Genomic DNA, 57671 nt, shown 5'->3' on the forward strand with positions numbered 1-57671 from the left:
CGCCGGTGCTCAACGGCATCGTGGCCGGCGACGACATCAGCTACAGCTTCGGCTCGCCGACGTTTGCCAGCGCGAATGCGGGGCTGCGCAGCATCGTCTACAACTATGCCGGCTTCAGCGGTGCGGATGGCGGCAACTACCTGATCTCGGTGTCGGGCAACACGTCGGCCAGCATCACGCCCAAGACCTTGACGGTGAGCGGTGTGACGGCATTGAACAAGGTCTACGACGGCACCACGGCGGCAACGATTACCGGCACGGCGGTGCTGAGCGGCGTGGTCGGGGCCGACAACGTCGTCTTCAATGCGGGCAGCGGCACTGCCTTCGCCGACAAGAATGCGGGCGTGGCAAAGACGGTGACGCTCGGCGGCGCGGGCCTGGGCGGCACAGCCGCCGGCAATTATTCTCTCAGCCTGCCGACGCTGTCGGCCGACATCACGCCGCGCCTCTTGAACACGAGCGTCACCGCCGCGCCGCGCGCGTACGACGGCACGGCATCCGCCTCCGTCGTCATCGCCGACGACAGGATTGCCGGCGACGTATTGACCGTGTCTTCGGTCGCCGCCAACTTCGCGGACAAGAACGCCGGCGCAGGCAAGGCGATCGCCGTCTCGGGCATCGCGCTCGGCGGCGCGGATGCGGGCAACTATAGCGTCAACGCCACCGCCTCGGGCACCGGCACTATCACGCCAAAGGCCTTGAGCCTGGGAACGGTGGCGGTTGCCGACAAGGTCTACGATGGCACCACGGCCGCGACGGTGGTATCCGCCTCGCTTTCCGGCATCGTCGCCGGCGACACGGTGTCCTACGTGCCGGGCGTCGCCAGCTTCGCCGACAAGAACGTCGGCGCGCTCAAGGCCATCAGCTTCGGCGCGGGCGGCCTCGCCGGCAGCGATGCGGCGAACTATACCCTCGGCGGCACGCCATCGGCCAGCGCGAGCATCACGCCCAAGACCCTGACGGTAGGTGGCGTGAATGCGGCCAGCAAGGTGTATGACGGCAACACTTCGGCCATCATCAGCGGCGGATCGCTCACCGGCATCGTCTCCGGCGACTCGGTCAGCTACGTCCCCGGCACCGGCCGCTTCGCCGACAAGAACGCAGGCATCGGAAAGATCGTCGCCATCACCGGCGGCGGGCTGGGCGGCGCCGACGCCGGCAACTATCAGCTCAACGGCACGGCCAGCGCGAGCGCGGACATCACGCCACGGGCCCTGACCCTCGCCAGCCTGGACGTGTCCAGCAAGGTTTACGACGGCACCACCGCCGCAACCATCAACGGCGGCACGCTGTCGGGCATCGTCGCCGGCGACACGGTGAGCTACGTCCCCGGCAAGGGCAGCTTCGCCGACAAGAACGCGGGCACGGGCAAGTCCGTCACCGTGAGCGGCGGGACGCTCGGCGGCACGGACGCCGGCAACTATACCTTCAGCGGCACGCCGCTGGCCCGCGCGGACATCACGCCCAAGCCCCTGTCGCTGGCCGACGTGAGCGCCGCATCGAAGGAATACGACGGCACCACGCTGGCAACCATTACCGGCGGTACGCTCTCCGGCATGATCAGCGGCGACCAGGTGGCCTACGTGCCCGGCACCGGCAGCTTCGTGGACAAGAATGCGGGCACGGCCAAGGTGGTCACCGTCAGCGGCGGCAGCCTCGCGGGCGCCGATGCCGCCAACTATCTCTTCAAGGGCGATACCAACGCCACCGCGGACATCGCGCCCAAGCAGCTCGCCTTGTCTGGCATCACCGCCGCCAGCAAGGTGTATGACGGCACGACGGCCGCCACGATCACGGGAGGCGACCTGGCCGGCGTCATCAGCGGCGATAGCGTGACCTACGTCTCGGGAAGCGGCAAGTTCGCAGACAAGAACGTCGGCGCGGGCAAGACCGTGACGGTGGCGGGAGGCAGCCTCGCGGGCGCCGACGCCGGCAACTATGCGCTCAATGGCAGTTCAAGCGCGACCGCCACGGCGGATATCACCCCGAGGAAGCTGACCGTGTCCGGCATCAGCGCCGCGAACAAGGTGTATGACGGCACCGTCGCCGCCACGGTCACCGGCGGCGCGCTGTCCGGAGCCGTAGATGGCGACAGCGTGGCCTACGTTGGCGGCAAGGGCAGCTTCGCCGACAAGAACGCGGGCACGGGCAAGACCGTTCGCGTGACCGGCGGCAGCCTGTCCGGCGCCGACGCGGGCAACTACCTGCTTGATGGCAACGCGAGCGCCACGGCCGACATCACACCGCTCGCCCTGACCGTCAGCGGGCTGTCGGCGGCCAGCAAGGTCTATGACGGCACCACGGCCGCCACCGTTTCCGGCGGCACGCTCAATGGACTGATCGCGGGCGACCAGGTTGCCTTTGCCCCGGGTGCGGCAAGCTTCGCCGACAAGAACGTCGGCACGGGCAAGGAAGTCAGCGTCAAGGGGGCGTCCCTGACCGGTGCGGACGCGGCAAATTATTCCGTCGGCAAGGCAACCGCCAGGGCCGACATCACGCCCAAGTCCCTGACCCTGAGCGGGATAGCCGCCCAGGACAAGGTCTATGACGGCACGACGTCCGCCACCATCGCCAGCAACGGCACGCTCAATGGCATCATCGCCGGCGACCAGGTCAGCGCGGTGCTGGGCGCGGCCAGCTTCGGCGACAAGAACGCCGGCAATGGCAAGCCGGTGACCATCGCGGGCGCGAGCCTGTCCGGCGGCGATGCCGGCAACTACATCCTTGGCGGCGCCGCCCTCGCGACCACGGCAAGCATCACGCCGCGTCCACTGGCGGTAACGGCGAAGGCGGACAACAAGACTTACGATGGCACCGCCGTGGCCGCGGTTTCGCTGTCCGACAACCGGATCGGCGGCGATTTGCTGTCGACGTCCTTCGGCAGCGCCGCGTTCGCCGACAAGGAAGCGGGCACCGGGAAACCCGTCACGGTGTCAGGCATTAGCCTTTCCGGCCAGGATGCGGCCAACTACACGGCGAACGCGACGGCGACATCCAGCGCCGACATTCTCGCGGCGGCCGCGCCAGCGGTGACGCCGACGGTCGCGACCCTGGTGCCGGCCACCGTGAACGCCGCCGCGTCCATGCCGGTGACCCAGGTTGCCGCGGCCGCGCCGTCGATGGCGTCGCCGCTTGCCATCAAGCCGGCGGCCAGCGCGGGAGATCCCTCCGCCGGAGCGGGAAGCACCGCCCCGGGTGCGTCGAGCGCCTCGTCCAGTTCCAGCAGTGCCGGCAGCAGCAATGCAAGCAGCACCTCGAGTCCGGCGAGCTCTTCCTCGCAGTCCAGTTCCAGCAGTTCAAGCAGCTCCAGCACGTCATCGTCGAGTTCATCGAGTTCATCGAGCTCCTCCACGACCGGATCGGCGAATGCCACGCAGGATGCCGCCCCCGCGAAAGACGGCGCCGGCACCGGCGCCACGGCAGGCAAGGCGGACACCCCGGCCAAGGGCGGCAACGACAGCGCCAAGGGCAGTGACAACGCCAAGGGCGCCAAGGACTCCACCAAGGGCGGCAACGAAAAGGGCTCGGGCAGCGCGAAATCGGAAAAGTCCGACAAGGCCGGCGGCCAGGGTTCGAAGTCGGAGAAGGGCAAGTCGGGCGACGGTTCCGGAAAGCAGGCGAATGCAAAGGGAACGGCGGCCGGCAATGCTGACAAGAACGGCAAGCCGAAGCAGGGCGCAACGGCCACGGCGGCAGCGGGTGGCGCGGCCAGGCCGGTAGCGGGCGCCGCCAACGCCGCCGCAGCGGCTGGGAATGCCGCCGCGCAGCAGGGCGGCGCGATCGCGAACCGCCTCGCAGGCATGGCACCGAACGGCATGTCACCGAACGGCGCGTTGCCGCCGAAATCCGTGCCGCTGGCCGACAAGACCCACCTGACCGCATTTAAGGGATCGAATCCCTATTCCTGCCTGAACGCCGATCTGTCGGCATGCGCCGGGCCGGCAAAGTCCGGGGCAACGCAGCCTGCCGCGGCCGCTGCCGCCGCGGCAGCGCCCGAGTCGCAGCGTTCCGCCCAGGCCGCGGCCTACGACGTCATGAAGCAGTCCTTCGATTCCGTTCCCTCGCGCCACAATTCCGGCGTGTCGCACGCCGGCAAGACCAAGGCACAGATCGAGATCCACCAGACGACCGAAGACGTCAACATGATCAACACCATCCTGCTGTTCCTTTAATGTTCAATCCCGCTGAAACGAGCCGCTGCCATGCTTAACTTCTTTCATTCGCTGACGACGATACAGATCGGCGCATTGCTCCTGACCATGGGCCTGACCATGTCCACCATCGCGCCGCTGGTCGCGCGCCGCTATTTCCACTGGGCGCCGAGCGAGCCGCTGGCGAAGGGCGCGGAGGAATCCTTCAAGGTGATGATTTCCCTGTCACTGCTGCTGCTGGCGTTCTGCATGGTGCGCAGCCAGGGCGATCATCGCAGCGTGGAAGACTTGGTATCGCGGGAAGCCACGGTGATCATCAAGCTCGACCGCGCCTTCGCCGCGTTCGGCGGCAGCAACGGCACGCGCATGCAGGGCGTGCTGATGAATTACGCCGATGCGGTGGTGAAGAAGGAATGGCCGCTGCTGGAATCGGGCGGACGCAGCGACGCGGTGACGACTGCGCTGAACGAACTCAACCTGGGCACCAAGACGCTCGATCCCGAGTCGGCGCAGCAGCAGATCGCGCGCGCAGAAATCCTGGCCGCCTTCACCCAGCTCAGCGACCTGCGCGAAGCGCGCCTGTCCGCGAGCCGCCTCAAGCTTCCCGATTACCTGTGGCATGCCATCCTGACGAGCATTACCTGCGCGCTCGTGCTCGGCTGGCTGCAGACGCCAACGAGCAAGATGGTGCCTTATGTCGGCGGCGTGTCGCTGGCGCTGTCGCTGCTGATGACGGTGCTGATTTCCACCGCGGGCATTTTCGAGGGTGAAAACGCGGTGACGCCCGAGCCGATCGAGAAAGCCATCTCCATGCTCGGCAAGACCCTGGTCGCCGAGGGACCCCAGACCGAAGGACCGAAGAAATGAAACACGCAGCACTCCTCCTCATCGCATGCGCCGCGTTTTGCGGCTCGGCCGGCGCCGAAGAAGAGGGAACCAAGATCGACTACAAGCTCACCGGATCGTACTACCACGCGAGCAACGGCAACGATGCCGAGGACATCAACCTGCGCGCCACCGTCGGCGATTCGAACTACTGGATCGGCCACTATCGCGAAAAGGATGGATTCGCTCAGTCGCGCCTCGGCATGGATACCCGCTTCGACCTGCATGAACTGCTGCGCGCATCAATCTCGCCCGAAATCGGCACGCTCGGCTACAAGTCGCTTAACCTCGGCGCGGAAGTCGGCGGCGAGACCTACGCCATCCTGGGCATTGGCCGCACCAACCTGCGACCTTGCTTCAACCTGAATTTCGATCCGTGCGATGCCATCACGGTCGGAGTGGGCACCCGCGCCATCAAGAATATGGATATCAACCTGTTTGCGGTGATCGATGACCGCCTGGACACCCAGCAGCGCGTGACCCACCTGAACTGGCGCTACCGCATCGCCAAGGGCCAGCGCCTGACGATCGGACTGGTCTACAAGAGCGGCTTCACGGATGAAAACGTCTACATCCATGGCCGCGGCCTGATGCTTGGATACGATTACAACGATTTCTTCTTCCGTATCAGCCGCGACGAGTATGCCGGCTTCAGCAACGTGCACCTGACGCGCTTTGCCGGCGGCATGCGCTTCTGAGCTGGGATGGTAGGGGCGCTGGATGCTTCGGCGCCTATCTCGCGTTACGCTGAGATGCTGAATCCACTGTCATCCAGTGAACTGCATCATTCTCCTGGTGAACGTCGCTTGAATCTGCCGATGATTGATCGCTTGGCTGCTGATTTTTCAATGCCTGCTTGATGGCACCTCCGGCGTACGCCAGGTATGCTTTATGAATCAGCATGTGGAATCGGGTTTTCATCACCGGTCGGAATTGTTCCGCATGCTCGGCCGGTGCCGGCAGCTTCTTGAGGTCGATGCGGTCGCACTTGCTCTTGAATTCCGCGAGCGCGGGCATGATCAGATCGTTTGAGATATGGCTGTTGATGACCTTATGCATCGCAGCCCTGTGTTCGGCTCCTTCTGAACCGCCAAAGACTTTATCGTTGGGAGCGATAATTTCGAAATACTTGTCGAACTTATCGCGTGACATATTTTTCATCATCAGCCGGAGTTCGAGCTCGTAATCCTTCTGCACGAGCTTACGTACGCCCTGGTCAACCGCTATCTTAACAAGGTGATTTTCGACTTCTTTCGTTATCCCATTTCCGTTGCTCAAGGCTTTCTTGTAGTTGTCTTCCAGATTTTTTCGTATCTTCGCAAATACCTTGCCGTAAGTCGCTACGAATTTTGCATATAGTTCGGGTTGCAACGTCTTATCCGGTACGTCAATGTGTATGTGTAAGTTTTTGCAATGCTTGAGGATTTCAAGTCGGGCGGTGCTGGCGAGGGTATTTACCTTGTCCTTTATTTTCTGACGCTCCATTGCCTCTGCTTTTTGCTGAGTGGCCTTGGAAATGGTGAAGCCTTTGCCCGGCATGATGGTTGCCTTTTTAGAGGGCTCAGATTTGCCGGCATCACCCCTCGGTATGTCTGCGGGTCCTGAAAAGATATTCTGACCGTCCCCGGGTGACTTCGTCTTGAATGAAGGCAGGTTCTTTAAAGGTTGCTCTTCGGCTTTTGTAAGAAGGGGAGCCGGAGCGGCGTTTCCGTTTACGATGGGGAGCTTCATGACATACCTCGGTAGGGGTTCGGGGAAAGGGCCAGGGTGCAGGCACCCATGGTCACATCCCCGCACGGTACGAAACCGCGCCCGAAAAACCGAGAGGTATTATTAAGCCTTAATCATTGCGCAAAGCCCCGCCAGCACGGCATCACACCCGCAGCCACGCGCCCTTGTACACGATGGGCCCGCCCGGCGCCTCCGGATTGCCCGAGCCGCCTTTCTTCTCCAGCGTGATCGCCAGCACCGGAGCATTGTCGGGATTGGCGTTTTCCGGCAGGGGCAGGGTAACGACGCCGTTGGCGGCAACCAGGCCTAGCGAGCGTACCGTGCCATCCTTGCGAACGGCCCACAGTTCGAGGCTCTTGTCGTCCGCGACGGTTTGCGGCGTCACCACTTTCACCGTCATCACGCGCCGCTTGTCGTCGCCTGTAATCAGCATGACGGTCTGAGACTTGTCGTCCGCCAGCGTGGCGACATAGGCCGGTGCCGACACGCCGGGTTCGGGCAGGCGAGTCAGCAGCACGGTGAGGAGGATGGTGGCTGCCGCGGTGGAAACCATGCCGAGGCCGCGCCAGAAGCCGAGGTCTTCGCGCAGGCCGAGCCAGAAGGACCGGCGCGCCGGTCGCGCCTGGGCGGCGGGCGCGATGCGGCGCTCGATGGCGGCCCAGACCTGGGGCGAAGGCTGCGCCGCCGGCGCGAATTCGGCCATCGGATGCAGGCGGTCCTGCCATTCGGCGACCGAGCGCTTGAGTACCGCGTCATCCCGCAGCCAGCGCTCGAAGCGCCGCCGCGCGCCGCCGCGCAGCGTGCCGAGCACATATTCGCCGGCGAGCTGTTCGCGCAGCCCGTCGTTCTCGCGGAGTTGCCGGAGGTTCATGCGCCTCCCATCCCGCCGGGAAGGGCATCGAGCTTGGCGAGGCAATTGCGCAGCTTCTCGAGGCTGCGCCGGATCCAGGTCTTGACGGTGCCGATCGGCAGCTTCATCTGCTCGGCGACCTCGCTGTGCGAGAGGTCATGGAAGAACGCCATCGCCACCGCTTGGCGGTGCTGGCCGTCGAGACGCGACATGCACCCGGCCAATGCCTTCGCATCGCCGCTGAGCTGCAGCGCGTCGAGCGGCGTCGGATCGGGGCTTTCGAGTGCGGTCATGACGTCCTTGTCGAAGGTATCGGCGTCGAGTTCGAGGGTGTCGTCCTGGCGGCGCAGCAGGTCGAAGGCCTTGTTGCGCACGATGGTAGTCATCCAGGTCATGGGGGCGGCGAGGCTGGACTGGTAGCTTGCGGCGTTATTCCAGATGTTGACGAAACTTTCCTGCAAGACTTCCTCCGCGAGTTCGCGCTTGATCAGTATACGCAGCGCGAAGGCAAACAGTTTCGCCGAGGTAGCGTCGTAGAGTTGCCGGAAGGCGGCCGTGTCCTGGCGCGCCGTTGCTGCCAGCCAGTGTCGCAGTTGCGCTTGGTATTGTTCGTCGGTCGCCACGTGGAGACGCTCCCTTACCGTAAATCAACGGAATTGCCGAATTTATTCGGTGCATTTCAAGCTGCCCGAATTATAAGTCAGCCAGGCACTTTTCAAAGGAAGGTTTTTGACGATCTGTCAAGGACGGGCAGGGCGCAGCGCCCAAGGACGAGATTTGCGAAACGACCCGGGAAACAACACAATCGGCATGGCACGCATTTCACAAGGCGATATATTGCACCGCATGATAGAAAAAGCACGGTCATGCTCTAAAATGGGATTTTCTACGAATCCGACGAAGATGACCGATTCCGTCCGTGTCGACAAGTGGCTTTGGGCCGCACGTTTTTTCAAGACCCGCACCATGGCGACCGACGCCGTGGATAGCGGCAAGGTCAGGCTCAATGGGGAGCGCATCAAGCCGGCGCGCGGCGTGAAGGCGGGCGACCGGCTGGACATCGACAACGGGTCCACCGAATGGGAAGTGATCGTCGCCGACGTGGCCGAGAAGCGCGGTTCCGCCACCGTCGCCCAGACCCTTTACCAGGAAACCGAAGAGAGCGTCGCGCGGCGCGAGACGACGGCAGAGCAACGAAAATATTTCCGCGAGCCGAGTGCGATGCTGAAGGGACGGCCAACCAAGCGAGACCGGCGATTGATCGACAAGACCGGTTCCTGACCCGCCAAGCCATTTACCCTCCCGACAGCGCGACACATGATTTTTCTCATTAGTACTGTCTGGAAGCACTAGAAAGAGGACTCTAAGTTCTCGTTTGACATTTAAACTGCCGTGGATAATAGTACGAGCGTTCGCTTCAGTGTCCTCGTACGATCACCGACGATTCAACAGAAGGACATATCGTGGCTACCAACATGACCGACTCGACTACCAAATTCATGCGCAAGGGTGAAATGACGCGCGCCGCGATCCTCGACGTCGCGCTCGATCTCGCCAGCCGCGACGGGCTGGAAGGGCTCACCATCGGTCTGCTCGCAGACAAGATGAACATGAGCAAATCCGGCGTGTTCGCGCACTTCGGTTCGCGCGAGGATCTGCAGATCGAAGTCGTGAAGTTGTACCACCATCATTTCGAACAAGAGGTGTTCTACCCCAGCATGAAGGATCCGCGCGGCCTGCTTCGTTTGCAGGCGATGTTCGCGCGCTGGGTGAAGCGCGTGTCGGTGGAAATCGCATCGGGCTGCATCTACATCAGCGGCGCGGTCGAGTATGACGACAGGCCGGGCGCCATCCGCGAAGAACTCGCCGGCATGGTGCGCACCTGGAAGAATGCGCTGCGCCGCTGCGTGGTCCAGTGCATCGACATGGGCCACCTCGCCATGGATACCGATCCCGACCAGCTGGTGTTCGAAATGTACGGATTGATCCTCGCCCTGCATCACGACGCACGATTCCTGAAGCTCCCCGGCAGCGTGAACCGCGCCGAGGTCGGGTTTGAACGCCTCATCAAGAGTTACCAGCCGCAGGCCGATGCCGAACACGGCGCCGCCGCCGAGGCTGGCAAGACGAATCCCAAATCCGCTGTAAAGAAGACAGCGTCATCCGTTTAGCCGTCAGGAGAAATCATCATGGGCCAATACATCGCTCCCCTTCGCGACATGCAGTTCGTCCTGCATGAAATGCTCAATGTGGAAGAGGAGTTCAAGCAGCTTCCCGCGCACGCCGAGATCGACAAGGACACCGCCAACCAGATCCTGGACGAGGGCAGCAAGTTTGCTTCCGAGGTATTGTTCCCGCTGAACCGCGTGGGCGACCACGAAGGCTGCCGCCTCGACAAGGAAACCCGCAAGGTGCAGACGCCCACGGGCTTCAAGGAAGCCTACCAGCAGTACGTCGATGCCGGCTGGCCGTCGCTGTCCTGCGATCCCGAATTCGGCGGCCAGGGCCTGCCCATCGTGATCAACAACGCCTTCTACGAGATGCTGAACTCGGCAAACCAGGCGTGGACCATGTATCCCGGCCTGTCGCACGGCGCCTACGAGGCGATCCATGCGCACGGCACGCCGGAGCAGAAGGCGCTGTACCTGCCCAAGCTGGTGTCCGGCGAATGGACCGGCACCATGTGCCTGACCGAGCCGCATTGCGGCACCGATCTCGGCCTGCTGCGCACCAAGGCCGAGCCGCAGGCCGACGGTTCCTTCCGCATCACCGGCGGCAAGATCTTCATCTCCGCCGGCGAGCATGAAATGTCGAAGAACATCGTGCACCTCGTGCTGGCCCGCCTGCCGGACGCTCCCGCGGGCACCAAGGGCATCTCGCTGTTCATCGTGCCGAAGTATGTTCCCGGCGCCAACGGCGAGCCGGGCGAGCGCAACCCGATCTTCTGCGGCGCGCTCGAGGAAAAGATGGGCATCCACGGCAATTCCACCTGCCAGATGAACCTCGACGGCGCCACCGGCTGGCTGATCGGCGAGCCGAACAAGGGCCTCAACGCGATGTTCGTCATGATGAACGCGGCCCGCCTCGGCGTCGGCATGCAGTCCCTCGGCCTGACCGAAGTGGCCTACCAGAACGCAGTGACCTACGCCAAGGACCGCCTGCAGATGCGCAGCCTGTCCGGCCCAAAGGCGCCCGAAAAGGCGGCCGACCCGATCATCGTGCACCCCGACGTGCGCCGCATGCTGCTGACCGCCCGCGCCTACGCCGAAGGCGGCCGCGCCTTCAGCGCCTACATCGCGCTGCAGATCGACCGCGAACTCAACCATCCCGATGAAGAAGTGCGCAAGGAAGCCGCCGACGAAGTCGCGCTGCTCACGCCCATCATCAAGGCCTTCCTCACCGACAACGGCTGGATCGCCACCTCCGAGTGCATGCAGGTGTACGGCGGCCACGGTTTCATCTCCGAGTGGGGCATGGAACAGTACGTGCGCGACGCCCGCATCAACATGATCTACGAAGGCACCAACACCATCCAGTCGCTCGACCTGCTCGGCCGCAAGATCCTGATGGACAACGGCGCCAAGCTGCGCAAGTTCGGCGAGAAGGTCAAGGCCTTCGTCGAAGAGAACGGCACCGACGAAGCCATGTCCGAGTTCATCACGCCGCTGGGCGACATCGGCGACAAGGTCGGCAAGCTGACCATGGAAATCGGCATGAAGGCCTTCCAGAACCAGGATGAAGTCGGCGCCGCCGCCGTGCCCTACCTGCGCGTGGCCGGCCACATGGTCTTCGCCTACTTCTTCGCCCGCATGGCCAAGATCGCGCTCGAGAAGCAGGACTCCGGCGACAGCTTCTACAAGGCCAAGCTCGCCACGGCGCGCTTCTACTTCCAGCGCCTGCTGCCCGAGACCGCGATGCTGATCCGCCAGGCGCGTTCCGGTTCCGCCAACCTGATGGCGCTGGAAGCCGACCTTTTCTAAGCGAAGCCACCACCTGAGAAGCGAAGCTTCACTACAACTCCCTCCCTTTCAAGGGGAGGGTCGGGGTGGGGATGGGTTTCGGCAGCAAGCAAAGAACAGCCTTGACATCGCCAGCGAACAAAGAACAGCATTAACTCCGCCAGCGAACCAAAGGCTGTTCTTGGTAGCGCGAAAGAACCCCATCCCCACCCCAGCCCTCCCCTTGAAAGGGAGGGAGCCCGAGACAGACTCCCACACAAGGATCATCCCATGTCCAACTTCATCGTCAAGAAAGTCGCCGTCCTCGGCGCCGGCGTGATGGGCGCGCAGATCGCCGCGCACTGCGTCAACGCCAAGGTTCCCGTCGTGCTGTTCGACCTGCCGGCCAAGGAAGGCCCGAAGAACGGCATCGTGCTGCGCGCCATCGAGAACCTGAAGAAGCTCAGCCCCGCGCCGCTGGGCAACAAGGATGACGCCGCGCTCATCCAGGTGGCCAACTACGAAGACAATCTCGACGTGCTCAAGGGCTGCGACCTGATCATCGAAGCCATCGCCGAGCGCATGGACTGGAAGCATGACCTGTACAAGAAGGTCGCCCCGCACATCGCCCCCAATGCGATCTTTGCCTCCAATACCTCCGGCCTGTCGATCACCGCGCTGTCCGACGGCTTCGAAGCCGACCTGAAGGCGCGCTTCTGCGGCGTGCACTTCTTCAACCCGCCGCGCTACATGCACCTGGTCGAGTTGATCCCGACCGTGTCCACCCGCCCGGACATCCTCGACCAGCTCGAAGGCTTCCTGACCACGACGCTTGGCAAGGGCGTGGTGCGCGCGAAGGACACCCCCAACTTTATCGCCAACCGCGTCGGCATCTTCAGCATGATGGCGACGATGTACGAAGCCCAGAAGTTCGGCCTGCCGGTGGACGTGGTCGATGACCTCACCGGCACCAAGCTTGGCCGCGCCAAGTCCGCCACCTTCCGCACCGCGGACGTGGTCGGCCTGGACACCATGGGCCACGTGATGAAGACCATGCAGGACAACCTGAAGGACGATCCCTTCTACCCGGTCTACAAGACGCCCGAGCTGCTCGAGAAGCTGGTGTCCGCCGGCGCGCTCGGCCAGAAGACCGGCGCCGGCTTCTTCAAGAAGGTCGGCAAGGAAATCCAGCGCTTCGACGCGGCGACCGGCGGCTACGTGGCGTCCACCGGCAAGGCCGATGACATCGTCGTGCGCATGCTGAAGGAAAAAGACCCGGTCAAGAAGATGAAGACCCTGCGCGAGTCGACCAACCCGCAGGCGCAGTTCCTGTGGTCCATCTTCCGCGACACTTTCCACTACATCGCCGTGCATCTCGAATCCATCGCCGACAATGCGCGCGACGTGGACTTCGCCATGCGCTGGGGCTTCGGCCAGAAGAACGGCCCCTTCGAGTCCTGGCAGGCCGCCGGCTGGCAGCAGGTCGCCGCCTGGGTGCAGGAAGACATCGATGCCGGCCGTGCGATCTGCAACGCGCCGATGCCGAAGTGGGTGTTCGACGGCCGCACCGGCGTGCATGCGCCGGAAGGCTCCTGGTCTCCCGCGAAGAACGCCTACGTGCCGCGTTCCGACCTGCCGGTCTACCAGCGGCAGGCCTTCCGCGCCGGTATCCTGGGCGACACGACGCCGGACGGCACGAAGGCCGGTACCACGGTGTTCGAGGATGAATCGGTTCGCATCTGGCACCAGAACGACGACGTGCTGATCCTCTCGCTCAAGACCAAGATGCACGTCATCGGCCAGGGTGTGATCAACGGCCTCGCCAGGGCGGTCGCCGAGGCGGAAGCGAACTTCAAGGGCCTGGTGATCTGGAGCGCGGACGCGGCCGACGGCGGCGCCTTCTCCGCCGGCGCCGACCTGCAGTCCATGCTGCCGGTCTTCATGTCGGGCGGCATCAAGGCCATCGAGCCCGAGGTTGCCAAGCTGCAGCAGGCGCACCAGGCGCTCAAGTATGCCAACGTGCCGGTCGTTGCCGCGGTCGCGGGCCTTGCGCTCGGCGGCGGCGCGGAACTTGCGATGCATGCCTCCAAGCGCGTCGTTGCGCTCGAGTCCTACATCGGCCTCGTCGAAGTGGGCGTGGGCCTGGTGCCGGCGGGCGGCGGACTGAAGGAAATCGCGGTGCGCGCCGCGGCCGATGCCAAGGGCAACGACATCCTGCAGTTCCTGAAGAGCACATTCACCAACGCGGCCACCGCCAACGTGTCCAAGTCCGCGCTCGAGGCGCAGAAGATGGGCTACCTGGCGCAGGACGACGTGATCGTCTTCAATCCGTATGAGCTGCTGCACGTGGCCAAGGTGGAAGCGCGCGCGATGTTCGACCGCGGCTACCGCCCGGCGCTGCAGCGGCTGGTGCCGGTCGTCGGCCGCACCGGCATGGCTACCATCATGGCGCAGCTGGTCAACATGCGCGACGGCGGCTTCATCTCCGCGCACGACTACAAGCTCGGCAGCATGATCGCCGAGATCGTCTGCGGCGGCGACATCGAGCCCGGCAGCCTGGTGAGCGAGCAATGGCTGCTCGACCTGGAGCGCAAGGCGTTCATGGAACTGCTGACCAACCCGAAGACGCAGGAACGCATCATGGGCATGATGCAGACCGGCAAACCCGTCCGCAACTAAACACCGGTTCCCTCCCATGAAAGGGAGGCAGTACGAAAACGTTCCCTCCCCTTCAAGTGGAGGGCTAGGGTTGGGATGGGTTTCGGTGGCGAGCAAAGAACAGCATCGACATCGCCAGCAAACTGGAAACTGTTCTTTGTAGTGCTCAAGAACCCCATCCCCACCCCAACCCTCCCCTTGAAGGGGAGGGAGTGAAAAGGACCCAACCCTCCCCTCGACGGGGAGGGAGTTAAAGGAGCCAGAAAATGACCAAGCAAGTGCAAGAAGCCTACGTAGTCGCCGCCACCCGCACCCCGATCGGCAAGGCGCCGCGCGGCATGTTCAAAAACGTCCGCCCCGATGACCTGCTGGTGCGCGCGCTGCAGGCCGCGATGGCCCAGGTGCCCAGCCTCGATCCGAAGACCATCGAGGACGCCATCGTCGGCTGCTCCTTCCCGGAAGCCGAGCAGGGCATGAACATGGCGCGCAATACCGTGATCCTTGCCGGCCTGCCGAACACCGTCGGCGGCGTGACCGTCAACCGCTACTGCGCGTCCGGCATCACCGCCGTGGCCATGGCGGCCGACCGCATCCGCGTGGGCGAGGCCGACGTGATGATCGCCGCCGGCGCCGAGTCGATGTCCATGGTGCCGATGATGGGCCACCATCCCGCCATCAACATGAACGTGTTCAAGGACGAAAACATCGGCCTCGCCTACGGCATGGGCCTGACCGCCGAGAAGGTCGCTCAGCAGTGGAAGGTCACGCGCGAAGAGCAGGACGCCTTCGCGCTGGAATCGCACCGCCGCGCCATCGCCGCCCAGCAGGGCAATGCCCGCGAAGGCGAGATCTGTTCCGTCGAGATCGTGGAGAAATTCCCCAACCTCGCGACCGGCCAGATCGATGTCAAGACCCGCACCGTCAGCCAGGATGAAGGCGCGCGCGCCGACACGAGCCTGGAAGCGCTCGGCAAGCTCAGGCCGGTGTTTGCCGCCAAGGGCAGCGTTACCGCCGGCAACAGCTCGCAGACCTCGGACGGCGCGGGCGCGCTGATCCTGGTCAGCGAAAAGATCCTGAAGCAGTTCAACCTGACGCCGCTCGCGAAGTTCTCTTCCTTCGCGGTGCGCGGCGTGCCGCCGGAAATCATGGGCATCGGTCCGAAGGAAGCGATTCCCGCCGCCTGCCGCGCCGCGGGCATCACCCAGGACCAGCTCGACTGGATCGAACTGAACGAAGCCTTCGCCGCACAGGCGCTGGCCGTCATCAAGGATCTCGGCCTCGATCCGGCCAAGGTCAACCCGTTCGGCGGCGCGATCGCGCTCGGCCACCCGCTCGGTGCCACCGGCGCGATTCGCGCGGCGACCGCCGTGCACGCGCTGCGCAACCGGAACCTGAAGTACGGCATGGTGACGATGTGCGTCGGCGCCGGCATGGGCGCGGCAGGCATCTTCGAACGTGTCTGATCCGGCATGAAGCAAGCGAAAGCCGTACGGTGCGAACCGTGCGGCTTTTTGCCTTCTGGCGCAGTCCGGCGGAATGTCCCGATCCGGCCTAAAATCCAGGCGACGCAATGACAATCACAAGACCCACCCCAAGAGGAGCATCATGGAAATCCTGACCCGCAAGGAAAACGGCGTACTGAGCATCGAATTCAACCGCCCCGAAAAGAAGAACGCGATCACCGCCGCGATGTACCAGGCCATGGCGGACGCGCTCAAGGATGGCGAGGCCGACAGCGCGGTGCGCGCCATCCTGATCACCGGCAAGCCCGAGATCTTCACCGCCGGCAACGACCTCGACGACTTCCTCAAGAACTCCGGCGGCGACGTCGGCGACCGTCCGGTATGGCAATTCATGCGCGCCCTCAGCGGCGCCAGCAAGCCTGTCGTGGCCGCGGTGGCGGGCAATGCGGTCGGCATCGGCACGACCCTGCTGATGCATTGCGACCTCGTGTACGCCGCCGAGAACGCGAAGTTCTCCATGCCGTTCACCCAGCTTGGACTGTGCCCGGAGTTCGCGTCCAGCCTCCTGTTCCAGCAAGTCGCTGGTTACCAGCGCGCGGCGGAAAAGCTGCTGCTCGGCGAGGCCTTCGGCGCGCAGGAAGCGCAGGAGATGGGCTTGGTGAGCCGCGTGGTGCCGACCGTCGACCTGCATAGCTTCGCGCTCGGCAAGGCGGCCTCGCTGGCGGCCTTGCCCGCCTCCTCGCTGCGCGTGACCAAGCGCCTGATGAAACAGGCACAGGCACAGGCGATCCGCCAGCAGATGGACGAGGAGAACAAGCATTTCGGCGCGATGCTCAATGCGCCGGAAGCCAAGGAAGCCTTCACCGCCTTCTTCGAGAAGCGCCGCCCCGACTTCACGAAGTTCGCCTGATTCGCCACGTCCCGCGGCTGGCCGATTCCGGCCAGCCTTCCTCACCCGCAGCCTCCCGCCATCTCTTCGTTTCATCGCCGCGCTTCTTTAGGCAATGGAATCAAGCACTTCACCCGCGCGATTTGAAAAAACGCTAAGGTCGTGCCATTAAGCCGAACGGCACCTTTCCGTCGCTCACTCATCCAGGGCCCCGGCATGCATACCGCATGCGGGCGCTACTCAAGGAGTTTCGGATGATGCCCGCGCTGTCCAGTCGACTCTTCGACTTTGCCTACAAGCAAGACGTTACCTCCTCCATCCGCACCTACCTCGAGCGCGCGCTCGGCAGGGTGGAAAGCATCGGCGTCCTGCCGTCGCGCGCCAATGCGACCGCGCCGCTCGACATCTACCTTCAGCCCGGACTGGATCGCGACGAGATGACGGTCTCGAGGAACTGCGGCACACCAACGGAAGACGAATGGGCCATCTGGGGAATCGTTGCCGACAGGGTGAATGCCCAGTTCAAGGACTGGAACATCCCCGCCACCTTTCATCTCGATCCGAAGGGCCTGACGCGCTACAGCCAGGGCAACGGCGTGGCGCTCTACCACTGCGGCAACATGAATGGCGGCTTCTTCGTGCAGGATGGCCGCCACATCGGGCGCATCTTCCTGCAGGACGACGGGCCGACGTCGATCTACGTGCACGAACTCGCGCATACCACCTCGCTGCATCCGCAGGACGTGGTCAGCAAGGATGGCTTCAACCTGCTGCGCTTTCCCGAACGGCATGGCCTGGCCCCGGACTTCATGGAGGCGATCTGCGAGCCGGGCGCGCATGGGATGCCCGCCTCCAAGCTCATCTACAACGACGCCTGCGTCAGCAGGGGCTATGGCCTGGATGAAAGGCAGCGGGATACGGATGGCGACGGCTTCGGGCCGCTCGAGCTCATCCAGTCCAAGCTCAGGCTGAGCAATCCCGGCGCCCGCGAAGACATCCTGAAGGAAGGCACCGATTATCTCGTTGGCTGGCTGCACGACAATTTCGGCGCCAAGGTGGCCGGCTATTTCGCCGCGGCCATGTGCAAGGAAGTGATCGACTTGCTGGGAGCGCGCGCGATCAGCCGCCTGAACTGCAGCCCGACGGTGCAGCGCGGCCTCAACATGTCGCTGCGCGTGGTGTCGTCCATCGTGCAGTGCGCGCTCATGGGACAACCCTTGACCGGCATGGCGATGGGCGCGGCATCGCTGTGCCTGCAGAGCGTGCTGATGCAGCGCACCCTGCATGCGCTCGCCGGGCTCGTCGGCGGCGAGGCCATCCAGGGCATGCTCGTCCTCGGCCTGGGCCGGGGCAACTGGCACGCCGTCGTGGGCCTGGTCAGCGCGTTCGCCGGACGCCATGCGGGCCAGGCGCTGGCCGAGACATGCAACATCCTCATGCAATGCTGCAGCCGGGACAACAGCATCCAGCGCGAGGCCTATCTCGATCTGGTGAACGATCCGAACCGCTGGCTGCGCTGCATCGGCACCGCCATGGCGAAGACCCGGGTAGGACAGCAGCTCGACAAGGTCGACCGCTGCCTGTCCGGATTGCTGTCCCGCCTGCGCGGCCATTCGCTCTACGAGTGCCTGTACCGTGAGCCGGAGCGGACGCGCCAGAACGAGGTGAACGCCGCCGCCGCCGATACGCTGCGCGAGGTGATCGTGATCGCCGGCAACGATCAGCCAAAGGGCAGGCGTGCTCCCGTCGCCGCGCAAGGCAGGAGGGCCGGCGCAGCGCCGGCAAGCCCGACGGTCAAGCCGCTCACCAGCATCCTGATCCACCGGCCGGGAGAAGCGCAGCCTCCCGCGACGAGGCCGCACGAAGCTGCGGCCAGGAGCGCATACCGTTACGCCGAGGACATCGAATCGGGCCTGATGCCCCGCTAGGAAAGCCATGACCCCATCTTCATCTAGCCTGTCGGCCGCGGTTGCGCGGCATGCGCCATCCCGCTCCGCCTTGCCGATGCAGTCGCCGCCCATGCCGGACATGCGCCACGCCGGGCCTTCCGCCTCGCTCGTGCAGCCGCCGCGCCACCGGGATCGCATGGCGCGGTTTCCGGACCCGCAGGTGGCATTGGCGGACGCCATCCGCCGGCGTGACGTGCGCGATCTCGTCCTGGCATGCCAGCACGGGGCGAGCGCCCACCTGCCTTTGCCCGGCAACACGCCGCCCCTGCATCTGGCGGCTCGGCTCGGCTTCGTGGCGGGCGTGCGCGCCTTGCTGGCGACCGGCGCACGCCCGGAGGCCTGCGACAGGCGCGGCATGACCGCCCTCTCGGAGGCGGCAGCCGCCGGCGAGCCGGCAGTGATCTCCCTGCTGGCGGATCAACTGCGCCGGTCCGGCGCGGCCAGAGATGCAAACCCCGGTGAGCCGCGCGCGACGCGCTTCCGGCATTCGATCTGCGAACGCCTGTGCGGCAGGCGGCCCCGCGCGCCTGCCCCGACCGGCGGCGAAGGCGAGGCGCTGCCTATCGACAGGCTGGCGCTTGCCGCGCAAACCGCGCGTTGCGGCGTGGAGGCATACGACCGGCTGGAAGCCTGCATGGATGACGACCTGGACGCCTTGCGCGTGCTGGCACAGGCGGCGACGCCGTTCGACAAGCGCCTCGTCTGGCAACGGCGAATAGAAAGGCTGCGGCGTGACATGCCGCATGGCACGGCGGCGGACTGGCTCGAGGCGGCGAGCGTGCGCAACGACCTGGGCGGCATCTTTGCCTTGCTCGCCGCATGCCGGGACACGCAAGACCGCGGGCCTTCCTTGCCCTCCCATTCCATGATGCGGCTTCGCCTCGACATCGCCGACCTGGACCGCGTGATCGCGGCGGCAATCACGCGCATGCGCCTCACGCTCGCGGTCACGCCCCGGCATGCCGCGGCCCTGACCTGCATGATCGAGGCGCGCGCCAGCATGGCTTCGCGGACATGGCATGGCAGGCAGGGCTTGCGTCACTGGCTCGACGAGCAATTGCTGGGCCTGGCGTCCGCATGCCGTCATGATACGGACCTGATGCCGGTTCGGACACTGATCGCGCTGGGCGCGAATGTCAACGCCAGCCGGCAGCAGGATGGCGCATCGGTATTGCACCTTGCCGTCGGTTCCGCCGCGCTGACCAGTCTCCTCGTCGCCCGGGGAAGCCGGCTGGCCGCCCGGCGCGAAACGCTGCTCCGGGAAGGCGCGGCGCGGCCAGCGAATCACGGCGACACCCCCCTGCATGCCGCGGCACGCCGGCTGCCGGCGTCCATGCCGGCGCTTGCGGTGCTGCTGCAAGCCGGCGCCGATGCCTCCCTGCGCAACCATCGTGGAGAGACGCCGCTCGACCTGGCCACCAGGCCTGCCAGCAGGCTGCGTCGAACCGCGGTGCGCGGCCTGCGTCATCTTTTCCAGGTCGCCGCGCGCACGGGGGCGGGGTCGCGTTCAGGATGACGGCAATGCGCCCGGGTCTTGCGCGTTCCTGGTGATGGCAGGCCCGGGCTCGCGTGCCGGCATGTCCATGTCATCCACCACGCGGAAATGGCTTCCCGCCAGGCGATGCGCCTGATTGAGGAAGGATGGAAGCGTCGACGCGAGCGGGCGTCCCGGCGTGCGATCTTCGACATAGACGATGGCGGGAGCCGGCCAATCCTCGAGATGGATCGGCGGCGGGCGATGCAGCCGTGCGCCGCGCGCCCCCGCTGGCCCGGGTCCGCTGCTGCCGATGCGGAAGGCGGAAGGGAGGCGCGGACGCTCGGACACGGCCGAAAACGGGGCCGGGCCGGACACGGCAGCGTCGCGGGGCCGGCTGGACGACGCCATGGTCTGCAGCGTGGAAAACGCCTGTTGACGGTCCAGCTCGGCGAGCAAGTCCTTGCGGGTACGGCCGATCAATGTCGACAGTGCGCGTTCCCACTGTCCCATGATGTTGTCGTACTTTTCCCGGTACCGGGCGGAAGTGGCGTTGTTTGCACTGTCTTCCTCGAACTGTTGGGCGCGCTGCTGATAATGGCGGGTCAGCCTGTCGGCTTCCGGCTGGCAGCGCATCTCGACATAGCGCTGGAAAGGGGCCCAGGTGGCGAGATAGCTTCGCAGCGCGTCGGCATCGGCGAGCCGTTGCCGGACCAGGACTTCCGCGCGGCGCAGGTCCTGGTCGCCGACGTTCGCGTAGCGTTCGAACTGCATCTCCCGCGCCGGCAAGGGAAGGTCGAAGGCGGCGCGCAGCCGGGTCCGGAAAGCCATCTTGACTTCGAGCGGGTCATGGTGGCGCGGATGACTGGCAAGCCAGCGGACGGCGGCGGCATCCACTTCCTGCAGGGCGAGATGGCATCTTGCCAGCTTCATCATTTCCGCCGGCGTCTTGCCGGCCGGATTGAAGCGTTCGTTGAATACCAGGACCGACATGTCGTTGATGCAGTCCGTCACGTTGTCGTCGCAGCTGCTGGACGCGTCGCGCGCCAGCTCGAAACAGGTGGCGCGCAAGGACGGCGGACCGGCGGCCAGGCTCTGCACGAGATCGGCGAGCCGCATGGACAGCGCGCCATTGGCGGCGCCTGGCTCGCGCATGACGGACAGGCTGGCTACCCGGTCCAGCCATTCGTAGAAGCAGTCCGCCGATTCGATCGGCCGTCCATCTTGGCCCATCGCGAACGCGGTTCGCCGCGCCGGTGGAAGCAGGGCCCGAGCCAGGCTGGAGTCGTGCGGGCGCATGCCGTGGAACTGCACCGCCGCCGACAGTCCGTCGTCGTGCGCCAGGGCGCCGTGCTCCAGGATTTCGCGCGGCACGACGCGGATGGGATTGTCGCGGATGTCCAGCAGCCGCAGCCGTGGCAGGCCGGCGAGTTCGGCGGGAAGCGAGCTGAGCCGGTTGCCCGTGAGGACGATGCGGCCCAGGCTGGACAAGCTGCCAAGTTCCGGCGGCACGGTCTCGAGCATGCCGTTGCGGACCACCAGGCATTCGAGTTCGCCGAGGCGGGGAACGCCGCCGGGAAGCCGCGCGATCGGCGCCCGGATCTCGAGATGGCGCAGCCGCGACAGCGCCTGGATGCCGTCCGGCATGGCGGCGAACCTGCCGGCAAGCACCAGGGTGTCGAGCGAAGGCAAGGCATAGAGCCAGGCGGGCACCGCGGCAATCGCGCTTTCCAGGCTGAGCGAACGCAGGCCGGTCAGGGCGGCGACCGGCGGCGGCACGGCGGTCAGGTTCTCGCTTGCGAGGCTGAGCTTGCGCAGACGGGACAGGCGGTCGACCTGCGCGGGCAGGCGGGTGATGTCCGACCCGCGGGCATCGATCGATCGCAGCCGGGGCAGCCAGTTGATTTCCTGGGGCAGGGCGGACAGCGCGGTGTTCGCCACGTTGAGCTGGCCGAGATTGTCCAGCCAGCCGGTTTCCCTGGGCAGCGCGGCTATGGGGTTTCCGGACAGGTCGAGTTCTTCGAGGGACGCGAGCTGGCCGAGCTCCCTGGGCATCAGGCGGATGGCATTGCCGGACAGGTCGAGTTGGCGCAGCCGCCTGAGGGAAAAAAGTTGCGGCGGCACTTCGCGCAGCCCGGCACGCCTCAGGCTGAGCGTGTGCAGGTTGGCGAGCCGGTCGATCTCGGGCGGGACGGCCAGGCTCAGGCCGGAAACACGCAACTCTTCGAGATGCGTCAGCCGGCACACCAGCCGCATCGGCAATTCATCGGCGTGGCCGGCCGGTATCGTCAGGCCGGTAGCGCGGTCGCGCCGGCAGGCTCGCAGCATCCGGGCCGCGGGCGCGCGGACGGGATGCTGGCGCGCATCGCGCGGGCCGGCCGTTTCCCAGCGGTTCACCTGGTCGGCAAAGCCGCTTTGCGGATCAGGGTGATGGCGCCAGCCTGGCATCGCCGCTTCCGGGCGGGCATCACCCTCATGGACATGCGACAGGTTCGTGCCGCAGCAAGGATTGAAAGGGATCAGCTTGCCTAGCCAGGTCATGGAATGCCTTTCCTGAGAAATGCGTCGGGCGGCGCGTGCAATACGCGATGAGATGGATTCGGTAGATAAACGGGCAATGCAACGAGGATGCGTCGGGAAGAGCCTGCCTCGAACGTCGGTGACGGGGCGGCGGACGCCGTTCGGGAAAGGCAATCGGAGGTTGACCCAGATCAGATCGGGCCCGGTGCCTCACTGCGTCATTTGCAGGATGGCCCGGCTCGCGTCGGGCGGCAGCACGAAGCGCGCCAGCGCGGCGGCCTCGGCGAGCCGCTCGTCGAAGCGCAGCCTGCCGTCGTCGTCCAGGCTGGCAAAGCCGGTCTTGCCGAGCGTCGCGATGAAGGTGCGGAAGATCGCCTTGTCGAAGAATTCCGGCGCATTGAATTCGCGCAGAAGGGAGAGCCGCTGCGCCTGCAGGTGGCAGAGCGATTCGAGCTCGGCCGGGGTTAGGCTGCCCGAGCCGCGCCGCGTCATCGTCGCCAGGGTGATGAAGTAGCGCATGAGGGTCGGGCGGATCGCCTGGCCGAGCAGGTTCAGCTGGACGTACTGCTCGCTGTTGAGGCTCGGCGGCGCCAGCCGGCCGTCTTCCTGCCGCGCCAGCCAGCCCGTGCCGGCCAGCGCATCGGCGTGGGCCTGCACCATGCCGTCGAATTCAGCCGCGCTCCAGCGCAGGAAAAGCTCGGCGCGCAGGAAGGGGTAGACCGTGGCCGACAATGCCGACAGGTCGCCGCGCGTCATGGCCGCATGGCGCGTGGCGATCGAGGCGACCAGCGCCGGCGTGGCGAAGGCATGCAGCACGTTGTTGCGCGCATAGCTGCACAGCACCGCCTCTTCCGGCGGAAAGTGGATGATGTCGCCCAGCGGATGCGGCTGCCGCTGCACGAGCTTCAGCGATTCGCAATAGTCCAGCATGGCGGCGCCGTCCATGCCGGTCAGCTGGGTCTGGGGCGAGTAGGGCAGGGCCGCCGCCAGCCGGCGATAGGCGTCGAGCAGCCGGACCAGCTGGTGCGCATCCATCGCATGCCTGGGCGTGGCAAGCAGGGCCAGGCTGACGAGGTTGACCGGCCCGATCACGGCGGCGGCGTTGATGCCTGTGGATAGCCGGCGCATCAGGCGCTCGATGCTCTTGCCCAGCCAGGCGGGGCGTGCCTCGGTGCGGTCTTCGTCCGGTTGCGGTTCTTCGCGCCAGCCGGGATGGGCGGCGTCGAGGATGTCCGGCAGGCGTACCGGTTCGCCGAAATTCAGGTGCACCTTGCCGAAGTTCTTCTTCAGCTCGCGCACCGACAGCAGCAGGTCGAGCAGCGATTCCTTCTTCTTCGGCCGGCCCATGAGCTCGCCGATGTAGGTCCTGCCCTCGAACAGCTTCTCGTAGCCGATGTAGATGGGCACGAACACGATGGGCCGCGCCGGTTCGCGCAGGAAGCTTTGCACCGTCATGGCCAGCATGCCCGCCTTGGGTTCGAGCAGGCGGCCGGTGCGGCTGCGGCCGCCCTCGATGAAGTATTCGATGGAATACCCCTTGGCGATCATCATGTGCAGGTATTCGTTGAACACCGCGGCATAGAGCTTGTTGCCCTTGAAGGATCGGCGCAGGAAGAACGCGCCGCCGCGCCGCAGGATGCCGCCCACCACCGGCAGGTCGAGGTTGGCGCCGGCGGCGATGTGCGGCACCATCAGGCCGCGGTGGTAGACCACGTAGGACAGCAGGAGGTAATCGATGTGGCTGCGATGGCTGGGGACGTACACCACTTCCTGTCCCTGCGCGACCTCGCCGACGGTGTCGAAGCGATGCACCGCCACGCCGTCGTAGAGACGGGTCCAGAGCCAGGTCAGCAGGCGGTCCAGCACCCGCACCACCGGATGCGAGTAATCGGCGGCGATCTCCCAGGCATATTCCCGGGCGCAGCGCTCGGCCTTCGCGCGCGCCTCAGGCGAGCCGCCCTGCGCCCGCGCCTCGGCCTCGATGGCCGCTTGTACCGGCGCGGCCGCGAGCACGTCGCTGATGCGCGTGCGGCGATGCGACAGGTCCGGCCCGATGGCCATCTCTCGCTGCTCCCGGAAATGACGGCGCAGCACCCGGTTGATCCGGCGCAGCGAGGTGTCGTGGTCGCAGGTGTCGCCGATGACCTCGTGCAGGGACACCGCCTCCGAGAACCGTACCAGCGGCTCGCGTCCGTGCAGCACCAGGGTAATCATCTGCTTGAGGGTGCCGCGATTGGCCCAGTCTTCCGAGAACAGCTGCTTCCAGATGGAGTCTTTCTTGTCGGGCGCCCGACCCCACAGGATGGTGACCGGCACGATCTGCGCGTCGAAATCGCGCTGGCGGCAGGCGCGGTCGACCAGCGCCGTGAGCAGGGAAGAATGCCGCGGCCTGGCGCGGGACAGCCAGGGCTCAGGACGGGCCAGGAAGAAGAACGACCGGCCCCGCGGCATGCCATCGAGGGTAAGCGACCCGAGCGGCGAGGGCAGGCCCAGCCGCTTCGCCTCCTCGTTCAGCAGCAGGGTGTTCGGCAGGAAGCGCTGCTGCAGGACATAGATGACCGGCAGCTCTGGTTTCAGGCCGAGCTGGGCGGCGTCGGCCGGCAGCACCCGCGGCCGGCTCCACAGGTAGAGCAGCTTGCTGACTGCATGCAGCAAGGGACGGTCGAGGCCGAACAGGCTGGGCATGGAGGATGTCGGGTTTGGTTCGGGCTGGTTGGGGTGCTTGTGTCAGTGTAGCAGGGGTTTCGCAAGGCATTGCCTTGCGCCTGCGTAACCGAACCGCCCTGCAAGGCAGTTCGTGGGATCCGATTGTGCTTTTCTCCGGACGACCGAAATGGGATCCCCGCCTTCGCGGGGATGACAGGAGGGGCGCAGTGCGACAGCGGCAGGGCAGTCCAACGGAGAGAGGGCGGGAACACCACCCGCCCGCTCAACCACGCATCAGCCCGTCGATCAAGCGCCGGTGCATCGCGCCTTCGCACCGCCTCCGCTCCGCAGCGGCCTGCGCGAGCAGTTGCAAGCCGGCGTCATCGGTCCGGTCGAGCAGCCCATCGATGCGCGCGTCCAGTGCCGCCAGCGCCTGCCGCCCCTGTCCGTCGCCGAATCCGGAGAGCTGCCGCAACTGCGCCCCGACCTCATCGTCATCCAGGATCCAGGCATGCAGCCGGCCGTCGCTTTCCTTTTCAAGGATGGTGGCCCGGGCGGTTTCCGCAAACCGCCGGACCACGTCCGGATCGGCGCTGGACGGATGCAGGGGAGGACAGGCAATCGGCTCGGTGAAGCCGGGGTCGATGCGATTGATGTGGTCGATCCCATGGATGACCGCTTCCAGCGGATCCCCCTGTCCGAGGTTCAGCGCGCGCAAGGTGGCATCGAGTTCGGCAATCAGCGATTCCAGCCGCCACTGCGCCCGGAGATTGCGCAGCAGTTCGCCGAGGCAGCGCCTGCGTTCGGCATGCGCCGCGGCGGGCAGGCCCTGCCACGTTTGCTTGAGCAGGTGGCGCCGGGCGACCAGCCACAGGCGGGGAAAGGTCAGGGACGGACGCTCGCAGCAGGCGCCGGTCGCATCTTGAGAAAATGCGAGGACTGCGCCGCGCGACCTGGGGTGTCCTGCCATCTGTTCGAGCAGTTGCAGCACCTGCAGCCGGAGTTGCTGGAAATGATGCGGCGGCATGCCCGCAAAGGCGATGCGTGCGCCATGGCGCAGCTTGTCGAGCAGCTCGGTGAAATCCGTTGCGCCGGCCTCTTGCTGCCAGGCCGCCGCCTGCCGGGTCGCATCGCCCCACCTACCTTGCGATGCGTCGTCTCCAGCCCAGCACATGACCGCCTGCTGCAGCGTCGTGACATGCGTGATATGCGGACGGCGGCATGCGCGGCCGAGTTGGTAAACGGCGACGCCGGCCAACGAGGTAGCGGCGGACAGCAAGCTCAACGCGGCGGTCATGCCGAGCGGATTCGACGCATTCAGGCGCTGGATCTCGGCGCCGTCCATGGCGTAGAACAAGCCGATGCAGACGCCCGCGCCCGCCATGCCGGCAATGACGTTGTTGCGGAATTCACGCAGCTGCGCGGGCCCGATCGGGCAATGCCTAAATAAGGATTGCGGGAACGACGGATGGAACAGCCCGCTGCGCCAGGGCTCCCGCAGGCGGATTTGCGGCTGCCGGATGGCAAGCGCCGCGCGGGCGCTCAGCAAGGGCGAGGTGGATCGCGGCGCGGCGGCGACAGGCGTAATGGAGGAAGGCATGCGTAACCTTGGCGGGAATCGAGGGCGGTTGGTGGTGTCGATACCGTCTTCGTGCCCGGCATGGCGCGCGCATTCACGCCGCACAGGAAAACCGCCTGCGCCAGATCAAGCCCGATGCATTCTTCCTGCCGCCTGCCGGTCAGCGCTTCTTCAGGAAACGTGCCCACCAGCCCTTGCGCGGCATCACGTGCTCGGCCTGGCTGGGCGCGGCCTGCATTTGCGGGCCATGCGTGGCGCCTGACCTGTCCGCGTCGGACGGCGGGTTGGATGCCGGGCTGGTTGCGGGATAGTCGGCGGCGGATGCGGCTTGACGGGAGGGATCGGCATGCTCCTCGTGCCGAGGCGGACCCTGTTCGTTGCCCGCTTGCCCCGGCAAGGGCTGGTCTTGCATTGCCGCATCGGGTTTAAGTGTGGTGGGATCGTCGTGCCCGTGTTCCGACGCTTCCACCTGCTTGTCGTACTCGAGGAACAGGACCTTGCTTTCCAGCACCTTGATCACGTTCTCCTTGTCGGCAAGGCGTGCCCGCAATTCGGTCGTTACCTGGTCCTTCACCTTGCGCAATTCGGCTTCGAGCGCCAGCGCGCGTTCGAGCGCCTTGGTGCGCTCTTCGAGGATGGCGATGCGCATGCGGTCGCGCGCCACCGGGTCCATGCCGTCGTCCTCGCCGTGCAGCCTGCCGTAGGCGCGCAGCAACTCCGAGGTTTCGATCTGCGTTTCTCCCTCTGGGGAAACGGTCTTGCTCAGGCGTCCGCGCTCGATGTCGCGATAGATCGTCGAGCGGTTGCGCCTGACCAGCTTTGCTGCTTCTGAAATGGAAACGAGTGCCATGGTTCGATACGTTGCCGTGCGCGGTCCCGGGGTTTCGTTTCATGCTTCATGATGCGTAGGGACGCGCGCAAGGCTCAGTCAGCCCTGAGTGTTTTCACTACTGACAACGTGCACCGGAAAAAATTCTTGGCGCCGCGGCAAACCGTGCCGATCACCGCCCCGGCGTCCTCGCCTTTTCTCCCTGCGCACGGATGGCGGACAGGCTGGCGTTCGGCGTCAGCAGTTCCGGATCGTATTGCAGCTCGATCAGCGCGGGCAGGTTGCTGGCGTCGATGTGCCGCAGGGCGCGCGGCAAGGCCTCGGCAAAGGCTTGCGTGCTGGCAACCGCTTCGCCGAAGGCGCCGTAGGCGCGGGCAAGCGCGGCGAAATCCGGATTGCGGATCGCGGTGCCCGAGATCCGGCCCGGATATTCGCGTTCCTGGTGCATGCGGATGGTGCCGAACATGCCGTTGTTGAAGACGATGAACAGTACGCCCGCGCCGTACTGCACGGCGGTGGCGAGTTCCTGTCCGGTCATCATGAAGTCGCCGTCGCCCGCGAAGTTCACCACCGGGCGGTGGATGCCCTGCATCTGCTCGATGATCTTCGCGCCGACCGCGGCGGGCACGCCGTAGCCCATGGCCCCGGAGGTCGGCGCGAGCTGGGTGCGGAATCCGCCGTACGGCCAGAAGCGGTGCGCCCAGGTCGCGAAGTTGCCGGCGCCGTTGGTAACGATGGTGTTGGCTGGCAAGGCTTGCTTCAGCGACTGCACCACCTGCCAGAGATTGAGCGGCGTCTCGCGGTCCTTGAAGACCGGCGGCTCCGCCTGCCACGCGGCAAGTTCTGCCCGCGCCTCGGCAACGCCGGCCGACCAGGCGCTGCTGTCGATGGGCGGCATCGCCGCCAGGGCTTGCGCGATCTGCGGCATGCCGCTGTTGATCATCAGGTCGGCCTGGTAGACCCGGCCGAGTTCTTCCGCGCCGGCATGGATGTGCACCAGCTTTTGTCTTGGCACCGGCGAGTCGAGCAGGGTATAGCCGCTGGTGGTCATCTCGCCCAGGCGCGGGCCGATGGCGATGAGCAGGTCGGCCTGCCTGATGCGCGCCGACAGCTTGGGATTGATGCCGATGCCGATGTCGCCGATGTAGTTCGGATGGCGATTGTCGAGCAGGTCCTGGAAGCGGAAGGCGCAGGCCGCCGGCAAGGCGTTCGTTTCCACGAAGCGGCGGATGTCGTCGCAGGCGGCCGGCGTCCAGCCGGCGCCGCCGAGGATCACCACGGGTTGGCGGGCGGCGGCGAGCATGTTCCGCAGCTGGTCCAGTTGCGACGCGGCGGGCGAGGCCTGGACCGGCTGGTATGGCCTGGCGTCCGCGACGTCCGCCTGGTCGGCCAGCATGTCCTCCGGCAAGGCCAGCACCACCGGGCCGGGCCGGCCGCTGGTGGCGACCTGGAAGGCATGGGCCACGTATTCCGGAATGCGGTCGGCGCGGTCGATCTGCGCGGTCCACTTGGTCATGGTGCCGAACATGCGGCGGTAGTCGATCTCCTGGAAGGCTTCGCGCTCCACGAAGTCGCCGCCCACCTGGCCGATGAAGAGAATCATGGGCGTCGAATCCTGGTGCGCGGTGTGCACGCCGATGGAGGCATTGGTCGCGCCCGGTCCGCGCGTGACGAAGCAGATGCCGGGCTTGCCGGTAAGCTTGCCGTAGGCCTCGGCCATGAAGGCCGCGCCGCTCTCGTGGCGGTTGATGATGAAGCGGATGGCGGAATCGTGCAGGGCGTCGAGCACCGCGAGATAGCTTTCGCCGGGAACGCCGAAGGCGATCTCCGTTCCTTGTGTCTTGAGGGCATCGACCAGGAGCTGGCCGCCGGTCCGTAGGGTCATGGCGCGGGTCCGTGCATGGAAAAACGATAACGTAGCAGAAACGCGCCGGGCGTGGCTGCCATGGCCGCAAGGGCCGATGGGTTACAATGGCGCCCGAAGCAAGCCAGACAGCCGCTGGTTGCCCCGGTTTCCGGGGCGGCGGGAGGAAGGTCCGGACTCCATAGAGCAGGGTAACGGCTAACGGCCGTCCGTCGAAAGCCGCAAGGTATAAGGCGCGGAACAGGGCCACAGAGACGAGTCTTCGGGACGTCCGGCATGCCGGCGTCACGAAGGGTGAAACGCGGTAACCTCTATCCGGAGCAATTCCAAATAGGCACGCGATGATGCTGCTCGCGGAGCGTGCGGGTAGGAAGCTTGAGCCACGGAGCAATCCCTGGCCTAGAGGAATGGCTGTCATAGCAAGCGGGGGCGACTCCGGGCGCCGTAACAGAATCCGGCCTATCGGCTTGCTTCATTTTCCCAAGTATCGGTTTCTGATTTTTCGTGACCGTCAGGCGAAGGTTTTTTGCGCGACCTCAATGCATTGTCCGGATGTGTCGCTAAACTGATGCATATTCAATGACCGACAGAGCTTGCCGGCCGTGGGATGACTCCGCGAATTGCCGTGGATGACGACAACATTGCGCTTCGAATTTGGCGGCCGCCGAAACATCCTGATTGCGCAACGGGAACCGTCCTCCCGCTTCGAAACGTTCATCCCACGACCAGCAAGCTTTGTTTTTTTGTACTGGAATGTTGCCGGGTTTTGCCTGGCGCTGCCAGTTGTGTGCCGTTGTCGTTAGCGACACACGATGTCATTCGCGCTGCCTTCCCCTACCTGCGGCAGCCTTCTCCCCGATGCCTGCCTCCGCCTCTCCCGCACCGCCGGGAATCTGATCTTGCATTTCTCCGGACGACCGAAATGGGATTCCCGCCTGCGCGGGAATGACAAAGGCATGCGACAACATGCGCGCCTTCTCTTGCCTAGGTCTATTGGCGAGACAGGAGAAATGGGTAGCCCGTTGGTGCCAGTCCCGGCAAGCCCCCACGGGGTGGGAACCGCACCCGGTTCACCGAGGACAACTCCCCAAATCCCACGACCAAAATAGCGCCTTCCCATAACCCCCGGAAACAAAATCCCCCCATACCCAGCCCCGCTCCCGTCCACTTTTGTCGCATCGCATGATCAGGCGAAATTGCCCAAACACATGTGTATAGCTCATGCGTCACATTCACGCCCAGCGCTAAGTGCTTAATTATTCTAGGATTTGGGTTTGTAAGTTTCCTGAACGAATGCCGCTAAGTCTTTGACTTCATTGGGAAAAATCGCAATTTTGTTGCCCGATATTACTTGACCGCAAAAACGCCATCCTCTAAAGTGGGCGCAAGTGTGAAAAAGTGTATTTTTGTGGGGGAAATTCCTTCCGTTTTGACAAAATCACTTTTCACTGCGACGCACAAAAAACCACCGGTCGGGAGGGAAGTCAAGAGTGTTTCAGGGCGCGTCATCGTTGAATCTCGATGCGAAGGGGCGGATGACCGTTCCTTCGAAGCATCGCGACGCCCTGACAGTGCAGTGCGAAGGCCGGGTCACGCTGACCAAGCATCCGCACGGCTGCCTCCTGCTCTTCCCCCGCCCGGTATGGGAAAACCACCGCGAACAGATCGCCGCGTGGCCGATGTCGGCCCGCGCCTGGCAGCGGATCTTCCTCGGCAATGCGTGCGACGTCGACATGGACAGCGCCGGCCGCATCCTGATCTCGCCGGAACTGCGCCAGGCGGCAGGGTTGACGCGCGACGTGATGGTATTGGGCATGGGTAGCCATTTTGAAATCTGGGATGCCGCCAAGCTCGCGGAAAGCGAGGCGCAAGCGATTGCGGGCGGCATGCCGGATGCATTGAGCAATTTTTCGTTCTGAGCCGCGATGACTGAACAAGCAGGTCCAGAACTGCAGCACCGGACGGTGCTGCTGCAGGAAGCGGTCGATGCGCTGGCAATACAAGGGGAGCGCACCGGCGGCGTGTATGTCGATGGCACGTTCGGCCGCGGCGGGCATAGCCGGCTGATCCTCGAACGCCTGGGGCCGACCGGCCGCCTGGTGGCGTTCGACAAGGATCCGCAGGCGATCGCCACCGCGGAGCGAATCGATGATCCGCGGTTCGAGATCGTGCACGACAGCTTCGCGACGATGGCGCAGGCCTTGCAGGAACGCGGCATCGCGCGGGTAGACGGCATTTTGATGGATCTGGGGATTTCCTCGCCGCAGGTTGACGACGCGGCGCGGGGATTCAGTTTTCGCTTTGACGGTCCGCTCGACATGCGCATGGATACCACGCGCGGCATATCGGCAGCACAGTGGCTGGCGACGGAAACCGAACAGACAATCGGAAAGGTGATCAGAGACTATGGGGAAGAACGGTTTGCTTTTCAGATTGCAAAGGCGATTGCTGCTCGCCGGGCAATCGAGCCAATTTCAGGCACACGACAGCTTGCCGAGATCGTGGCACACGCCGTCAAGACACGTGAAAAGGGCAAGGACCCGGCCACTCGTACCTTTCAGGCTATCCGGATTTACATCAATAAAGAGCTTGAAGAACTCGAAGTAGGCCTGGCAGCTGCATTAGAAAAACTCAGCCCGCAGGGGAGACTGGCTGTGATCAGCTTTCATTCGCTGGAAGATCGCATCGTCAAGCGCTTCCTGGCCGCCAAGGCCAGCGCGCCGCAGCCCGACCGCCGCCTGCCGATTCGTGCGGTCGACCTGCCCCGCCCCGATATCCGGCTGATCGACAGGATCAAGCCGAGCGACGAGGAAGTCGCCGCCAACCCGCGCGCCCGCTCAGCCATCATGCGCGTGGCCGAACGTCTTTCCGCCACGGAGAACGCCTCGTGAGCGGACGCATCAACGCCATCCTGACAATCGCCCTGGTGGGCTGCGCGCTTTCCCTCGTGAATGCGCAGTACCAGGCGCGCCGCCTGTTCATCGAGCTGGAAAGGGCGCAGGCCGCCTCGCGCCAGCTCGACCTCGAATGGGCACAGCTCCAGCTGGACCAGTCCACGCTGGGCAAGCATGCGCGCATCGAAAGCGTCGCGCATCGCGAACTCAACATGGTGCCGGTGACCCCGGCACGCACGCAATACCTGACCATGGGGGCCAAATGACACGCGCAGCCGCTGCCAAGGGAGTCCCGTTCAGTGCCAGCCCGGTGCTTGCCGTCAAGCTGCCGACCTGGCGTTCTCGAGCCGTCCTGTTCATCCTGTTTTCCGCCTTTGCCACGCTCGCCGGCCGCGCGCTGTACCTGCAGGGCATGTCCACCGAGTTCCTGCAGAAGCAGGGCGCCTCGCGCTACGCGCGCACCATCGAGCTGCCTGCGACCCGCGGGCGCATCACCGACCGCAACGGCCAGGTGCTGGCCTCGTCCATGCCGGTCAAGGCGGTGTGGGCCATTCCCGAGGACGTGCTGGCCGCGCCACCGGAAAAGATCGGCAAGCTGGCGGCACTGCTCGACATGAGCGAACGCGACTTGCGCAAGAAGCTCGATTCCGACGCCAACTTCGTCTACCTCAAGCGCCAGGTCGAGCAGGACGTGGTCGACAAGATCGTCAAGCTCGGCATCGACGGCGTGGAAACCCGCAAGGAATACAAGCGCTACTACCCCGAGGGCGAGGTGATGGCGCACATCGTCGGCTTCACCAACGTCGAGGACGCCGGCCAGGAAGGCATGGAGCTGGCCTTCCAGAAGGAACTGTCGGGCGTGACCGGCAGCCGGCGCGTGATCAAGGACCGCCTCGGCCGCATCGTGGAAGACATCGGCGCGGTGCGCGAGCCGCACGACGGCAAGAACCTCACGCTGTCCATCGACCGCACCATCCAGTACATCGCCTATTCCGCGCTCAAGGATGCGTTCGAGAAGCAGAAGGCGAAGGCCGCCGGCGTGGTCGTGCTGGACGCCAAGAGCGGCGAGGTGCTGGCGCTGGCGAACTTCCCGACCTATAACCCGAACGACCGCACGCACCTGACCGGCGCGCAGCTGCGCAACCGCGTCCTGACCGACACCTTCGAGCCCGGCTCGGTGATGAAGCCGTTCTCGGTCGGCCTGGCGCTGGACAAGAACATCGTCACGCCCTTCACCAACATCCAGACCGCGCCCGGCCGCATCACCATCGGCCGCGCCACCATCGGCGACGCCCACGCCCATGGCATGCTGACGGTGCAGCAGATCATCGAGAAATCGTCGAACGTCGGCACCACCAAGATCGCGCTGCAGATGGAACCGCAGACGATGTGGGAAATGTTCACCGCCGTCGGCTTTGGCCAGCAGCCTAAAATCGGCTTCCCCGGCGCGGTGGCCGGCCGCGTCCGCCCCTACAAGAACTGGCGGCCGATCGAGCAGGCCACGATGAGCTATGGCCACGGCATCTCGGTCTCGCTGATCCAGATGGCGCGCGCCTACACGGTGTTCACCAACAACGGCGAGATCCTGCCGGTGACCTTCCACAAGATCACCGAGCCGCCGCACGGCCAGCGCATCTTCTCCGACAAGACGGCGCGCGAGATGCAGACCATGCTCGAGATGGCGGCCGGCCCGACCGGCACCGCGCCCAAGTCGCAGGTGCCCGGCTACCGCGTGGCCGGCAAGACCGGCACGGCGCACAAGCTGGTCGGCGGCCAGTATGCCAACAAGTACGTCTCTTCCTTCGTCGGCTTCGCGCCGGTATCCAACCCGCGCATCATCGTCGCGGTGATGATCGACGAACCCACCGCCGGCCTGCACTACGGCGGCGACGTCGCGGCCCCGGTGTTTTCCACGGTGACCATGAACGCGCTGCGCGCCATGAACGTCACGCCGGATTCGAAGGTGACCGACATCATCATCCCGCCCGATGCGCTGAAGGAGAGCCTGTAATGGCCGAACCGGCCGACACGTCGAGCCTGCCTGGCGCCGTGACCGGGGTGACGGACTGGCTGCGCGCGCATGCGCCGCAGGCCGGCCTGTCCTCGGACTCGCGCGCCATCCGGCCGGGCGACGTGTTCTTCGCCTTCCCCGGCGACGCCGCCGACGGCCGGCGCTTCATCGAGAACGCCATCGAGGCGGGCGCGAAGGCGGTGGTGTTCGACGAGGACGGCTTCGACTGGCGGGCCGAGTGGCCGCTTCCCCATCTCGCGGTGTCCGGTCTCAAGGCCCTGTCCGGCCCCGTCGCCAATGCCTGGTACGGCCGGCCCGATGCCGCCATGTTCAGCGTTGCCGTGACCGGCACCAATGGCAAGACGTCCTGCAGCCAGTGGGTCGCGAAGGCGATCTCCCAGCTCGGCGAAAACGCCGCCGTCATCGGCACGCTGGGCACCGCGCTCTACCGCAAGGGCGCGCACGCCGGCTTCAGCGAAACCGGCTACACCACGCCGGATGCGATCGTGCTGCAGCGCCGCCTCGCCGGACTGCGAGACGCCGGCGCGCGCGCCGTGGCCATCGAGGCATCATCGATCGGCATCGCGCAAGGCCGCATGGACGGCATGCATGTCGACGTTGCCGTGTTCACCAACCTCACGCGCGACCATCTCGATTATCACGGCGACATGGCGGCTTATGAAGCCGCCAAGCGCCGCCTGTTCGACTGGCCGGGCTTGCAGGCCGCCGTCGTCAACCTCGACGACGATGCCGGAATGCGGCTTGTGAAATACATCCAGTCAACCCATCCGCAGGTGCGCCTCATCGGCTATACGCTGCAAGAGCGGCAACTGGAGGGCGGCAAGCTGTTGCGCGCCGCCGACATCCGCAGCGCGCAAGGCGGAACGTCCTTCCGCATCGAAGGAAATTTTGGCTCCGGGCAAGTTAAGACGAAACTCGTGGGCAACTTTAATGTCAGTAACGTCCTGGCGGTGCTTGGTGCGCTCATGGCGAAAGGGGCCGATTTCAAATCGGCCATTGACGCCCTGGAATCACTCGCCGCCGTACCCGGCCGCATGCAGCAGCTGGGCGGGCAGGAGGCGCCGTTGATCGTCATCGATTACGCCCATACGCCGGACGCGCTGGAAAAAACGCTGTCGACCCTCCGCGAGGTGGCGAAGCAGCGGGCAGGGGAACTGTGGTGCCTCTTTGGTTGCGGCGGAGACCGCGATCCTGGCAAGCGTCCGCAGATGGGCAAGGCATCGGAGCTGGCTGACCGCATCGTGGCCACCAGCGACAATCCGCGCAGCGAAGAACCGGCCGTGATCCTCGAACAGATTGTTCAGGGCATCGCGGTGGAGAAGCGCGGCGCGGAAGTCTTGCAAGTCATCGAGGATCGCGCAACGGCCATTCTGTGGGCGGTGCGCCATGCGGCGAAAAACGACGTGGTTCTGCTGGCCGGCAAAGGCCACGAACCATACCAGGAAATCAAGGGCAAGAAATTGCCGTTTTTGGATGCAGACCATGCCGCGCTCGCGCTGGCTGCACGGGCAACCATGAAGGGGACTTATTAATGAAATCGTCATTGGCTGCCATTCAGCCATGGATTTCGCAAGCGACCACCGCCAATGCGGCGGCCGGTGGCTTGGGCGATGTTTTGTTTGACGGCGTGTCGACCGACAGCCGAAATGTATCCGCTGGCAACCTGTTCGTCGCGCTGCGCGGCGAGCGCTTCGACGCACATGCCTTCCTGAACGACGTGGCCGCCCGGGGCGTGGCCGCGGTGGTGGCCGAGGAACTGCCCGCCGGCTTCACGCTGCCGGCCATCGTGGTGCCCGACACCCGCGCCGCGCTCGCGCAGATCGCCGCGGGCTGGCGCAAGCAGTTCACAATGCCGGTCATCGGCGTCACCGGCAGCAACGGCAAGACCACCGTCAAGGAAATGATTGCCGCCATCCTGAACGCCGCCTTTGGCGCGGAGCAGTGCATGGCCACGCGCGGCAACCTCAACAACGAGATCGGCGTGCCGCTCACGGTGTTCCGCATGCAGGACGGCATGAAGGCTGCCGTGGTCGAACTCGGCATGAACCATCCGGGCGAGATCGCCGTGCTGGCCTCCGTGGCCAAGCCCACCGTCGGCCTGGTCAACAATGCCCAGCGCGAACACCAGGAATTCATGGCCAGCGTGGAAGCCGTCGCCCGCGAGAACGGCGCGGTGATCCAGTCGCTGGATGCAGCCGGCACCGCCGTCTTCCCCGCCGATGACGAATTCACCAGCCTGTGGCGCGGCTTTGCCGCCGACGCCGGCTGCAAGGTCATGACCTTCGGCCTGGATGGCGACGCGGATGTGTCCGCCACCTACGCCGCCAGCGCCTTCGGCAGCGAACTGACCGTCAGCGCCCAGGGCAAGACCTTCAAGCTCAAGCTTTCCGCCGCCGGCGTACACAACGTGCGCAACGCGCTCGCCGCCACGGCCTGCGCGCTGGCCGCCGGCATTCCGGCCGACGCGGTCATCCGCGGACTGGAATCCTTCGCGCCCGTCAACGGCCGCCTGCAGCGCAAGACCGGCAAGCACGGCGCGCTGGTGGTGGACGACACCTACAACGCCAATCCCGATTCCGTGCGCGCCGCCATCGACGTGCTCGCCAGCCTGCCGGCGCCGCGCGTGCTGGTGCTGGGCGACATGGGCGAAGTCGGCAACGACGGCCCGGCCTTCCACGAGGAAGTCGGCGCCTATGCGAAAAGCCGCGGCATCGAGCGCCTGTTGGCGCTGGGCGACCTGGCGCGCCACAGCGCCCGCGCCTATGGCGGCGAGGCCGAGCATTTCGGCGACGTCGCCGCGCTCAATGCCAAGGTGGATAGCCTGGCCGCCTCCGGCACCACGGTGCTGGTGAAGGGATCGCGCTTCATGAAGATGGAGCGCGTGGTGCAACATCTGACCGCGTCCGCCGACGCGCAGCAGGGAGGCCACTGACATGCTGCTCTGGCTCGCGCAATATTTCCAGCAAGACCTCGGCGCCCTGCGCGTCTTCAACTTCATCACCTTCCGCGCGGTGTTCGCCACCCTGACGGCGCTCGCCATCGGCCTGATTTCCGGACCGGCGGTGATCCGCATGCTGACCCGCCTGAAGGTCGGCCAGGCGGTGCGCAAGGATGGTCCGCAGACCCACTTGATCAAGTCGGGCACGCCCACCATGGGCGGCGCGCTGATCCTGCTGGGCATCGGCATCTCCACCTTCCTCTGGGCCGACTGGAGCAACCGCTTCATCTGGGTGGTGCTGGTCGTGACCCTGGGCTACGGCGCCATCGGCTGGGTCGACGACTACCGCAAGGTGGTCTACAAGAACCCGGAAGGCATGTCCTCGCGGGAAAAGTATTTCTGGCAATCCCTGATCGGCCTGGTCGCCGCGATCTACCTCGCCTTCTCGGTGTCGGCGCCGACCAACACCAAGGTCTGGCAACTGTTCATGGCCTGGGTGCAGTCCGGATTCAGCCTCGACCTGCCGCCCAAGGCCGACCTGATCGTGCCCTTCTTCAAGACCATCAGCTATCCGCTGGGCGTGTGGGGCTTCATTCTGCTGACCTACCTGGTGATCGTCGGATCGAGCAACGCCGTCAACCTCACTGACGGCCTGGACGGCCTTGCCATCATGCCCACGGTGATGGTCGGATCGGCCCTCGGGCTCATCGCTTACCTCACAGGCAGCGCGGTGTACGCGAAATACCTCTTTATTCCGCATATTCCCGGCGCCGCGGAATTGTTAATCTTCTGCGGTGCGATGGCCGGCGCCGGCCTTGCCTTCCTGTGGTACAACGCGCATCCCGCGCAGGTATTCATGGGCGACGTCGGCGCGCTGGCCCTCGGCGGGGCGCTGGGAACCGTCGCCGTCATCGTGCGCCAGGAAATCGTGCTGTTCATCATGGGCGGCATCTTCGTGGTCGAAACGCTGTCGGTGGTGATGCAGGTGACGTACTTCAAATATACGAAGAAGCGTTTCGGCGTGGGCCGGCGCATCCTGCTGATGGCGCCCCTGCACCATCATTTCGAACAGAAGGGCTGGAAAGAGACGCAGGTCGTCGTGCGCTTCTGGATCGTCACGATGATGCTGGTGCTGTTTGGATTGTCAACCTTGAAGCTGCGTTGATGGTGGAATCGGTGAATTACCAAGGCAAACGTGTACTCGTCCTCGGGCTGGGTGAATCCGGCCTGGCGATGGCATTGTGGCTGGCGCGCTGCGGCGCGTCGCTGCGCGTTGCCGACACGCGCGAGGCGCCCGCCCGTCTGCCGCAGCTGCAAGAAGCGGCGCCGGACGCGGAATTCATCGCCGGCGGCTTCGACGCGGCGCTGCTCGACGGCGTGGACGTCGTCGCCGTCAGCCCGGGCCTCGCGCCCGGCCGCGAGCTCGCCGCCATCGTGCCCGCCGCGCAGGAACGCGGCATTCCGCTGTGGGGCGAGATCGAACTGTTCGCCCGGGCGCTGGCCGCGCTGCGCGACGAGCGCGGTTACCAGCCCAAGGTGATCGCCATCACCGGCACCAACGGCAAGACCACGGTCACCAGCCTTACCGGCCTGCTGTGCCGCCGCGCCGGCCTGTCGACGCGCATCGCCGGCAACATCAGCCCGGCCGCGCTCGACGTGCTGCGCGCCGCGCTCGACGAAGACGCGCTGCCCCAGGCCTGGGTGCTGGAGCTGTCGAGCTTCCAGTTGCACTTCACGCATTCCCTCGACGCCGACGTGGCCACGGTGCTCAACCTGACCCAGGACCACCTCGACTGGCACGGCAGCATGGACGCCTATGCCGCCGACAAGGCCCGCATCTTCGGCGCGCGCACCGTGCGCGTGCTCAACCGCGACGACCCGCTGGTGATGGCGATGGCCTCGCCGGCCGCGCCCTGCGTCAGCTTCGGCGCCAATCGGCCGGAAGCACCTGACTGCCTCGGCCTGATGGACGACAACGGCATGCACTGGCTGTCGGTGGCGGTCGCCGCGGAGGAGGGCGAGAAAAGCGCCGGGCGCCGCCGCAAGAAAGACAGCGCCGACGTGCCGGTGACGGTCACGCGCCTGATGCCGGCCGACGCCCTCCGCATCCGCGGCCAGCACAATGCCGTCAATGCCCTGGCGGCGCTGGCCCTGTGCCGCGCCATTGGCCTGACCCTCGCGCCCCTGCTGCACGGCCTGCGCGACTATGCCGGCGAGCCCCACCGCGTGGAACTCATCGCCACCGTCGGCGAGGTCGATTACGTCGACGACAGCAAGGGCACGAACGTCGGCGCCACCGTCGCCGCGCTCAACGGCCTCGGCGTGATGCAGGGCGGCCGGCTCGTGCTCATCGCCGGCGGCGACGGCAAGGGCCAGGATTTTTCCCCGCTGGCCGCGCCGGTGGCGAAGTTCGCGCGCGCCGTGGTCCTGATCGGCAAGGACGCCCCCGCCATCCGCGATGCCATCGCCGGCACCGACGTCGAGATTTTGTCGTGCGCCACGCTGGAAGAAGCGGTCGAGCGCGCCGCCGCCCTGGCCCGGCCGGGCGATGCGGTGCTGCTGTCCCCGGCCTGCGCGAGCCTCGACATGTTCCGCAACTATGCCCATCGCGCCGAAGTGTTCGTCGACGCGGTGCGTGAACTGGCGCTGGCGCGCGGCGAGGTGATTGCATGAAGTTCGCCCTGCCGTCCTTCCTGACCTCCGCATCCGCTCCCGCCGCCCCGGTGCGCGTGGCGCAGCGTTCCAGGATGATGGAATACGACCAGCCGCTGGTGTGGGTGGTGCTGCTGCTGATGCTGTTCGGCATGGTGATGGTGTACTCCGCCTCGATCGCCTTGCCCGACTCGCCCAAGTACGCCAGCTACAAGACCACCCACTTCCTGATTCGCCAGGGCGCCTTCATCGCCGTCGGCATGCTCGCCGGGCTGCTGGCCTTCCGCGTGCGCATCGAAACCTGGCAGAAATGGGCGCCCTACCTCTTCGTCGGCACCCTGGTGCTGCTGCTGCTGGTGCTCATTCCCGGCATCGGCAAGGGCGTCAACGGCGCCAAGCGCTGGCTGTCGTTCAAGGTCTTCAACCTGCAGCCCTCGGAAATGATGAAGCTGTGCGCCGTGCTCTACGCCGCCGACTACTCGGTGCGCAAGCAGCAGGTGATGCACAAGCTGACCAAGGGCTTCTTCCCGATGGCGGCGGCAATCGGCTTCGTCGGCGCGCTGCTGATGCTCGAGCCCGACCTCGGCGCGCTCGGCGTCATCGTCTGCATCGCCATGGGCATCCTCTTCCTCGGCGGCTTCAATGCGATCTGGTTCGGCGGCATCGGCGCCACGCTGGTGGGCGTGTTCAGCCTGATCATTGTGCTCTCGCCGTGGCGGCGCGAGCGCATCTTCGCCTACCTCAATCCCTGGGACGAAGAGCACGCGCTCGGCAAGGCCTACCAGCTGTCGCACTCGCTGATCGCCTTCGGCCGCGGCGAACTGTTCGGCGTGGGACTGGGCGGCAGCGTGGAAAAACTGCATTACTTGCCGGAAGCACATACCGACTTTCTGTTGGCTGTCATCGGCGAGGAGCTCGGCTTCGTCGGCGTGCTGGTGGTGGTGGCGATGTTCTACTGGATCGTCAAGCGCGCCTTCGACATCGGCCGCCAGGCGATCGCCATGGACATGACCTTCGCCGGCCTCGCCGCCAAGGGCATCGGCATCTGGATCGGTGTGCAGACCTTCATCAACATGGGCGTGAACCTCGGCCTGCTGCCGACCAAGGGCCTGACGCTGCCGCTGATGAGCTACGGCGGTTCGGGCGTGATGCTCAACTGCATCGGCCTCGCCATCCTGCTGCGCATCGACTACGAGAACCGCCTGCTGATGCGGGGAGGCCGGGTATGAAGCGGCTTCTCATCATGGCGGCCGGCACCGGCGGCCACATCTTCCCCGGCCTGGCGATTGCCCGCACCATGCAACAACGCGGCTGGCAGGTGTCCTGGCTGGGCACGCAGCACGGCATGGAACGCGAGATCGTGCCGAAGCACCGCATCGACATGGACAGCATCGACTTTGCCGGCCTGCGCGGCAAGGGCCTGATGCATACCGTGCGCGGCGGCTTCAAGATGCTCGCCGGCTTCGCTTCCTGCTTCAGCATCATCGGCCGCCGCAAGCCGGACGTGGTGCTCGGCATGGGCGGCTACGTCACCGTCCCCGGCGGCATGATGGCCAGGCTGCGCGGCGTGCCGCTGGTGCTGGTCAATGCCGACGCGGCCCTGCTGCTGTCGAACAAGACCCTCGCGCCGGTCGCCAGCCGCGTGCTGTTCGGCTTTCCGGCCGAGTTCGGCGCCGCTGCCGGCAAGGCGGTCGTGACCGGCAACCCGGTGCGCCAGGAAATCATCGACGTCGCGCCGCCGGCGCAGCGCTACGCGGCACGCAGCGGACCGCTGCGCCTGCTGGTGGTCGGCGGCAGCCTCGGCGCGAAAGCCCTGAACGACACGCTGCCCGCCGCGCTGGCGCGCATCCCCGCGGGCGAGCGCCCGCTGGTGACGCACCAGTCCGGCAAGCAGCACATCGACGCCCTGCGCGGCGCCTACGCCGGCGCGCAGGTCCAGGCGGAAGTGGTGGATTTCATCGACGACATGCCGCGCCGCTATGCCGAGGCCGACCTCGTGATCTGCCGCGCCGGCGCGATCACGGTGTCTGAACTCACCGCGGCCGGCGTGGCCAGCGTGCTGGTGCCACTGGTGGCGTCGACGACCTCGCACCAGCGCGACAACGCGCAGTGGATGGCGAAGCAGGACGCGGCGCTGCACCTGCCGCAGAGCGAGCTGAGCCCGGAACGGCTGGCGGCTCTGTTGCAGTCGCTGAAGCGGGAAGATTGCCTGCGCATGGCCGAGGCAGCGCATGCGATCGGGCGGCGGCAGGCGAATGAAGAGATTGCGAAGGTGCTGGAGCAGGTGGCTGGGAAGGAAGGCAAATGAGGTACTTCCCTGCCGCCGCAAAGGAAAAAGAGCTCCCTCCCCTTCAAGGGGAGGGCAGGGGTGGGGATGGGTTTCAGTCGAATGTAAAGAACAGCATCCAGTTCGCTGGTGATGTCAATGCTGTTCTTTGCTTGCTGCGGAAACCCATCCCCACCCCGACCCTCCCCTTGAAGGCGAGGGAGTTGAACGGCCGCCGTGAGGCGGCGTATAAAGTATGAAACACAAAGTCAAAAACATTCACTTCGTCGGCATTGGCGGCAGCGGCATGAGCGGCATCGCCGAGGTGCTGCTCAACCTCGGCTACCGGGTGTCCGGTTCCGACCTGGGCAGCAACGCCGCGACGCAGCGCCTGGCCAAGCAGGGCGCGACGGTGCATGTCGGCCATGCGGCGGAGTACATCGAGGGCGCGGACGCCATCGTCACCTCGACTGCCGTGCGCCACGACAATCCGGAAGTGGTGGCCGCGCGCGCGAAGCGCATTCCCATCGTGCCGCGCGCGATGATGCTGGCCGAACTCATGCGCCTGAAGCAGGGCATCGCCATCGCCGGCACCCACGGCAAGACCACCACCACCAGCCTGGTGGCGAGCGTGCTGGCCGAGGGCGGGCTGGATCCGACCTTCGTCATCGGCGGCCGCCTGACCAAGGCCGGCGCCAACGCCAAGCTCGGCACCGGCGACTTCATCGTTGCCGAGGCCGACGAATCCGATGCGTCCTTCCTCAACCTGTCGCCGGTCATCGAGGTCATCACCAACATCGATGCCGACCACATGGACACCTACGACCACAGCTTCGCCAAGCTGAAGCAGGCGTTCGTGGAGTTCACCAACCGCCTGCCGTTCTACGGCGTGGCGATGCTGTGCATCGACGACGCCAGCGTGCGCGAGATCATGCCCTTCATCTCCAAGCCGATCACCACCTACGGCTTCCATGCCGATGCCCAGGTGCGCGCGGCGAACGCCCAGGCCGTGGACGGCAAGATGCAGTTCACCGTGCTGCAGGAAGGCCATGCGCCGCTGGACGTCACGCTGAACCAGCCCGGCATGCACAACGTGCAGAATGCCTGCGCCGCCATCGCCATCGCGCGCGAACTCGGCGTGGATGACCGCGCCACGCAGAAGGCGCTGGCCGAATTCAACGGCGTGGGACGCCGCTTCACCCGCTACGGCGAAATCGCGCTGCCGGAAGGCGGCTCCTTCGCCCTGGTGGACGACTACGGCCACCATCCCGTGGAAACCGCGGCGACCCTGGCCGCCGCGCGCGGCGCCTATCCGGGCCGCCGCCTGGTGCTGGCCTTCCAGCCGCACCGCTATACCCGGACCCGCGACCTGTTCGAAGACTTCGTGAAGGTCTTGTCGAGCGCCGATGCGCTGCTTCTCGCCGAGGTGTATGCCGCCGGCGAGCAGCCCATCGTCGCTGCCGACGGGCGTTCCCTGTCGCACGCCTTGCGCGTGCTCGGCAAGGTCGACCCGGTGTTCGTGGAAAACATTGCCGACATGCCCGAGACCATCCTGCGCATCGCCCGCGACGGCGACGTGGTGATCACCATGGGTGCCGGTTCGATCAGCGCCGTGCCGGGCAAGTTGTCCGCCGCCGGCCAAGGATGAAAAAAACATGAGTCAGTTCGCAACACAATTTGGAAAAGTCGGCGTGCTCTTCGGCGGACGCTCCGCCGAGCGCGAAGTCTCGCTAATGTCCGGCAGCGGCGTGCTCAAGGCGCTGCGCATCAAGGGCGTGGACGCGCATGCCTTCGACCCGGCCGAGCGCGGCATCGCCGAGCTCGCCGCCGAGAAATTTGATCGCGTGTTCATCGCGCTGCACGGCCGCTACGGCGAGGACGGCACCCTGCAGGGCGTGCTCGAGCAGCTCGGCATTCCCTACACCGGCTCCGGCGTGATGGCTTCGTCCATCGGCATGGACAAGGTGATGAGCAAGCGCATCTGGATCAACCACGGCCTGCCAACGCCGCGCTTCCTGACGCTGGACGCGAAAGGCGCCACCGCCGAGGAACTGCGCACCGTGCCCGACGAGCTCGGCCTGCCGCTGATGCTCAAGGCGCCGCACGAAGGCTCGACCATCGGCATCAGCAAGGTGCAGGGCTACTCCGACATGCAATCCGGCTTCGCGCTGTGCGCGAAATACGACGAAGTGGTGCTGGCCGAGGAATTCATCAGCGGCCGCGAACTCACCGTGCCGGTGCTGGGCAAGGGACGCGAAGCCCGTGCCCTGCCCATCGTGGAAATCCGTGCGCCGCAAGGCAACTACGATTACCAGAACAAGTATTTCAGCGACGACACGCAGTACTTCTGCCCCGCGCCGCTGGACGAGGCGCTGACCAAGCGCATCCAGTCGCTCGCGGTGCGCGCCTTCAACGCGCTGGGCTGCGCCGGCTGGGCGCGGGTGGACTTCATGCTGCGCGCCGCCGACAACGAGCCCTTCCTGCTGGAGATCAATACCTCGCCCGGCATGACGGGGCACTCCCTGGTGCCGATGGCGGCCAAGGCGGCGGGCGTGAGCTATGAAGACTTGTGCGTCGAGATCCTGCGCATGGCGGACCTCGACCTGAAACCCACGCAGGACTGGAAGCCGGCTTAAGGATAAGGGACGCGAACGAACCATGTGGCACGACATCCGGATGCTCAACGCAACGACCAACACGCTGCTCGGCGCAGTGGCGGTGTCGGTGCTCGCGTCCGGCATCTGGTGGCTGTCGCAGCGTCCGATGTTCACGCTGCGAACGATACGCATCGAAGCTGTCGGCGAGAGCGCGCTGCGCCACGTTAATCCCTCGACCGTGCGCGCCACGGCCGTGCCGCGCATCAAGGGCAACTTCTTCACCGCCAACCTGGAGACCGTCCGGGGCGCGTTCGAGGCGGTGCCCTGGGTGCGCAAGGCGTCGGTGCGGCGCGAGTGGCCCAACAGGCTGATCGTGACCGTGGAAGAGCATCTTCCGCTGGGCACCTGGGGCGACGCGGGCAAGCTGGTGTCGGTGAAAGGGGACGTGTTCACCGCCAACCTGGCCGAGGCGGAAGAGGATGGCGAACTGCCGGAGTTTTCCGGGCCGGCGGGCAGCGAGAAGGAAGTGGTGAGCCGGTATCGCGAGCTGGCCGACTGGTTCAAGTCGATCCGCCTCGTGCCGGACGCGGTCAGCCTGTCCGACCGTTATGCCTGGTCGGTGCGGCTGAACAACGGCATGACGGTGAACCTGGGACGGGAGCAGACCAGCGCCATGCTGAAGGAAAGGGTGGACCGGTTCACCGGCATCTACCCGCAGCTCGCCGAGCGGCTGCAGAAGATTGATAGTGTGGACATGCGGTACCCGAACGGACTGGCCTTGAAGGCAGAGGGATTGACGCTGGGCAAAGACAAGAAACCAAAGCGATAACATGACAAAAGACGTGAAAAACCTGATCGTCGGCCTCGACATCGGCACCTCCAAGGTGGTGGCGGTGGTGGCCGAGGTCTTGCCCAACGGGCGGCATGAGGTCATCGGCCTCGGCCAGCACGAATCCAAGGGACTCAAGAAGGGCGTGGTCGTCAACATCGAGGCCACGGTCGAATCGATACAGCGCGCGCTGGAAGAAGCCGAGCTGATGGCCGACTGCAAGATCAAGAATGTCTATACCGGCATCGCGGGCAGCCACATCCGCAGCTTCAATTCCAGCGGCATGGTGGCCATCAAGGACAAGGAAGTCACCTCCACCGACGTCGCGCGCGTGATCGAAACCGCCAAGGCGGTGAACATTCCCACCGACCAGCAATTGCTGCATACCGTGCCGCAGGAATTCATCGTCGACAGCCAGGAAGACGTGCGCGAACCGATCGGCATGAGCGGCATCCGCCTCGAGGTGAAGGTACACATCGTCACCGGCGCGGTGTCGGCGGTGCAGAACATCGTGAAGTGCGTGCGCCGCTGCGGCCTCGAAGTGTCCGACCTCATCCTGCAGCCGATGGCGTCCGCCGAATCGGTGCTCACGCCCGACGAGAAGGAACTCGGCGTGGTGCTGATCGACATCGGCGGCGGCACCACCGACGTCGCCATCTTCACCGAAGGCGCGATCCGCCACACCGCGGTGATCCCCATCGCCGGCGACCAGATCACCAACGACATCGCGATGGCGCTGCGCACGCCGACGGCGGAAGCGGAAGAAATCAAGTTGCGCTACGGCGTCGCCAAGCAGGTGCTGGCCGACCCGGGCGAAACCATCGAGGTGCCGGGGCTCGGGGATCGCGGTCCGCGCACCCTGTCGCGCCAGGCGCTGGCGGCCGTGATCGAGCCGCGCGTCGAGGAATTGTTTGCGCTGGTGCACCAGGTGGTGCGCGAGTCCGGCTACGAGGAAGTGCTCTCGTCCGGCATCGTGCTCACCGGCGGCACCGGCATGATGCCCGGCATGGTCGAGCTGGCGGAAGACATCTTCCTCAAGCCGACCCGGCTGGGCGTGCCGGAGTACAGCGGCCAGCTCGCGGACGTGGTCCGCAGCCCGCGCTACTCGACGGTGCTGGGTTTGTTGTTGGAAGCGAAGAAGCAGTACCTGCGCGGCCATACCGTCACCAAGCAGGACGGGTCGGTGAAGGCAGTCTGGCAACGCATGAAAGAGTGGTTCCTCGGTAATTTCTAGGTCGTTGTTCTAGTCGTATTCGTGGTTTTGCATTTGAAGCATCATTTTTCAATCTAAAAAGAAGTGCGCAGTTAGCAGTCGCTAGTCGCCACACCGCGTGGTGATTATCGACTGGCAACTGCATCTTGATAAGGGAGTCAACATGGAAATCGATCTGATCGATAACGCAACACTCGGCACCGTGATCAAGGTGGTCGGTGTCGGCGGCGCGGGCGGCAACGCCGTGCAGCACATGATCAACAAGGGCGTGTCCGGCGTGGAATTCATCGCCGCCAACACCGACGCCCAAGCGCTGGCCCAGTCCAACGCCCACAACATCATCCAGATCGGCGAGACCGGCCTGGGCGCGGGCATGCGTCCCGAAGTCGGCCGCAAGCTGGCCGAGGAATCCCGCGCGCGCATCGAAGACGCGCTGCGCGGCGCGCACATGGTGTTCATCGCCGCCGGCATGGGCGGCGGCACCGGCACCGGCGCGGCGCCCATCGTCGCCCAGGTCGCCAAGGAACTCGGCGCGCTGACCGTGGCCGTGGTCTCCAAGCCCTTCTCCTACGAAGGCGCGAAGTGCATGGAAATCGCCAACGAAGGCCTCGACGAGCTGAGCCAGTATACCGACTCGCTGATCGTCATCCTCAACGAGAAGCTCGAAGAGATCTACGAAGACGACAGCATGATGGAATGGCTGCAGCACGCCGACGACGTGCTCAACAACGCGGTCGCCGGCATCGCCGAAATCATCAACGTGCCCGGCCACATCAACGTCGACTTCAACGACGTCAAGACCATCATGGGCGAGCAGGGCAAGGCCATGATGGGCACGGCCACCGCCGCCGGCGTGGACCGCGCGCGCATCGCCGCGGAACAGGCCGTGGCCTCGCCGCTGCTGGACGGCATCGACCTCTCCGGCGCGCGCGGCGTGCTGGTGAACGTCACCGCTTCCCGCAGCCTGAAGGGCAAGGAAATCAAGGAAGTCATGGCCACCGTGCGCGCCTTCGCCGCGCCGGACGCGTCCATCGCCCAGGGCATCGCCTACGACGACACCATGGGCGACGAGATCCGCGTCACCGTGGTCGCCACCGGCCTGGGCCGCGCCCGCAAGAACGTGCAGCTCGTGCAGACTCCGGTCCTGCGCACCGGCACCCACAACGAGCCGCTGATGGCCCACGGCGGCGCGCAAGTCCAGCAGGGCAGCGCCCAGCCCGCCAACGCCGCCTTCAACGGCCTGAAGGCTCCCGCCGTCTGGCGCCGCGAATCGGCTTCCGAGACGGTGCGCGCGCTCGAGAAGAACGGCATGGAAACCTACGACATCCCGGCATTCCTGCGCAAGCAGGCTGACTGATCCCGGTCCACGCCATTGCAACGCCGCGTTCCCGCGAGGGGCGCGGCGTTTTTTCCTTCCACGGACAGGAAGGCCTGCCGCCATTCCCGCTTCCTGCAAATCCGGCAAGAACAGGGCATACTGCGCAAGCGCCGCGCGGCCCGCGAGATCGTCCGCCGGCAGCGCCACGCCCGCACACCAACCACACACCTAGGAGAACGCCATGACCATCAACGTCGGCGACGGCCTGCCCGAGGGCACGCTGTCCGAATACATCGAAGTCGAGACCGAAGGCTGCTCCCTCGGTCCCAACACCTTCCAGGTCAGCGACCTGGTCAAGGGCAAGACCATCGCCATCTTCGGCCTGCCCGGTGCCTATACGCCCACCTGCTCGGCGCAGCACGTGCCCGGCTACGTGAAGCTGGCCGACCAGCTCAAGGCCAAGGGCGTGGACGAAATCTGGTGCATCTCGGTGAACGACGCCTTCGTGATGGGCGCCTGGGGCCGCGACCAGAAAGCCACCGGCACCGTGCGCATGATGGCCGACGGCAGCGCCACCTTCGCCAAGGCGCTCGGCCTGGACATGGACCTTACCGCCCGCGGCATGGGCGTGCGCATGCAGCGCTGCTCCATGCTGGTGGTGGACGGCGTGGTCAAGCAACTGAACATCGAGGCGCCCGGCAAGTTCGAGGTCTCGAACGCCGAAACCCTGCTCAAGCAACTCGGCTGACCGGGCATCCCGGAACGAAAAAAAGCCCGCGCGATGCGGGCTTTTTCATTGTTCGCCCCGGGCGGGCGAAGCTGGCGTTCCGGTTCAGGAACGGCGGCGGCGCGACAGCGCCAGGCCGAGGCCGGCCAGGCCCATCAAGGCGATCGTTCCCGGTTCCGGCACGCGGGTCACGGATTCCACGTACACCACCATGTCCTGGTAGTCGCGGTCGGAGCCGGCGCTCAGCAGGGTGTCTTCCCAGCCGAGGATGTAGCTCGACGGACCCCAGACGCCGGCCGGACGGGTCGGCAGCTTGATCGTGTCGCCATCGCCCTGGTAGGCAACCATCTGGTCGTTGCCGCCATTCAGGAGGGCCTGGGAGTACAGCACCGGGCCGTTGGCGGTGCCCATGTAGTAGCCGAAGGTGGCGCTGGTGAATTGGGACGACACGCCGTTGGCGCTGAACCTGAAGGTGTCGGTCACCGACAGGAATGCCTGATCGCCAGACGCGCCGGCGCCGGAGAACAGCTGCAGGTAACGCGTCGGATCGTTCACGTCATAGATGCCGAAGGTATTGGTCGACGACCGGCCGGCGACTTCAATCACCATGGTCGCCACCGAACCGCCGGACGCTTCAATGCGGAAGCGGCCATCCTCGGAAGCCTGGTTGGCATTGACGTCGGGCGCGGCGGAAAGCGGCGTGCCGGCGGCGGTGTAGAGGTTGTTGATTACCTGCTGCAGATCCGGCGACTCTCCGCCGAGCAGCACTGTGGTTGCGAAGGACGATGCGCATGCCATCATCGCGGCAGCGGCAACCAGTGTCTTGATCATTTTCATTTGTCATCCACCCTTGGTTAGTCGAAGCTTTACAAGAAATTTGTGTTGCCGGCTTCAATTAGCGGGTTTTGTGCCAGTTAGAAAAATCAATTACTTAGCGTTGTTAGTAACTGGAACCGTAAAGTTTGTCGACGGTTTTGGGAGAGGACTGGTTGGTCCGAAGTGAGGCGAGGGCAGGACAGCGACATTTCCAAAAGGAAATGAAAAGCGAAGCAGAGGACAAAAGCCAGTTCGCCCACTTGCCGCGTTCCCCGCAGCCGGGACAGGCCACAGTCATGCCGATGGGGCAGGAGGTCGAACCTCCACATCTTTCCCAGACGATTACTCAGGCGGATGACGGCATCCGCTCAAACAATCGAACAAGGTCGCCCGAAGTAACTCCCACATGGGTGTTGAAGCAGTTTTCTTTGGGTACTTTCTTTGTCTGCTGACAAAGAAAGTACTTGGGCCGCCGGGACCAGCCCCGGCTTGGTCCCACGGAGTGGGAGCCGCAACCGGTTCACCGGAGAGACGTGCGCAACCGCCGTTGAAATAGAATCCCCGCCTTCGCGGGGATGACGGAGCGTTGCGAGGATGACGGCGCGTTGTGCGGACGACGAAGCGTTGTAGAGATGACGGAAAGCCGCACGAAGCAGGTTGCCGCGCACGACGAAATGTGGCGCGTCCGCCGCCGGCAAGCGCCAATGACAGCCGTAATCATGGACAACGCCCGATCCTCGCGCGAGGACCCGTCCAAGTCCCCCCTAGTTCGGCAACTTACCCGCAAACGTCGCCAACTGCGCCGCCGAAATATACTGCGAAAGATCCACCTTCCAAGTCCCGTTCGCCCCGCAAACCTGGTAGGTCGCGGAAGACCGCACCGCCTTGCAGCTGGTCCGGTCCTTGTCCGGCGTCACACCGCCATTGCTCCCAAGCACTTCCGCCGTCGTCAGCATCTCGTCATAGCTCGGCACGCTGATGGTGGAAGCATTCTCCTGTGCCCCGACCATCAGCATGTCGGCGTTCATCGATGCCACGGTATTGGTGGAGTCGTAGATCCGCCGGAAGATGGCGACGAGGCGCTGGCCGTAGGGATTGGTCGCCCTGAAGGTGGAGGGCAGGTAGGACTTGTAGATCAGCCAGTTCGCATCCACGGCGCAGGTGTGCAGGGTGGCGTCGTTGGTGGTGGTTCCGCCCGTGCCGAGGACGGTGTCCGCCTTGATCTGGCAATACGAGGCGGCGCCGGTGCCGTCGGCCATGGCGGCCAGCATGCCGGTGGAATTCGCGAGGTAGTACTGCGACGCCGCCTGCATGAAGGCTTGCGCGTGCTCGGCGACGTTCTTGGCGCGCATGTCGCGCGCATTCTGCGCCATCCAGGGAATGGTCAGCACGAAGGTGGAGATCATGATGGCCAGGCCGAGGATGACCTCGGCCAGCGTCAGTCCCTCCTGCCGCAGAGGCAGTCGTTTCGTGAAGCGTGCCAGGCGTGCCATGGTCAGCATTGCGTCGCGGTGGCGGAGGCGCCGGCATCGCCGTACCAGAGATAGTTCTTGCCGCCCGAGCTGACGCTTTGCGCGGCGGCGGCGGGTTGCATGAGTTGCGTCATCCCGCTGGTCGCCGACTCGTCCAGCTTGGCGCAGATGATGAAACCGCCGGTGCTGTCCACGATCGCCTTCCAGCTGCTGCCGAGCGCGAGGTTCTTCATGGAGTCCGGCGTGGAGCTCGACTGGACGATGGTCTGCCATGAAATCGTGCCGGCCGGCGGACGGTTGGCGGTAACGTAGTAGCTCGTCAGCAGCATGAAGGTCTTGTAGAGGCCGATCTCGACGTTCGCCGCGCGGGCGCTGCGCGGCAGTTCCCGCTCGAGGTATTTCCCGTTGATCAGCATGCCGGTGGTGAACAGCAGCGATAGCGACAGCATCGACATGATGACGTTCATGGGCTCAGCGTATTTCCATGCCGATCATCGTGCTGGCGACGGTGCAGTTGGTGGCGAGGACGGACGGCGTCAGGGTCGTGCCCGCCTTGTAGGCGGTGCCGCCGGTGACCGTGCCGCCGGAGGACGTCATGCCGGTGCCGATGTTGATGTTGTAGGCATACTGGCTGGCCGAGCCGGCGAGCTGCAGGCACTGGTCGCTGTCGTTAGGCGTGATCACCACGGCGAAGGACGAGGTGCCGCCGGTGAGCACGACGGTATTGTTGTTGATGTCGGCCAGCACGCCGGTCGTTCCCGACTTGGCCTTGAAGCTCTTGTAGGGGAAGAAGCTGGTGCTTGCCAGGGAGCTGGCAGTCACGTTGGAGAAATCGTTGGTGACGCCGAAGGTCTGCTTCAGCTTGGCCGCGAGCAGCGCCGTGTCTTCAACAAGTTGCGTCGGCACCAGCGCCGCGGTCGCGTACTTGTAGCCGGAAAAGCCGACCACCGCGATCGATGCGCCGATGGCCAGCACCAGCAAGGTTTCGGCGATGGTCAGGCCTGCCTGCTTGTGCGGCAGCGTGGCGCGGCCCGCATGGAATGCCCTGGGGACCGGCTTGAGCGCGAACTGTTCTTTCTGCATGGTGCTTTCCTTTCGACTGGAATATGTCCTGGCTGGAATGTGCCCGCGCATCGATGGATGTCGGGGCGGGCGATTGCTTGCTGCTTGCCTGATACTTTGCCGGAGCGAACCGGCCTGCGGCACAAGTGTTAACCGGAGCTAATCTTCAGGGCGTCTCAATGCAACTCGATGCCCACGAGCGCATTGCCGTTCGCGCAGCCGTTCGGGTCGCCGAGCGCGCTCGACGTGACGGTGCTGCCCAGCTTGTAATCCACGCCCGATGCGCCCGCCAGCGCGCCGGTGCTGGCGCTGACCGACGGGCCAACGCGGATGCGGTAGGCATAGGAGGCCGCGCTCGTCGCCAGGCGCATGCACTGGTCGGCATCGCTGGCGGTGAACAGCAGCGCCAGGCTGGCCGGCCCCCCGCTCAGGGCGACCGGATTCATGCGGATGTCCGAGAGCGTGGTGCCGTCCGTGCTGAAGCTCTTGAACGGCAGGATCTTCGCGGAGGTCAGCGTCGGAACGTCGATGCCGGAATAGCCGGCAAAGGAGAATGTCGACTGCAGCCGGGTTGCCAGCGCGGCGGTATCCTCCACCATCTGCCGCGACTGCATCTCGGCGTTCACGACGCCGTAGCCGGCGCCCAGAAGGGCGACCACCGTGACCGCGACCGCGATCGCGAGCAGGGATTCCGCGAGGCTCATGCCGGCCTCGCGCGGCGCTTGTCTTGGGTTCGGCTGTCGGATCATGATGTCGAGTAAAAAGGAAATGCCGGCACAGGACGTCCCGCCTGCGAGGTTCAGAAATTGTTTCCGGATCGGACAGCGAAGGTCACCATCATGAAGGAGCCATAGACCCACACCACCATGATCGCCACGATCGCCATGATCAGGATGCCGAGGGTGCGGAACTGGGCCTCCGTCTTCGCGATCGTCTTTGCCATGAAGCGGACCGCGAGGCGCTCGAGGCCGACCGCGAAATTGCTGGTGCTCCCATACAGCACGATCTGCCAGCGCAGGCCCTGCTCGAACAGTCCGGTCGCCAGCGCCCGGCCCTCCTGCGTGCCATCGCGCGCGCTGCGCTTCATGCGCCGGAAGTGGGCCCGGCCCCAGGCGCCGCTGGTATCGCTGAGCATGTCGATCGCCGACACCATGGGCACGCCGACGCGCATGAAGGAAGAGATCGCCTTCAGGTAGACCACCGAGGAAATCCGGCGGTGCAGCGTCCAGGGAAAGACATACCTGTCGAAGAAGCGCCGCGTCTCGCCGGTCCAGTGATCGCGGGTGGCAAGGAAGGCGCCGCTCCATCCGCCGACGCTGGCGGCGATGAATACGGTCAGCAGGATGATGTGGTCCGCCAGCCAGCCGAGCGCGGCCGCCGGCCCGGCCCAGCGCTCGCGCGGGGCGACGCTTTCCATCACGGGAATCGCGAACTGGGAAATGCCGGCCAGGAGCGCGCACAGCATGAGGAAGTAGAAGACCGGCGTGACGATGCCACCGGTCACCTTGCTGCGGATCAGGGCGACGTCGGTGGCGATCTGCGCGGCGCGGGTCAGGCCGCCGATGGGATCGGCGCCCTGTTCGCCGGCGTCGATCATGGTCGCTTCCACCGGCGGCACCAGGTCGCGCAGGGCCTGCCCGAGCGTGAAGGCATGGGTCTTCTGTTCTTCGCCGCGCAGGCGCCGCATTGCCTTCGCGGTGATGGCATGCCGGCGGTCGCGCGTCTTGCGGAACTGTTCGTCCAGCACCTGCAGGGAATCGAACAGCGGAATGCCGTCGTTGATGAAGCTCGCCATCAGGGTATAGAACTCTTCCCGCTGGGACGCGGCGATCGACGGCGCGCCGTTCCTCTTCCAGAATGGCTTCATGCCGGTTCCTCTGCCGCGGCGCCATGCGCGGCAAGGGGCTCAGCCATGACGTCGATGTCGGCGGTCAGGGTGTTGACCTGGTCCTCGATGTCGGTCGGGTCGATGAGTCCTTGCTTCATCTTGGAAATCGCATGCGCCAGCGCGGTCGGGCCCATGCCGTCAATGCTGAGGTAGTCCGAGCGTATCCAGTGGTTCTGCGCCTCGATGAGGCGGTCCTGCGCGATCAGCTTGAGCATGAGGTGATCCCGCTCCGGCACGATGAACTCGCTGCAGGTGGTGCGGCCCTTCACCCCCGTCTGGTTGCAGATGGCGCAGCCGCGGCGGATGCGGATGCCGTCATTCTGCAGGTCGGCCACCCGCTTGACGCGCTCGAGTACGTCGGGCGGAATGCGTCCCTGCGCGTCGGCTTCGGACAGCGGCTGGGCGCAATCGCACAGCGTCGGCACCAGGCGCGAAAAGATGATGCCCGAGATGAAGCCCGGCATCGTCAGCAGGCGCAGCGGCACGCCGAGTTCGCGCAGGCGCTCAAAGGCGCCGATCGCGGAAAAGGCATGCAGGGTCGAGGTAGTCTTGCGGCCGGACAGCGTGGCGTCCTTGACCAGGTCGGCGACCTCGGCGTCGCGGATCTCGCCGACGCAGACCACGTCCGGATCCTGGCGCAGCGCGGCGCGCAGGAAGTCGGCCATGGACGCGCCCTCGACTTCGCCGCTGGTCTTGCGCGGCACCGAGGTCTGGGTCGCGCCGGGCACCTCGTATTCCACCGGATCCTCGATCATGATGATCTTGGTGGTCTGGCCGCGCCGCTCCAGGATGTAGCGCATCATCGCCTGCATCATGGTGCTCTTGCCGCCATTGGTCGGGCCGACCAGCAGCACCAGGCCCTTGGCGCCGATCAGCATGTTCTTGAGCACGGCGACCTGCTCGCCGGTGAGGCCGACCTGGTCGAGGCCCAGCGCCTTCTTGCTCGCTCCCAGCACGCGCATCACCGCCTGGAAGTTGCCCGAGGGATGGATGGGCGTGGAGCAGAAGCGCAGGCCGATCTTGATGCCGCTGGTCAGCGTATGGTCGATCAGCGCTTCCTTCGGCCGCAGCAGGTCCCAGGTGGTGTCCTTGCTGCCGACGTCGGCGTGCGCGGCGTACAGGGAAGTCATCAGCGCCTTGGCGGTGGTGTAGGCGATGTGCCGGTAGAACACCCGCTCGCCATGCACGCGCAGGAAGATGTCCGCATGTTTGAGCTCGCGGGTCTCGATGTGGATGTCCGAGGCGGCCATTTCCACCGCCGCGGCGAACAGCACCGCCGCCAGCTTTTCCACGCTGGTGGCGTCCGCGCCATGCATGGAAATGCCGTTGGACCTGCCGGCGTCATGCGACCCCTGCACCAGCTTGAGGATCTCGATGTGTGTCGGCTGGATCTTTTGCCTGGAAAAGCCGGCGCGTTCCGCGCGGCGCAGCACGTCGTACATCACCGGCTTGCCGAAGCAGGCTTCCGAGCAGAGGATCCATGTCACGCCCGCCGAATCCTCGATGACCGCGAACTCCTTCTCGAGGTCGTGGCGCAGGTCCAGCTGGTCGGTGACGAGCCGGCCCTGGGGAACCTGCTTGGCATCCACGAGGACCGGAATGCGCGGCGCCATGGCGCCCGGATTCGGCGAATGCGCGATTGCGGCCTTCGCCTGGACGGTCGTGCCCGCGTCGGCACGCGCTTCGCGCCCGAAGCCCATGGCCTTGAAATTCTTCATCAGGCCGCCGCCCTTGGCGGACGGTTCAGTTTTTTTGTTCTGTCTGGTAAAGGACATATTCGCCTCCGACAGTGAAAGTGTAGGAACGGGAATCGAGGCCGGTCGCGCTGAACGACGTCAGCCGCACCGGAAACGTTTCCCCCAGCTCGGCGAAGCGCCTGAGCTTGATGACCTGCGCCGCGGCATCGCCGAAGGACACGCGCAGGCCGCCGCGCTTGCCGATCGTGGCCGCGGGCAGGCCGGCCATGCCGTCGGAAGGCGCGACCTGCACGTCCGCAGGCCGGTCCGCCTGTATGGACCAGTGGTAGCGCTCGGCGATCGCCTTGAACGTAAACTGCAGGCGCTGCTCTTCCGAGAACGGCGTGGCGGGCAGGTCTTCCTTGTCGAACTTGTCCAGCGCCCAGGCTTGCTCGACATGCGTATCGTCCTTGATGACGCCGCCGGGAATGTCGAAGGCGGACAGGGCATCGGCATACGGCCCGCGCTGCCAGCTCACCTTGCATTGCGCCAGGCTGCATTCCATGGCGACCGGGTTCCAGCCCGAGACGGCGTCGGGCAGTTGCCGGACCACGTCCAGCCAGTTGCCGACCTGTACCTGCGGCGGCACCCGTCCCCGCAGCTCGGCCTGCGCGCGGTCGAACTCTGTCCTGAACTTCGCCCGCGCTTCCTGCCGCGCCTTCTCCAGTTCGACGGCGCTCTTGGTGACCACGTTCATGGCGCCGCTGGCCGCGGCGATTTCCCGTTGCGCCGCGCTCTTGAAGCGGTAGGCCAGGGTACCCGTCGCCGCCAGCGTGAGGGCCAGCGCCAGGATCGCCAGCGGCAGGATGCGCGACGTCGGCCGCTTCAGCTTGACCGCCGACAGGGCGGAGGGCTTGAGGGTGGACAGCAGGGTTTCGAAGCTGGCCTTCGCGCCTTCGAGCGAACCGATCAGCGAGGCGCCCGGATGCCGTTCGAGAAATTCGCTGACGAGCCTGCGCGCCTCGCCCTGCGGCATGAGGCTGTCCATGCCGGGCAGCGGCACGCCATCGTTGACGGCGCATACCCAGAACGCCGACATGGCGTCCCCGGCGCTCTTGCTGGAACCGGAAACGCGCTCGCACAGGATGGCGCAATCCTCGACCATCGCCAGCGCGGCCGCGCCGGCAACCGGCGAGCGGGGAACGCCTTCCGTTTCGATGTCGTCGTCGGACTTGTTTTCGGCGTATACGCCGAGCACGAAGACGCCGTCCAGCTTGCGGATGAGGCGGCGTTCGCCCTTGTGCTTGCCGTATTCTTCGTTGAGCTCTTCCCTGCTGTCGTGCATCGACCAGTCGACGCCGACGGCAAACGGCCGGTCGAGAAATTCGAGGATGGGCATCCGTCCGCCTTATTGCGTCTTGGCGGGATTCGCCGGGGGAGCGGTCGGCGAGGCGGTCGGCAGGGCGGGCACGCTCGGCGCCGCCAGCGGCGGCACCAGGACCTGGGGCGACTCCGGCATCCACGCCGCGGGGATGGCTGACTGTCCCGTCAAGCCCGGACCGGGGAATCCGCCAGGCAAGCCAGGCATTCCGGAACCGCCGGTCGAAGCCGAGGCCGAGGCGAAGGACAACAGCACCGGCGCGCCCTTCTGCTTGAAGCTGACGTAGACGCCGGAATGGTCGATGGAAGACACCCGCAGCACGTCGCTGATCCACTGGTTCGGCGCGAAGGTGCCGATGGTGCCGTCCGCCAGCATCAGCTTGGCCGTCATCCTGGCCTGGAATCCCGCGACGGAAATCACGCGCGGCAGGCCGGCGCCGAGCTCGGCGCTCGCCTGCTTGAGCAAGGCTTCCCTGACCTGGTTG

At 65.5% G+C, this 57671-nt stretch carries 45 protein-coding genes and 1 other RNA gene (1 of these 46 running past the window's edge); 29 read left to right on the forward strand and 17 right to left on the reverse strand.

What is annotated here, in order from left to right; all coding sequences use genetic code 11:
- The 3 genes from G3574_RS25720 to G3574_RS25730 all read left to right on the forward strand — a co-directional run.
- Positions 1–4172 (forward strand): beta strand repeat-containing protein (locus tag G3574_RS25720; protein ID WP_235953624.1); only part of this gene is annotated, 4172 nt, incomplete at its 5' end.
- A gap of 30 nt (positions 4173–4202) precedes the next feature.
- Positions 4203–5018 (forward strand): bestrophin-like domain, encoded by an 816-nt coding sequence (locus G3574_RS25725; protein ID WP_163968426.1) that lies wholly within the window; start codon positions 4203–4205, stop codon positions 5016–5018.
- Positions 5015–5734, forward strand: a complete 720-nt coding sequence (locus G3574_RS25730) for a hypothetical protein (protein ID WP_163968427.1) — start codon at positions 5015–5017, stop codon at positions 5732–5734. Before G3574_RS25725 ends, G3574_RS25730 begins: the two co-directional genes overlap by 4 nt.
- 34 nt (positions 5735–5768) lie before the next feature.
- On the opposite strand, the gene G3574_RS25735 is transcribed toward G3574_RS25730, so the two are convergent.
- From G3574_RS25735 to G3574_RS25745, 3 genes are all read right to left on the reverse strand, one after another.
- Positions 5769–6767: a hypothetical protein gene (locus G3574_RS25735; protein WP_163968428.1), complete on the reverse strand. Its 999-nt coding sequence runs from the start codon at positions 6765–6767 to the stop codon at positions 5769–5771.
- A gap of 142 nt (positions 6768–6909) precedes the next feature.
- Positions 6910–7638 (reverse strand): anti-sigma factor, encoded by a 729-nt coding sequence (locus tag G3574_RS25740; protein ID WP_163968429.1) that lies wholly within the window; start codon positions 7636–7638, stop codon positions 6910–6912.
- Positions 7635–8240 carry an RNA polymerase sigma factor gene (locus tag G3574_RS25745; RefSeq protein ID WP_328804859.1) on the reverse strand — a complete coding sequence of 202 codons (606 nt, stop codon included), beginning with the start codon at positions 8238–8240 and terminating at the stop codon, positions 7635–7637. The genes G3574_RS25740 and G3574_RS25745 overlap by 4 nt, the downstream gene beginning before the upstream one ends.
- A gap of 280 nt (positions 8241–8520) precedes the next feature.
- On the opposite strand from G3574_RS25745, the gene G3574_RS25750 reads away from it, so the two are divergent.
- The 8 genes from G3574_RS25750 (at position 8521) to G3574_RS25785 (ending at position 20030) form a co-directional block, all read left to right on the forward strand.
- Entirely contained in the window at positions 8521–8898 is a 378-nt protein-coding gene (locus G3574_RS25750; RefSeq protein ID WP_163968430.1) for an RNA-binding S4 domain-containing protein, read from the forward strand.
- Positions 8899–9116: 218 nt separating this feature from the next.
- Positions 9117–9788 (forward strand): TetR/AcrR family transcriptional regulator, encoded by a 672-nt coding sequence (locus G3574_RS25755; protein WP_163968495.1) that lies wholly within the window; start codon positions 9117–9119, stop codon positions 9786–9788.
- Positions 9789–9806: 18 nt separating this feature from the next.
- Positions 9807–11597: an acyl-CoA dehydrogenase C-terminal domain-containing protein gene (locus G3574_RS25760; RefSeq protein ID WP_163968431.1), complete on the forward strand. Its 1791-nt coding sequence runs from the start codon at positions 9807–9809 to the stop codon at positions 11595–11597.
- A gap of 249 nt (positions 11598–11846) precedes the next feature.
- A complete protein-coding gene (locus tag G3574_RS25765; protein WP_163968432.1) occupies positions 11847–14234 on the forward strand; it encodes a 3-hydroxyacyl-CoA dehydrogenase/enoyl-CoA hydratase family protein in 2388 nt (795 codons plus the stop codon).
- A gap of 245 nt (positions 14235–14479) precedes the next feature.
- Complete coding sequence (locus tag G3574_RS25770; protein WP_163968433.1) at positions 14480–15676, forward strand: acetyl-CoA C-acyltransferase; 1197 nt, start codon at positions 14480–14482, stop codon at positions 15674–15676.
- Between the two features lie 142 nt (positions 15677–15818).
- Positions 15819–16586 (forward strand): enoyl-CoA hydratase, encoded by a 768-nt coding sequence (locus tag G3574_RS25775; RefSeq protein ID WP_163968434.1) that lies wholly within the window; start codon positions 15819–15821, stop codon positions 16584–16586.
- 233 nt (positions 16587–16819) lie between these two features.
- Positions 16820–18493 carry a hypothetical protein gene (locus tag G3574_RS25780; protein ID WP_163968435.1) on the forward strand — a complete coding sequence of 558 codons (1674 nt, stop codon included), beginning with the start codon at positions 16820–16822 and terminating at the stop codon, positions 18491–18493.
- 7 nt (positions 18494–18500) lie between these two features.
- Complete coding sequence (locus tag G3574_RS25785) at positions 18501–20030, forward strand: ankyrin repeat domain-containing protein (RefSeq protein ID WP_163968436.1); 1530 nt, start codon at positions 18501–18503, stop codon at positions 20028–20030.
- On the opposite strand, the gene G3574_RS25790 is transcribed toward G3574_RS25785, so the two are convergent.
- The 5 genes from G3574_RS25790 to G3574_RS25810 form a co-directional block, all read right to left on the reverse strand.
- On the reverse strand, positions 20022–22529 hold the full coding sequence (locus G3574_RS25790; protein ID WP_163968437.1) for an NEL-type E3 ubiquitin ligase domain-containing protein: 2508 nt from the start codon (positions 22527–22529) through the stop codon (positions 20022–20024). The two genes, G3574_RS25785 and G3574_RS25790, sit on opposite strands and share 9 nt — an antisense overlap.
- Positions 22530–22718: 189 nt before the next feature.
- Complete coding sequence (gene plsB / locus G3574_RS25795; RefSeq protein ID WP_163968438.1) at positions 22719–25193, reverse strand: glycerol-3-phosphate 1-O-acyltransferase PlsB; 2475 nt, start codon at positions 25191–25193, stop codon at positions 22719–22721.
- A gap of 244 nt (positions 25194–25437) precedes the next feature.
- On the reverse strand, positions 25438–26754 hold the full coding sequence (locus tag G3574_RS25800; RefSeq protein ID WP_163968439.1) for an NEL-type E3 ubiquitin ligase domain-containing protein: 1317 nt from the start codon (positions 26752–26754) through the stop codon (positions 25438–25440).
- A 139-nt stretch (positions 26755–26893) separates the two neighbouring features.
- Positions 26894–27583: a hypothetical protein gene (locus tag G3574_RS25805; protein WP_163968440.1), complete on the reverse strand. Its 690-nt coding sequence runs from the start codon at positions 27581–27583 to the stop codon at positions 26894–26896.
- A 151-nt stretch (positions 27584–27734) separates the two neighbouring features.
- Complete coding sequence (locus tag G3574_RS25810) at positions 27735–29447, reverse strand: thiamine pyrophosphate-binding protein (RefSeq protein ID WP_163968441.1); 1713 nt, start codon at positions 29445–29447, stop codon at positions 27735–27737.
- A 95-nt stretch (positions 29448–29542) separates the two neighbouring features.
- On the opposite strand from G3574_RS25810, the gene rnpB reads away from it, so the two are divergent.
- From rnpB to G3574_RS25895, 17 genes are all read left to right on the forward strand, one after another.
- Positions 29543–29904, forward strand: an RNA gene (gene rnpB, locus G3574_RS25815) — RNase P RNA component class A.
- Between the two features lie 1012 nt (positions 29905–30916).
- Positions 30917–31345 (forward strand): division/cell wall cluster transcriptional repressor MraZ, encoded by a 429-nt coding sequence (mraZ, locus tag G3574_RS25820; protein WP_163968442.1) that lies wholly within the window; start codon positions 30917–30919, stop codon positions 31343–31345.
- A 6-nt stretch (positions 31346–31351) separates the two neighbouring features.
- Positions 31352–32317 (forward strand): 16S rRNA (cytosine(1402)-N(4))-methyltransferase RsmH, encoded by a 966-nt coding sequence (gene rsmH, locus G3574_RS25825; RefSeq protein WP_163968443.1) that lies wholly within the window; start codon positions 31352–31354, stop codon positions 32315–32317.
- Positions 32314–32586 (forward strand): cell division protein FtsL, encoded by a 273-nt coding sequence (gene ftsL, locus G3574_RS25830; RefSeq protein WP_163968444.1) that lies wholly within the window; start codon positions 32314–32316, stop codon positions 32584–32586. Before rsmH ends, ftsL begins: the two co-directional genes overlap by 4 nt.
- Positions 32583–34331 carry a peptidoglycan D,D-transpeptidase FtsI family protein gene (locus G3574_RS25835; RefSeq protein WP_163968445.1) on the forward strand — a complete coding sequence of 583 codons (1749 nt, stop codon included), beginning with the start codon at positions 32583–32585 and terminating at the stop codon, positions 34329–34331. The genes ftsL and G3574_RS25835 overlap by 4 nt, the downstream gene beginning before the upstream one ends.
- The gene (locus tag G3574_RS25840; RefSeq protein ID WP_163968446.1) at positions 34331–35884 is read left to right on the forward strand and encodes a UDP-N-acetylmuramoyl-L-alanyl-D-glutamate--2,6-diaminopimelate ligase; all 1554 of its coding nucleotides are present in this window, start codon (positions 34331–34333) and stop codon (positions 35882–35884) included. Before G3574_RS25835 ends, G3574_RS25840 begins: the two co-directional genes overlap by 1 nt.
- Entirely contained in the window at positions 35884–37284 is a 1401-nt protein-coding gene (locus tag G3574_RS25845) for a UDP-N-acetylmuramoyl-tripeptide--D-alanyl-D-alanine ligase (RefSeq protein ID WP_163968447.1), read from the forward strand. The genes G3574_RS25840 and G3574_RS25845 overlap by 1 nt, the downstream gene beginning before the upstream one ends.
- A gap of 1 nt (position 37285) precedes the next feature.
- Positions 37286–38455 carry a phospho-N-acetylmuramoyl-pentapeptide-transferase gene (mraY, locus tag G3574_RS25850; protein WP_163968448.1) on the forward strand — a complete coding sequence of 390 codons (1170 nt, stop codon included), beginning with the start codon at positions 37286–37288 and terminating at the stop codon, positions 38453–38455.
- An 11-nt stretch (positions 38456–38466) separates the two neighbouring features.
- Positions 38467–39963 (forward strand): UDP-N-acetylmuramoyl-L-alanine--D-glutamate ligase, encoded by a 1497-nt coding sequence (murD, locus tag G3574_RS25855; RefSeq protein WP_163968449.1) that lies wholly within the window; start codon positions 38467–38469, stop codon positions 39961–39963.
- 74 nt (positions 39964–40037) lie between these two features.
- Positions 40038–41171, forward strand: coding sequence for a putative lipid II flippase FtsW (gene ftsW / locus G3574_RS25860; protein ID WP_235953628.1), 1134 nt, complete (start codon positions 40038–40040; stop codon positions 41169–41171).
- Positions 41168–42250, forward strand: coding sequence for an undecaprenyldiphospho-muramoylpentapeptide beta-N-acetylglucosaminyltransferase (murG, locus tag G3574_RS25865; RefSeq protein ID WP_163968451.1), 1083 nt, complete (start codon positions 41168–41170; stop codon positions 42248–42250). The genes ftsW and murG overlap by 4 nt, the downstream gene beginning before the upstream one ends.
- Before the next feature lie 214 nt (positions 42251–42464).
- Entirely contained in the window at positions 42465–43856 is a 1392-nt protein-coding gene (gene murC / locus G3574_RS25870) for a UDP-N-acetylmuramate--L-alanine ligase (protein WP_163968452.1), read from the forward strand.
- Positions 43857–43863: 7 nt separating this feature from the next.
- A complete protein-coding gene (locus G3574_RS25875) occupies positions 43864–44844 on the forward strand; it encodes a D-alanine--D-alanine ligase (protein ID WP_163968453.1) in 981 nt (326 codons plus the stop codon).
- A gap of 22 nt (positions 44845–44866) precedes the next feature.
- Complete coding sequence (locus G3574_RS25880) at positions 44867–45634, forward strand: cell division protein FtsQ/DivIB (RefSeq protein WP_163968454.1); 768 nt, start codon at positions 44867–44869, stop codon at positions 45632–45634.
- A 1-nt stretch (position 45635) separates the two neighbouring features.
- Positions 45636–46868 carry a cell division protein FtsA gene (gene ftsA / locus G3574_RS25885; RefSeq protein WP_163968455.1) on the forward strand — a complete coding sequence of 411 codons (1233 nt, stop codon included), beginning with the start codon at positions 45636–45638 and terminating at the stop codon, positions 46866–46868.
- A 142-nt stretch (positions 46869–47010) separates the two neighbouring features.
- Positions 47011–48204 (forward strand): cell division protein FtsZ, encoded by a 1194-nt coding sequence (gene ftsZ, locus G3574_RS25890; protein ID WP_163968456.1) that lies wholly within the window; start codon positions 47011–47013, stop codon positions 48202–48204.
- Positions 48205–48406: 202 nt separating this feature from the next.
- Positions 48407–48913: a peroxiredoxin gene (locus tag G3574_RS25895; protein WP_163968457.1), complete on the forward strand. Its 507-nt coding sequence runs from the start codon at positions 48407–48409 to the stop codon at positions 48911–48913.
- A gap of 84 nt (positions 48914–48997) precedes the next feature.
- On the opposite strand, the gene G3574_RS25900 is transcribed toward G3574_RS25895, so the two are convergent.
- Entirely contained in the window at positions 48998–49729 is a 732-nt protein-coding gene (locus G3574_RS25900) for a DUF4114 domain-containing protein (RefSeq protein ID WP_163968458.1), read from the reverse strand.
- 200 nt (positions 49730–49929) lie between these two features.
- Here G3574_RS25900 and G3574_RS25905 point away from each other — a divergent pair, with 200 nt between their 5' ends.
- Positions 49930–50160, forward strand: a complete 231-nt coding sequence (locus tag G3574_RS25905; protein WP_163968459.1) for a hypothetical protein — start codon at positions 49930–49932, stop codon at positions 50158–50160.
- A 312-nt stretch (positions 50161–50472) separates the two neighbouring features.
- Here the strand turns inward: G3574_RS25905 and G3574_RS25910 are convergent, their stop codons facing one another.
- The 8 genes from G3574_RS25910 to G3574_RS25945 all read right to left on the reverse strand — a co-directional run.
- A complete protein-coding gene (locus tag G3574_RS25910; RefSeq protein WP_163968460.1) occupies positions 50473–51210 on the reverse strand; it encodes a hypothetical protein in 738 nt (245 codons plus the stop codon).
- The gene (locus tag G3574_RS25915; protein ID WP_163968461.1) at positions 51204–51647 is read right to left on the reverse strand and encodes a hypothetical protein; all 444 of its coding nucleotides are present in this window, start codon (positions 51645–51647) and stop codon (positions 51204–51206) included. Before G3574_RS25915 ends, G3574_RS25910 begins: the two co-directional genes overlap by 7 nt.
- 4 nt (positions 51648–51651) lie before the next feature.
- Positions 51652–52263: a PulJ/GspJ family protein gene (locus G3574_RS25920; RefSeq protein ID WP_163968462.1), complete on the reverse strand. Its 612-nt coding sequence runs from the start codon at positions 52261–52263 to the stop codon at positions 51652–51654.
- Positions 52264–52418: 155 nt separating this feature from the next.
- Positions 52419–52946 (reverse strand): hypothetical protein, encoded by a 528-nt coding sequence (locus G3574_RS25925; RefSeq protein ID WP_163968463.1) that lies wholly within the window; start codon positions 52944–52946, stop codon positions 52419–52421.
- 95 nt (positions 52947–53041) lie between these two features.
- Complete coding sequence (locus tag G3574_RS25930) at positions 53042–54109, reverse strand: type II secretion system F family protein (RefSeq protein ID WP_163968464.1); 1068 nt, start codon at positions 54107–54109, stop codon at positions 53042–53044.
- Positions 54106–55905, reverse strand: coding sequence for a GspE/PulE family protein (locus G3574_RS25935; RefSeq protein ID WP_163968465.1), 1800 nt, complete (start codon positions 55903–55905; stop codon positions 54106–54108). The genes G3574_RS25930 and G3574_RS25935 overlap by 4 nt, the downstream gene beginning before the upstream one ends.
- A complete protein-coding gene (locus G3574_RS25940) occupies positions 55874–57205 on the reverse strand; it encodes a type 4b pilus protein PilO2 (protein WP_163968466.1) in 1332 nt (443 codons plus the stop codon). Before G3574_RS25940 ends, G3574_RS25935 begins: the two co-directional genes overlap by 32 nt.
- Positions 57206–57214: 9 nt before the next feature.
- On the reverse strand, positions 57215–57671 hold the 3' portion of the coding sequence (locus G3574_RS25945; RefSeq protein WP_163968467.1) for a hypothetical protein. 176 nt of this gene lie beyond the right edge of the window; only the last 457 of its 633 coding nucleotides appear in the window; its start codon lies off the right edge, out of view; its stop codon occupies positions 57215–57217.

It is taken from the genome of Noviherbaspirillum galbum (assembly GCF_010974945.1).
Lineage (GTDB): Bacteria > Pseudomonadota > Gammaproteobacteria > Burkholderiales > Burkholderiaceae_D > Noviherbaspirillum > Noviherbaspirillum galbum.

Bases quoted from the DNA above. Each gene is read 5' to 3' on its own strand.
- G3574_RS25925 (WP_163968463.1), bottom strand. From the start codon at position 52,946: ATGAGCCTCGCGGAATCCCTGCTCGCGATCGCGGTCGCGGTCACGGTG.
- G3574_RS25785 (WP_163968436.1), top strand. From the start codon at position 18,501: ATGACCCCATCTTCATCTAGCCTGTCGGCCGCGGTTGCGCGGCATGCG.
- G3574_RS25805 (WP_163968440.1), bottom strand. From the start codon at position 27,583: ATGGCACTCGTTTCCATTTCAGAAGCAGCAAAGCTGGTCAGGCGCAAC.
- G3574_RS25935 (WP_163968465.1), bottom strand. From the start codon at position 55,905: ATGTCCTTTACCAGACAGAACAAAAAAACTGAACCGTCCGCCAAGGGC.
- G3574_RS25740 (WP_163968429.1), bottom strand. From the start codon at position 7,638: ATGAACCTCCGGCAACTCCGCGAGAACGACGGGCTGCGCGAACAGCTC.
- ftsZ (WP_163968456.1), top strand. From the start codon at position 47,011: ATGGAAATCGATCTGATCGATAACGCAACACTCGGCACCGTGATCAAG.
- G3574_RS25735 (WP_163968428.1), bottom strand. From the start codon at position 6,767: ATGAAGCTCCCCATCGTAAACGGAAACGCCGCTCCGGCTCCCCTTCTT.
- G3574_RS25900 (WP_163968458.1), bottom strand. From the start codon at position 49,729: ATGAAAATGATCAAGACACTGGTTGCCGCTGCCGCGATGATGGCATGC.
- G3574_RS25835 (WP_163968445.1), top strand. From the start codon at position 32,583: ATGACACGCGCAGCCGCTGCCAAGGGAGTCCCGTTCAGTGCCAGCCCG.
- G3574_RS25790 (WP_163968437.1), bottom strand. From the start codon at position 22,529: ATGACCTGGCTAGGCAAGCTGATCCCTTTCAATCCTTGCTGCGGCACG.
- G3574_RS25905 (WP_163968459.1), top strand. From the start codon at position 49,930: ATGAAAAGCGAAGCAGAGGACAAAAGCCAGTTCGCCCACTTGCCGCGT.
- G3574_RS25770 (WP_163968433.1), top strand. From the start codon at position 14,480: ATGACCAAGCAAGTGCAAGAAGCCTACGTAGTCGCCGCCACCCGCACC.
- G3574_RS25800 (WP_163968439.1), bottom strand. From the start codon at position 26,754: ATGCCTTCCTCCATTACGCCTGTCGCCGCCGCGCCGCGATCCACCTCG.
- G3574_RS25930 (WP_163968464.1), bottom strand. From the start codon at position 54,109: ATGAAGCCATTCTGGAAGAGGAACGGCGCGCCGTCGATCGCCGCGTCC.
- G3574_RS25765 (WP_163968432.1), top strand. From the start codon at position 11,847: ATGTCCAACTTCATCGTCAAGAAAGTCGCCGTCCTCGGCGCCGGCGTG.
- G3574_RS25730 (WP_163968427.1), top strand. From the start codon at position 5,015: ATGAAACACGCAGCACTCCTCCTCATCGCATGCGCCGCGTTTTGCGGC.
- G3574_RS25880 (WP_163968454.1), top strand. From the start codon at position 44,867: ATGTGGCACGACATCCGGATGCTCAACGCAACGACCAACACGCTGCTC.
- murC (WP_163968452.1), top strand. From the start codon at position 42,465: ATGAAACACAAAGTCAAAAACATTCACTTCGTCGGCATTGGCGGCAGC.
- rsmH (WP_163968443.1), top strand. From the start codon at position 31,352: ATGACTGAACAAGCAGGTCCAGAACTGCAGCACCGGACGGTGCTGCTG.
- G3574_RS25845 (WP_163968447.1), top strand. From the start codon at position 35,884: ATGAAATCGTCATTGGCTGCCATTCAGCCATGGATTTCGCAAGCGACC.
- mraY (WP_163968448.1), top strand. From the start codon at position 37,286: ATGCTGCTCTGGCTCGCGCAATATTTCCAGCAAGACCTCGGCGCCCTG.
- G3574_RS25810 (WP_163968441.1), bottom strand. From the start codon at position 29,447: ATGACCCTACGGACCGGCGGCCAGCTCCTGGTCGATGCCCTCAAGACA.
- plsB (WP_163968438.1), bottom strand. From the start codon at position 25,193: ATGCCCAGCCTGTTCGGCCTCGACCGTCCCTTGCTGCATGCAGTCAGC.
- ftsA (WP_163968455.1), top strand. From the start codon at position 45,636: ATGACAAAAGACGTGAAAAACCTGATCGTCGGCCTCGACATCGGCACC.
- G3574_RS25895 (WP_163968457.1), top strand. From the start codon at position 48,407: ATGACCATCAACGTCGGCGACGGCCTGCCCGAGGGCACGCTGTCCGAA.
- G3574_RS25750 (WP_163968430.1), top strand. From the start codon at position 8,521: ATGACCGATTCCGTCCGTGTCGACAAGTGGCTTTGGGCCGCACGTTTT.
- G3574_RS25840 (WP_163968446.1), top strand. From the start codon at position 34,331: ATGGCCGAACCGGCCGACACGTCGAGCCTGCCTGGCGCCGTGACCGGG.
- G3574_RS25725 (WP_163968426.1), top strand. From the start codon at position 4,203: ATGCTTAACTTCTTTCATTCGCTGACGACGATACAGATCGGCGCATTG.
- murG (WP_163968451.1), top strand. From the start codon at position 41,168: ATGAAGCGGCTTCTCATCATGGCGGCCGGCACCGGCGGCCACATCTTC.
- G3574_RS25915 (WP_163968461.1), bottom strand. From the start codon at position 51,647: ATGAACGTCATCATGTCGATGCTGTCGCTATCGCTGCTGTTCACCACC.
- G3574_RS25940 (WP_163968466.1), bottom strand. From the start codon at position 57,205: ATGCCCATCCTCGAATTTCTCGACCGGCCGTTTGCCGTCGGCGTCGAC.
- G3574_RS25755 (WP_163968495.1), top strand. From the start codon at position 9,117: ATGCGCAAGGGTGAAATGACGCGCGCCGCGATCCTCGACGTCGCGCTC.
- G3574_RS25775 (WP_163968434.1), top strand. From the start codon at position 15,819: ATGGAAATCCTGACCCGCAAGGAAAACGGCGTACTGAGCATCGAATTC.
- ftsW (WP_235953628.1), top strand. From the start codon at position 40,038: ATGATGGAATACGACCAGCCGCTGGTGTGGGTGGTGCTGCTGCTGATG.
- G3574_RS25760 (WP_163968431.1), top strand. From the start codon at position 9,807: ATGGGCCAATACATCGCTCCCCTTCGCGACATGCAGTTCGTCCTGCAT.
- G3574_RS25910 (WP_163968460.1), bottom strand. From the start codon at position 51,210: ATGCTGACCATGGCACGCCTGGCACGCTTCACGAAACGACTGCCTCTG.
- G3574_RS25920 (WP_163968462.1), bottom strand. From the start codon at position 52,263: ATGCAGAAAGAACAGTTCGCGCTCAAGCCGGTCCCCAGGGCATTCCAT.
- G3574_RS25875 (WP_163968453.1), top strand. From the start codon at position 43,864: ATGAGTCAGTTCGCAACACAATTTGGAAAAGTCGGCGTGCTCTTCGGC.
- G3574_RS25780 (WP_163968435.1), top strand. From the start codon at position 16,820: ATGATGCCCGCGCTGTCCAGTCGACTCTTCGACTTTGCCTACAAGCAA.